This is a genomic window from Flavobacterium ginsengiterrae, from assembly GCF_039539785.1.
Lineage (GTDB): Bacteria > Bacteroidota > Bacteroidia > Flavobacteriales > Flavobacteriaceae > Flavobacterium > Flavobacterium ginsengiterrae.
Map to the genome: position 1 here is coordinate 230,686 of NZ_BAABDU010000006.1, position 57,671 is coordinate 288,356.

General features: G+C 33.2%; 50 protein-coding genes (2 of these 50 only partly in view). 20 read left to right on the top strand and 30 right to left on the bottom strand.

The window, feature by feature from the left end; genetic code table 11:
* The 10 genes from ABD859_RS17205 to ABD859_RS17250 form a co-directional block, all read left to right on the top strand.
* Positions 1 to 271, top strand: the 3' portion of a protein-coding gene (locus ABD859_RS17205) for a rhodanese-like domain-containing protein (protein WP_057120946.1). 41 nt of this gene lie to the left of the window's left edge; the window shows 271 of its 312 coding nt (coding positions 42–312); its start codon lies beyond the left edge, outside the window; the stop codon is at positions 269 to 271.
* A gap of 73 nt (positions 272 to 344) precedes the next feature.
* The gene (locus ABD859_RS17210; protein WP_345145822.1) at positions 345 to 1,925 is read left to right on the top strand and encodes an NADP-dependent glyceraldehyde-3-phosphate dehydrogenase; all 1,581 of its coding nucleotides are present in this window, start codon (positions 345 to 347) and stop codon (positions 1,923 to 1,925) included.
* Positions 1,926 to 2,160: 235 nt separating this feature from the next.
* The gene (locus ABD859_RS17215; protein WP_345145823.1) at positions 2,161 to 4,029 is read left to right on the top strand and encodes a M1 family metallopeptidase; all 1,869 of its coding nucleotides are present in this window, start codon (positions 2,161 to 2,163) and stop codon (positions 4,027 to 4,029) included.
* Between the two features lie 11 nt (positions 4,030 to 4,040).
* The gene (locus tag ABD859_RS17220) at positions 4,041 to 4,433 is read left to right on the top strand and encodes an ACT domain-containing protein (protein ID WP_345145824.1); all 393 of its coding nucleotides are present in this window, start codon (positions 4,041 to 4,043) and stop codon (positions 4,431 to 4,433) included.
* Positions 4,434 to 4,588: 155 nt separating this feature from the next.
* Positions 4,589 to 5,206, top strand: a complete 618-nt coding sequence (locus ABD859_RS17225; RefSeq protein ID WP_345145825.1) for a hypothetical protein — start codon at positions 4,589 to 4,591, stop codon at positions 5,204 to 5,206.
* 97 nt (positions 5,207 to 5,303) lie between these two features.
* The gene (locus ABD859_RS17230; protein WP_345145826.1) at positions 5,304 to 5,711 is read left to right on the top strand and encodes a GNAT family N-acetyltransferase; all 408 of its coding nucleotides are present in this window, start codon (positions 5,304 to 5,306) and stop codon (positions 5,709 to 5,711) included.
* 179 nt (positions 5,712 to 5,890) lie between these two features.
* Positions 5,891 to 6,268, top strand: a complete 378-nt coding sequence (locus ABD859_RS17235) for a hypothetical protein (protein WP_345145827.1) — start codon at positions 5,891 to 5,893, stop codon at positions 6,266 to 6,268.
* A gap of 174 nt (positions 6,269 to 6,442) precedes the next feature.
* A complete protein-coding gene (locus tag ABD859_RS17240; protein WP_345145828.1) occupies positions 6,443 to 7,525 on the top strand; it encodes an efflux RND transporter periplasmic adaptor subunit in 1,083 nt (360 codons plus the stop codon).
* Between the two features lie 98 nt (positions 7,526 to 7,623).
* Positions 7,624 to 10,791 carry an efflux RND transporter permease subunit gene (locus ABD859_RS17245; protein ID WP_345145829.1) on the top strand — a complete coding sequence of 1,056 codons (3,168 nt, stop codon included), beginning with the start codon at positions 7,624 to 7,626 and terminating at the stop codon, positions 10,789 to 10,791.
* Positions 10,784 to 12,229, top strand: coding sequence for a TolC family protein (locus ABD859_RS17250; protein WP_345145830.1), 1,446 nt, complete (start codon positions 10,784 to 10,786; stop codon positions 12,227 to 12,229). Before ABD859_RS17245 ends, ABD859_RS17250 begins: the two co-directional genes overlap by 8 nt.
* Before the next feature lie 66 nt (positions 12,230 to 12,295).
* Here the strand turns inward: ABD859_RS17250 and ABD859_RS17255 are convergent, their stop codons facing one another.
* Positions 12,296 to 13,045 carry a DeoR/GlpR family DNA-binding transcription regulator gene (locus tag ABD859_RS17255; protein WP_345145831.1) on the bottom strand — a complete coding sequence of 250 codons (750 nt, stop codon included), beginning with the start codon at positions 13,043 to 13,045 and terminating at the stop codon, positions 12,296 to 12,298.
* 98 nt (positions 13,046 to 13,143) lie between these two features.
* Here ABD859_RS17255 and ABD859_RS17260 point away from each other — a divergent pair, with 98 nt between their 5' ends.
* Positions 13,144 to 13,677, top strand: coding sequence for a 5' nucleotidase, NT5C type (locus ABD859_RS17260; protein ID WP_345145832.1), 534 nt, complete (start codon positions 13,144 to 13,146; stop codon positions 13,675 to 13,677).
* A gap of 70 nt (positions 13,678 to 13,747) precedes the next feature.
* Here the strand turns inward: ABD859_RS17260 and ABD859_RS17265 are convergent, their stop codons facing one another.
* The 15 genes from ABD859_RS17265 to ABD859_RS17335 all read right to left on the bottom strand — a co-directional run bounded on the left by ABD859_RS17265 (position 13,748) and on the right by ABD859_RS17335 (position 26,459).
* Positions 13,748 to 15,469, bottom strand: a complete 1,722-nt coding sequence (locus ABD859_RS17265; RefSeq protein WP_345145833.1) for a tetratricopeptide repeat-containing sensor histidine kinase — start codon at positions 15,467 to 15,469, stop codon at positions 13,748 to 13,750.
* Positions 15,470 to 15,525: 56 nt separating this feature from the next.
* Positions 15,526 to 15,702: a hypothetical protein gene (locus tag ABD859_RS17270; RefSeq protein ID WP_345145834.1), complete on the bottom strand. Its 177-nt coding sequence runs from the start codon at positions 15,700 to 15,702 to the stop codon at positions 15,526 to 15,528.
* Between the two features lie 1,057 nt (positions 15,703 to 16,759).
* Entirely contained in the window at positions 16,760 to 18,112 is a 1,353-nt protein-coding gene (locus ABD859_RS17275; protein ID WP_345145835.1) for a GH1 family beta-glucosidase, read from the bottom strand.
* Positions 18,113 to 18,320: 208 nt separating this feature from the next.
* On the bottom strand, positions 18,321 to 18,533 hold the full coding sequence (locus ABD859_RS17280) for a hypothetical protein (RefSeq protein ID WP_345145836.1): 213 nt from the start codon (positions 18,531 to 18,533) through the stop codon (positions 18,321 to 18,323).
* Positions 18,534 to 18,542: 9 nt separating this feature from the next.
* A complete protein-coding gene (locus tag ABD859_RS17285) occupies positions 18,543 to 18,956 on the bottom strand; it encodes a hypothetical protein (RefSeq protein WP_345145837.1) in 414 nt (137 codons plus the stop codon).
* A 105-nt stretch (positions 18,957 to 19,061) separates the two neighbouring features.
* Positions 19,062 to 20,120 carry a type I restriction endonuclease gene (locus tag ABD859_RS17290; RefSeq protein WP_345145838.1) on the bottom strand — a complete coding sequence of 353 codons (1,059 nt, stop codon included), beginning with the start codon at positions 20,118 to 20,120 and terminating at the stop codon, positions 19,062 to 19,064.
* A 166-nt stretch (positions 20,121 to 20,286) separates the two neighbouring features.
* The gene (locus ABD859_RS17295; RefSeq protein ID WP_345145839.1) at positions 20,287 to 21,180 is read right to left on the bottom strand and encodes a hypothetical protein; all 894 of its coding nucleotides are present in this window, start codon (positions 21,178 to 21,180) and stop codon (positions 20,287 to 20,289) included.
* 4 nt (positions 21,181 to 21,184) lie between these two features.
* Complete coding sequence (locus ABD859_RS17300; RefSeq protein ID WP_345145840.1) at positions 21,185 to 22,453, bottom strand: ABC transporter permease; 1,269 nt, start codon at positions 22,451 to 22,453, stop codon at positions 21,185 to 21,187.
* A 3-nt stretch (positions 22,454 to 22,456) separates the two neighbouring features.
* Positions 22,457 to 22,852 (bottom strand): tellurite resistance TerB family protein, encoded by a 396-nt coding sequence (locus ABD859_RS17305; protein ID WP_345145841.1) that lies wholly within the window; start codon positions 22,850 to 22,852, stop codon positions 22,457 to 22,459.
* 10 nt (positions 22,853 to 22,862) lie between these two features.
* Positions 22,863 to 23,213: an excalibur calcium-binding domain-containing protein gene (locus ABD859_RS17310; RefSeq protein WP_345145842.1), complete on the bottom strand. Its 351-nt coding sequence runs from the start codon at positions 23,211 to 23,213 to the stop codon at positions 22,863 to 22,865.
* Between the two features lie 2 nt (positions 23,214 to 23,215).
* The gene (locus ABD859_RS17315) at positions 23,216 to 23,446 is read right to left on the bottom strand and encodes a DUF4236 domain-containing protein (RefSeq protein WP_345145843.1); all 231 of its coding nucleotides are present in this window, start codon (positions 23,444 to 23,446) and stop codon (positions 23,216 to 23,218) included.
* Positions 23,447 to 23,540: 94 nt separating this feature from the next.
* On the bottom strand, positions 23,541 to 23,699 hold the full coding sequence (locus ABD859_RS17320; RefSeq protein WP_345145844.1) for a hypothetical protein: 159 nt from the start codon (positions 23,697 to 23,699) through the stop codon (positions 23,541 to 23,543).
* 144 nt (positions 23,700 to 23,843) lie between these two features.
* Positions 23,844 to 24,512 carry a response regulator gene (locus ABD859_RS17325; protein ID WP_345145845.1) on the bottom strand — a complete coding sequence of 223 codons (669 nt, stop codon included), beginning with the start codon at positions 24,510 to 24,512 and terminating at the stop codon, positions 23,844 to 23,846.
* A gap of 6 nt (positions 24,513 to 24,518) precedes the next feature.
* On the bottom strand, positions 24,519 to 26,213 hold the full coding sequence (locus ABD859_RS17330; RefSeq protein ID WP_345145846.1) for a tetratricopeptide repeat-containing sensor histidine kinase: 1,695 nt from the start codon (positions 26,211 to 26,213) through the stop codon (positions 24,519 to 24,521).
* 54 nt (positions 26,214 to 26,267) lie between these two features.
* Positions 26,268 to 26,459, bottom strand: coding sequence for a hypothetical protein (locus ABD859_RS17335; protein ID WP_345145847.1), 192 nt, complete (start codon positions 26,457 to 26,459; stop codon positions 26,268 to 26,270).
* A gap of 332 nt (positions 26,460 to 26,791) precedes the next feature.
* Between ABD859_RS17335 and ABD859_RS17340 the strand changes: the two genes are divergently transcribed.
* Positions 26,792 to 27,670 carry a hypothetical protein gene (locus ABD859_RS17340; protein WP_345145848.1) on the top strand — a complete coding sequence of 293 codons (879 nt, stop codon included), beginning with the start codon at positions 26,792 to 26,794 and terminating at the stop codon, positions 27,668 to 27,670.
* 112 nt (positions 27,671 to 27,782) lie between these two features.
* A complete protein-coding gene (locus tag ABD859_RS17345; RefSeq protein WP_345145849.1) occupies positions 27,783 to 28,199 on the top strand; it encodes a lipocalin family protein in 417 nt (138 codons plus the stop codon).
* A gap of 83 nt (positions 28,200 to 28,282) precedes the next feature.
* Here the strand turns inward: ABD859_RS17345 and ABD859_RS17350 are convergent, their stop codons facing one another.
* Together ABD859_RS17350 and ABD859_RS17355 are read right to left on the bottom strand one after the other, a co-directional pair.
* A complete protein-coding gene (locus tag ABD859_RS17350) occupies positions 28,283 to 32,302 on the bottom strand; it encodes a PAS domain S-box protein (protein WP_345145850.1) in 4,020 nt (1,339 codons plus the stop codon).
* 12 nt (positions 32,303 to 32,314) lie between these two features.
* Positions 32,315 to 32,764, bottom strand: coding sequence for a response regulator (locus tag ABD859_RS17355; RefSeq protein WP_345145851.1), 450 nt, complete (start codon positions 32,762 to 32,764; stop codon positions 32,315 to 32,317).
* A 548-nt stretch (positions 32,765 to 33,312) separates the two neighbouring features.
* On the opposite strand from ABD859_RS17355, the gene ABD859_RS17360 reads away from it, so the two are divergent.
* The 3 genes from ABD859_RS17360 (at position 33,313) to ABD859_RS17370 (ending at position 36,862) form a co-directional block, all read left to right on the top strand.
* Positions 33,313 to 34,749 carry a glycosyltransferase family 2 protein gene (locus ABD859_RS17360; RefSeq protein ID WP_345145852.1) on the top strand — a complete coding sequence of 479 codons (1,437 nt, stop codon included), beginning with the start codon at positions 33,313 to 33,315 and terminating at the stop codon, positions 34,747 to 34,749.
* Positions 34,750 to 35,047: 298 nt separating this feature from the next.
* Positions 35,048 to 36,253 (top strand): hypothetical protein, encoded by a 1,206-nt coding sequence (locus ABD859_RS17365; RefSeq protein WP_345145853.1) that lies wholly within the window; start codon positions 35,048 to 35,050, stop codon positions 36,251 to 36,253.
* Between the two features lie 12 nt (positions 36,254 to 36,265).
* Positions 36,266 to 36,862, top strand: a complete 597-nt coding sequence (locus tag ABD859_RS17370; protein WP_345145854.1) for a hypothetical protein — start codon at positions 36,266 to 36,268, stop codon at positions 36,860 to 36,862.
* A gap of 290 nt (positions 36,863 to 37,152) precedes the next feature.
* On the opposite strand, the gene ABD859_RS17375 is transcribed toward ABD859_RS17370, so the two are convergent.
* On the bottom strand, positions 37,153 to 37,563 hold the full coding sequence (locus ABD859_RS17375) for a helix-turn-helix domain-containing protein (protein ID WP_345145855.1): 411 nt from the start codon (positions 37,561 to 37,563) through the stop codon (positions 37,153 to 37,155).
* A gap of 196 nt (positions 37,564 to 37,759) precedes the next feature.
* On the opposite strand from ABD859_RS17375, the gene ABD859_RS17380 reads away from it, so the two are divergent.
* Entirely contained in the window at positions 37,760 to 38,092 is a 333-nt protein-coding gene (locus tag ABD859_RS17380; protein WP_345145856.1) for a hypothetical protein, read from the top strand.
* A 74-nt stretch (positions 38,093 to 38,166) separates the two neighbouring features.
* Here the strand turns inward: ABD859_RS17380 and ABD859_RS17385 are convergent, their stop codons facing one another.
* From ABD859_RS17385 to ABD859_RS17395, 3 genes are all read right to left on the bottom strand, one after another.
* Positions 38,167 to 38,553 (bottom strand): DUF5367 family protein, encoded by a 387-nt coding sequence (locus ABD859_RS17385; RefSeq protein ID WP_345145857.1) that lies wholly within the window; start codon positions 38,551 to 38,553, stop codon positions 38,167 to 38,169.
* Between the two features lie 4 nt (positions 38,554 to 38,557).
* On the bottom strand, positions 38,558 to 39,388 hold the full coding sequence (locus ABD859_RS17390; protein WP_345145858.1) for an SDR family oxidoreductase: 831 nt from the start codon (positions 39,386 to 39,388) through the stop codon (positions 38,558 to 38,560).
* A 74-nt stretch (positions 39,389 to 39,462) separates the two neighbouring features.
* Positions 39,463 to 40,341: a helix-turn-helix domain-containing protein gene (locus ABD859_RS17395; protein ID WP_345145859.1), complete on the bottom strand. Its 879-nt coding sequence runs from the start codon at positions 40,339 to 40,341 to the stop codon at positions 39,463 to 39,465.
* Between the two features lie 283 nt (positions 40,342 to 40,624).
* Here ABD859_RS17395 and ABD859_RS17400 point away from each other — a divergent pair, with 283 nt between their 5' ends.
* Positions 40,625 to 41,206: a TetR/AcrR family transcriptional regulator gene (locus tag ABD859_RS17400; protein ID WP_345145860.1), complete on the top strand. Its 582-nt coding sequence runs from the start codon at positions 40,625 to 40,627 to the stop codon at positions 41,204 to 41,206.
* A 62-nt stretch (positions 41,207 to 41,268) separates the two neighbouring features.
* Entirely contained in the window at positions 41,269 to 42,471 is a 1,203-nt protein-coding gene (locus ABD859_RS17405; RefSeq protein WP_345145861.1) for an MFS transporter, read from the top strand.
* A gap of 62 nt (positions 42,472 to 42,533) precedes the next feature.
* On the opposite strand, the gene ABD859_RS17410 is transcribed toward ABD859_RS17405, so the two are convergent.
* The gene (locus ABD859_RS17410) at positions 42,534 to 44,021 is read right to left on the bottom strand and encodes an aminotransferase-like domain-containing protein (RefSeq protein ID WP_345145862.1); all 1,488 of its coding nucleotides are present in this window, start codon (positions 44,019 to 44,021) and stop codon (positions 42,534 to 42,536) included.
* Positions 44,022 to 44,087: 66 nt separating this feature from the next.
* On the opposite strand from ABD859_RS17410, the gene ABD859_RS17415 reads away from it, so the two are divergent.
* Entirely contained in the window at positions 44,088 to 45,953 is a 1,866-nt protein-coding gene (locus ABD859_RS17415) for a TonB-dependent receptor plug domain-containing protein (RefSeq protein WP_345145863.1), read from the top strand.
* 236 nt (positions 45,954 to 46,189) lie between these two features.
* Here ABD859_RS17415 and ABD859_RS17420 read toward each other — a convergent pair whose 3' ends face one another.
* The 7 genes from ABD859_RS17420 to ABD859_RS17450 all read right to left on the bottom strand — a co-directional run.
* The gene (locus tag ABD859_RS17420) at positions 46,190 to 47,461 is read right to left on the bottom strand and encodes an acyltransferase family protein (RefSeq protein ID WP_345145864.1); all 1,272 of its coding nucleotides are present in this window, start codon (positions 47,459 to 47,461) and stop codon (positions 46,190 to 46,192) included.
* 160 nt (positions 47,462 to 47,621) lie between these two features.
* Positions 47,622 to 50,618, bottom strand: a complete 2,997-nt coding sequence (locus ABD859_RS17425; RefSeq protein WP_345145865.1) for a serine hydrolase domain-containing protein — start codon at positions 50,616 to 50,618, stop codon at positions 47,622 to 47,624.
* Positions 50,619 to 50,694: 76 nt separating this feature from the next.
* Positions 50,695 to 52,200, bottom strand: a complete 1,506-nt coding sequence (locus tag ABD859_RS17430; RefSeq protein WP_345145866.1) for a sodium:solute symporter — start codon at positions 52,198 to 52,200, stop codon at positions 50,695 to 50,697.
* A gap of 172 nt (positions 52,201 to 52,372) precedes the next feature.
* On the bottom strand, positions 52,373 to 53,200 hold the full coding sequence (gene murQ / locus ABD859_RS17435; RefSeq protein WP_345145867.1) for an N-acetylmuramic acid 6-phosphate etherase: 828 nt from the start codon (positions 53,198 to 53,200) through the stop codon (positions 52,373 to 52,375).
* 120 nt (positions 53,201 to 53,320) lie between these two features.
* Entirely contained in the window at positions 53,321 to 54,523 is a 1,203-nt protein-coding gene (locus tag ABD859_RS17440; protein ID WP_345145868.1) for an exo-beta-N-acetylmuramidase NamZ family protein, read from the bottom strand.
* Between the two features lie 247 nt (positions 54,524 to 54,770).
* The gene (locus tag ABD859_RS17445) at positions 54,771 to 56,504 is read right to left on the bottom strand and encodes a RagB/SusD family nutrient uptake outer membrane protein (protein ID WP_345145869.1); all 1,734 of its coding nucleotides are present in this window, start codon (positions 56,502 to 56,504) and stop codon (positions 54,771 to 54,773) included.
* Positions 56,505 to 56,529: 25 nt separating this feature from the next.
* Positions 56,530 to 57,671: the 3' end of a SusC/RagA family TonB-linked outer membrane protein gene (locus ABD859_RS17450; protein WP_345145870.1), read on the bottom strand. Its footprint extends 2,146 nt past the window's final position; the window shows 1,142 of its 3,288 coding nt (coding positions 2,147–3,288); its start codon lies off the right edge, out of view; its stop codon occupies positions 56,530 to 56,532.

Sequence of the window (57,671 nt, forward strand, 5' to 3'; positions counted from 1 at the left end):
TGACGAGAATGCAGTTATACTGGACGTAAGAACTGAAGACGAATTTAATGACGGCTATATTGAAAATGCAGTAAACATTGATATCAATAAAGGTCAGGGTTTTATTTATGAAATCGAAGAATTAGATAAAAATAAAAACTATTATGTGTATTGTCGTTCTGGAGCCAGAAGCGCTAAAGCATGTCAGATAATGAATGAGTTAGGTATAGAAAATGCCTATAATCTGCTTGGTGGTATACTGGACTGGGAAGGCGAAACCGTACAACCATAAAATAGAAGAAGAGGCAAAAAAGCCTCTTTTTTCATTAAAACACTATTAATAACCAAATTAAAATTACCAGATTATGAGTTTAATACCCGAAGAATTTGAGATTAAAAACCTTATAAACCAGGATACTTATCTTGTAAATGGAGAGTTGAAACAATGGACAGGACAAACCACACCTGTATTTTCGACTATTTCTTCTACAGAAAAATATGAGCCTACTTTATTAGGATCTATTCCTTTTATGGCAGAAAAAGAAGCAGCAGAAGTTGTAGAAGCAGCTAATGCGGCTTATGATAAAGGGCAGGGTTTATGGCCAACGATGAAAGTAGCCGACCGTATTAAGTGTATGGAAAATTTCGTATCTCAAATGAAACAAACCCGCGAAGAAGTGGTGAAGTATTTGATGTGGGAAATTGGAAAATCATTGGGTGACTCTCAAAAAGAATTTGACAGAACGGTTGAATATATTTATGATACCATCGCCAGCTATAAAGAATTAAACGGACGCAGTTCGCATTTTGAAAAAGTACAGGGAGTAAACGCCATGATTCGTCGCGGACCTTTAGGGGTTGTTTTGTGTCTTGGGCCATACAACTATCCTTTAAACGAAACTTTCTCGTTATTGATTCCGGCTTTGATTATGGGTAATACTGTAATTTTTAAACCAGCTAAACACGGAGTTTTATGTATTTCGCCATTATTAGAAGCTTTTAGAACAAGTTTTCCAAAAGGTGTTATCAATATTGTGTACGGACGCGGACGCGAAGTTGCTTCGCCAATTATGAAATCAGGAAAAATTGATGTTCTGGCTTTAATTGGAAACAGTAAATCAGCGATTGCTTTACAAGATCAACATCCAAATAAAAACAGATTGCGTTTAATTTTAGGTCTTGAAGCTAAAAATCCTGCGATTATTCTTCCAGATGCTGATTTAGATTTGGCAATTCAGGAATGTATCACCGGAACTTTATCTTTTAACGGACAACGTTGTACAGCTTTAAAAGTATTATATGTTCACGAATCTATTGCGGAAGAATTCAATAAAAGATTCTCTGAAAAGGTAGATTCATTAAAATTTGGAAATCCATGGGAACAAGGCGTTTCTCTAACTCCGCTTCCAGAAACCGAAAAACCAAATTATATTCAGGGATTAATTGACGATGCAACAAGCAAAGGCGCAAAAGTTCTGAATGAAAAAGGAGGAAAACATACTGAAAATTATATATTCCCAGCCGTTTTATATCCGGTAAACAGCAAAATGCGTGTGTATCATGAAGAACAATTTGGACCTGTAGTGCCCATTATTTCTTTTAAAGATATTCAGGAACCTCTTGAAGATATGGCCGAATCTAATTACGGACAACAGGTAAGTTTGTTTGGAAAAGATATAAAAACGCTTGCACCGCTTATCGACGCTTTAGTAAACTTAGTATGTCGTGTAAACTTAAACAGCTCTTGCCAGAGAGGTCCGGATGCATTTCCATTTACAGGACGCAAAGATTCTGCAGTAGGAACTTTAAGTATTCCAGATGCATTGCGTTCTTTCTCAATTCGTACGTTTGTCGCTTCAAAAGATATCGCTTATAACAATGAGATTCTGCAGGAATTGCTTAACAGCAAAGAATCTAATTTTATTAATACCGATTATATTTTGTAGTATCAAGGTTATATATTAATTGTAGATGCCGTCTTTTTCTTTTTTAGATTAAGACGGTTTTTCTTTTTTAAAGCATTTGAGATTCTAAGATTTTAAACTTCTAAGAGTTCTGATTCTCAGATTTTACTTGTGATTTTTTACTTTAAAAAACATAATTTTGTTAAGAATTGTAACCTTATTTTAAAAAATGAGTCTTATTACAAAAACAATTTAAAAATTACCAAAAAACCAGCTTATGAAAAAAAGACTATTTCAATTTTCATTTACAGTGCTTTTATTTTTGGCACAATCCAGCTTTGCGCAAGAGCTTTATATGCCAAGAAATATTAAAGAAGCTTACGCCAAAGGAACTCGTTCTATGGACGGGAAACCAGGAAAAAACTACTGGCAGAATCACGGAAAATATACTATGGATATTACTGTTGATGCCAAAACTAAAATGGTTTCAGGAACAGAAACTATTGTTTACGAAAATAACAGCAATGACAGTTTAAGAAACCTTGCCATTCGTTTTGTAAACAATCTTCATAAACCATCTTCACCAAGAGGAGCAGAAGTAAGTGAGGATTTCTTAAGTGACGGTTTAACGCTTACTTCGCTTAAAGTATCTGGTGAAACTTATAATGAAAATGCCAGAAACTGGGGAACTGTTGGAAGGGTAAAACTTAAAAAAGCACTGGCGCCGCATTCTAAAACGATCATTAATATCGACTGGAATTATCCTTTATCAAAAGAAAGTGGAAGAGAAGGACAAATTGACGAAAGTACTTTCTTCGTAGCTTACAGTTATCCAAGAATTTCTGTTTATGATGATTATAACGGCTGGGACAGATTACCACATACAGATCGTCAGGAGTTCTATAATGATTTTAATGATTATACTTATTCTGTAAAAGCGCCTAAAAACTTCGTAGTATACGCAACAGGTGATTTCTTAAATCCAGATGAGGTTTTACAGCCTGAATATGCAGCGCGTCTTAAAAAGTCTTATGTAACAGATGAAATTCTGCATATTGCTAACGAGCAGGAAATGAAAAACGGTGTTACAAAGCAAAACGAATGGAATATTTGGAAATTCGAAGCCAAAAACATTACAGATGTATGCTTTGGTTTAAGTGATCATTATTTATGGGACGCGAGCAGTGTTTTGGTAGATAAAAAAACAAATCGTCGTGCGAGTGTTCAGGCAGCGTATGATATAAAAGGTACTGACTTCGTAAATTCGGTTAAAAACAATCAGTATGCTTTAGATTGGTTTTCAAATAACTGGCCGGGAATTCCATATCCTTATTCTAAAATGACTGCTTTTCAGGGCTTTGCCGATATGGAATATCCAATGATGTGTAACGATTCGCAAATGAACGATCCAAAATTTGCACAATTAGTTCAGGATCACGAAGTAGCGCATACTTATTTTCCGTTTTATATGGGAATCAACGAAACACGTTACGCATTTATGGACGAAGGATGGGCAACAACTTTCGAATATTTGATTGGAATTGCTGAACACGGAAAAGAAGCGGCCGGTAAATTTTACAAAGAATTTAGAGTTGAGTATTACATAAACGACAAATCTACAGAAGAAGATCAGCCAATTATCTCAATGTCAACACAAGTTTCTGGACCGGGTTACGGAAATAACTCTTATGGAAAAGCTTCTCTTTCATATTTAGCATTAAAAGATATGCTGGGTGATGATTTGTTTAAAAAAGCACTTCACCATTATATGGATACCTGGAACGGGAAACATCCAATTCCTTGGGATTATTTTAATTCAATGAACGCAGGATCCGGAAAAAATTTAAATTGGTTTTTCAATAATTGGTTTTTTACTAATAACTATATTGATGTTTCTGTTAAAGATGTTTCAAAAAATGTTGTTTCTATTGAGAACAAAGGTGGTTTTGCCATTCCGTTTGATGTAAACATTGTGTACGCAGATAATTCAACCGAAATTATACATAAAACTCCGGCTGTTTGGGAAAAAAATCAAAAAACAGCATTGATAGCCGTTAATAGTAAGAAACAAATTAAAAAAGTAACACTTGACGGTGGTATTTTCTTAGATGCCACGCCAGATAATAACACCTGGAACAGTAAATAATAAACATTAAAATGTCTGGAGAAAAAGATTTGCAAAAATTGCTGAAAAGCATGAAACCAGAACATAAACCGGGAGAATTTGTTTTTTGTAAAACAGAAAATTTAGAAAATCTGAATGTAAACGAAATTGATATGATTTTTAGGGAAGAAGAAGCCATAACGCTGATTCTTAAAAAAGAAATTGCTCAAAAACTTCAATTAGATTTTTCTGTGGTAATGTCGTGGATAACGCTTACTGTTCATTCTTCATTAGAAGCTGTGGGATTAACAGCGGCTTTCTCTAAAGCACTTTCAGAACATGAAATAAGCTGTAATGTAGTTGCCGCATTTTACCACGATCATATTTTTGTAAACGTAAAAGATACCCAAAAAGCTATGGATGTTTTAAACTCATTTTCAGATTAAATAACAGCATATCCAGTTTTTTATTTAGAATCAAAATAAAGCCATCTCTTTTTTTTAAGATTTGGCTTTTTTTGATACTTTATTACGGGAAACCGTATTTAAAGGAAATATTAATTCACTACGTTTGCAAAAAATAAAAAAACACGAGTAAACCAATGAAAAATTATTTAATTCTTATTATTTTGCTGTTTTCAATAAAAATTGCTGCACAAAATGATGCTAAGGCTAAATTCCAGAAAAATAAATACGAATTGGCCGTTTCTTATTACAAAAAATCAGATTTTGTAAATGCTTTAGACCAATTTTCGATCGCATCTAAAATTAGACCCGAAAATGAAATAGGGCAGGAATCAATAAAAAAAGTTGATACCTTAAAAGAAATTTTAAGAAAAGAAATTTTGGAAAAGGTAAACGGAATATGGTTAATGACTGGAGACAAGCCAAGCTGGACAGTAAATGCAAATGATAGTTTTAAAAATAAACCGGTTGATGAACTGATAGAAATAGGCGATAATAAAATTTTGTTTTATGAAGTAGATCGTAAAACCAAGGTTAAAAAGTTTATGAAAGCAGAAGAGTTGGTATATTATAACATGGATAAAAATGATTCTTTGTATTCTGCTTTTATTTTATCAGATGGCACAATATGGAATTGTACTGTTGACGAAAAATCTAAAGTTTTGCATGTAATTAATATTGCAAAAAAAGGCGAAAAAGGAGTTGAAAAAATTACAGAAAACAATGAAGAAGTCTTTTATAAAAAAGCACTTTAACTTCTAAGACAAAAATAATTTGAAAAGGAATCTAATTTAGATTCCTTTTTTTATGCTCACAAATGGCTTAATTTTGAATTGTCTTAAAAATATCAATATGGAAATTCAAGAAATTCAAGCTTCAGATACATGGAACATTCGTCATGAAGTAATGTGGCCGGATCAGCCTTTTGAATTTGTACAATTAGAAGAAGATAATTCAGGATTTCATTTTGGCGTATTCGAAGACAATAACTTGGTTTCGATTGTTTCTTGTTTTATTGAAGGAAAAGAAATGCAGTTTAGAAAACTGGCCACTTTAGAAACATATCAGGGAAAAGGAATTGCTTCTTTACTTTTAAGATATATTCTAAACTTTGCCAAAGAAAGGGAGTTAGAAAAGGTTTGGTGCAATGCGAGAAGCAATAAAAAAACATTTTACGAGAAATTTGGCATGAAAGATACTTTTAAGACTTTTACAAAAGCCGGGCAGGATTTTACCATAATGGAAATTGAACTTTTTTAAGTATTGTTTTAAAATGTTGATTTTTAGCTGTTTGAGCTATTTGTTTCTCGTTAGGGATACATTAATTTAATAAAAAAGCTGAATTTTAAACAAATGAAAACGTTTTCGTTTTATGTAACTGTTAAACCTTGTTAAAAATTCTTTTTTTGTTTTAATTCTTTTATTACTTTCGCACCCAAATGAGAAAGTTAATAGTTTTTTTAGTATTCATGAATTTGCTTCTGTTCGGCGGAGGCCAATATCTCAATGCTAATACTTTTTCTCATAACCACCATCTTCAACAAAAGCACAGAGTTAAATTTACAAATCAGGATCGCGGTACTTCAATAATTGAAGACGCTGCAGATATTGATCTTGAAGAAGATCTTCTGGGACATGATGATGTTGATTTACTAACGAATAAGTTCTTTGCTGCTTCGTTTAGTTTGGTAGACACGTTGTATCTGGCACTTTCAGATCAGTCTGCTTCGAATGATTCCAATCGTTTAAAAATTTCTACGCCTTTCTTAGGCTATTCAAATCCTATTTATATTACTCAACGAGTATTAAGAATTTGATTTTACAATATACATCGGTTACCTAAGTCGTGATCTGCATATCTCGTTGATGTATATTTATTTTTTACTTCTTCTTATATGAAAGTTAAGCTCTGACTAAGGCTGGCTGATGCATTCTATCATCTAAAGAATTTTTATTCCAAGCATTCAATCGCTTAATTTCCAAACTAAATCATGAAAAGAATTATCTTGTTCACAGGCTTTATGGCCTTAGTGTGCCTAACTAGTTGTACATCTAAAAAAGAAGAGAAAGAAGAAGCTGAAAAATTTACGGTTACAAATCCGGTAAAAATTGACACTTCATTTACTAAAGAATATGTTTCGCAGATTAAATCTGTGCGCAATATCGAAATCCGCGCTCAGGAAAAAGGATTTCTTCAAAATATATATGTTGACGAAGGTCAGTATGTAAAAGCTGGGCAGTTATTATTTAAAATTATGCCAAACATGTACCAGTCTGAATTATTAAAAGCTCAGGCTGAACAAAAATCGGCTGAAATTGAATTACAGAATTCTAAATTATTAGCCGACAAAAATATCGTTTCTAAAAACGAATTAAGTGTTGCTCAGGCTAAATTGCAATCTGCAAAAGCTGAGGTTTCATTAGCAAAATTACATTTATCATTTACAGAAATCAGAGCTCCGTTTGACGGAACAATCGACAGAATTCCATTAAAACTAGGAAGTTTAATCGATGAAGGTGAATTATTGACAAGTCTTTCAGACAACAGTCAGATGTTTGCATATTTCAATGTTTCTGAGCCAGAATATCTTCAGTATGAAACTAATATTAAAGATCGTGCAGACAACAAAGTAAATTTAGTGTTAGCAAACGGAGATCTTTTTAAAGAAAAAGGAAATGTTGAAGTTATCGAAAGTGAATTTAATAACGAAACGGGAAACATTGCTTTTAGAGCCAGATTCCCAAATTCTGGAAAATTACTAAGAAATGGTGAAACTGGACAAGTTCAAATGAACGTTCCGCTTAAAAATGCTATTGTAATTCCACAAAAAGCGACTTATGAAATTCAGGATAAAAAGTATGTTTTTATTGTAGGTAAAAACGATAAAGTGACTTCAAGAGAAATTACAATTACTGGTGAAATCCCTGATTTATACGTAATAAAAACAGGACTTACAGAAAATGACAGAATCTTGCTTGAAGGAGTTCAGAAAGTAAAAGAAAACGACAAAATTAAATATGACTACCAATCTCCTAAAGAGGTTATAAATCATTTACGCTTAAAAGCAGAATAGGTTTTTGTTTTGATAGTTTCAAGTCTCAGGTTTCAAGTTACGTGCTGAAGCTGAGGCATTTTAAACTTCATTAAGTTTAATCATTAAAAAATATAAAAATGTTTAATAAATTTATACAAAGACCTGTTCTGTCGATAGTAATATCGTTGATTATTGTCTTTTTAGGGGTATTGTCTGTATTGAATTTACCTATTACACAATTCCCTACGATTTCGCCTCCAATGGTGAATGTTACTGCAGATTATCCGGGATCTAATGGTGAGTTGATGATCAAGGCCGTAGTTATTCCTTTAGAAAGAGCGCTAAACGGTGTTCCCGGAATGAAATATATGGCTTCTGATGCCGGAAATGATGGTGAAGCTACAATTAAAGTAGTGTTTAATTTAGGTACAGATCCAAATCAGGCTGCAATTAACGTACAAAACCGTGTGGCTTCTGTTACGAATAAATTACCTCCTTTGGTAATTCGTGAAGGTATCAAAATTACGAGAGAGGTACCAAGTATGCTTATGTACGTGAACCTTTATAGTACAGATCCAAATACCGACATGAAGTTCTTATATAACTATGCGGATATTAACGTACTTTCTGAATTAAAAAGGGTAAACGGTATTGGTTCCGGAGATATTTTAGGAACACGTGAATACGCCATGCGTATTTGGTTGAAACCAGATCGTATGCTGGCGTATAAAATTTCTGCTGATGAAGTAATGGAAGCATTATCTAGTCAGAGTTTAGAAGCGTCTCCGGGTAAAACGGGAGAAAGTTCTGGTAAACGTTCTCAGGCATTTGAATATGTATTGAAATATTCCGGACGTTTTACAACAAAAGAACAATATGAGAATATTGTGGTAAAAGCAAATCCAAACGGAGAACTTTTGCGTTTGAAAGATGTAGCTAAAGTTGAATTTGGAAGTTCAATGTATGATATCTATTCTAATTTGAATGGAAGACCATCGGCTGCGATTGTATTAAAACAATCTTTTGGAAGTAATGCGAATCAGGTTATTGAAGAAGTAAAAGCAAAACTTGAAAAAATCAAACAAAGATTTCCAAAAGGAATGGATTATGAGATTTCATATGACGTTTCTAAATTCCTTGATGCTTCTATCGAAAAAGTAATTCACACCTTAGTAGAAGCTTTTATTCTGGTAGGTTTAGTAGTATTCCTTTTCTTAGGAGACTGGCGTTCTACCGTTATTCCGGCCATTGCGGTTCCGGTATCATTAGTAGGAACGTTTGTGTTCATGACATTCTTCGATATTTCGTTGAACTTAATTACATTATTTGCATTAGTACTGGCAATTGGAGTTGTTGTCGATGACGCCATTGTAGTTATCGAGGCCGTCCATGCCAAGATGGAAGAAGAACATCTCTCGCCATTTAAAGCAACCAAAAAAGCAATGCATGAAATTGCGGGGGCAATTATTGCGATTACGTTCTTAATGGCGGCGGTGTTTATACCAGTTGCATTTATGTCTGGTCCGGTTGGAGTATTTTACAGACAGTTCTCTGTAACAATGGCAACAGCAATTATCCTTTCTGGTATTGTAGCTTTGACTTTAACACCTGCGCTTTGTGCTATGATGTTGAAAAATAACCATAACGTACCTAAAAAGAAAACACCAGCTAATAGATTTATTGATGCTTTTAACGAAAAATTCAATTTAGCGCAGGGTAAATACCAAAATCTATTAGGTAAAATCGTAAACAGAAGAGTAGTTACCATTGTAGCGCTTCTTTGTTTCTGTGCCGGAACATGGATTATAAGCAGTACAGTTCCTTCAGGATTTATCCCTAATGAGGATCAGGGAATGTTTTATGCCGTTATTCAAACGCCTCCGGGTTCTTCATTAGAAAGAACAAATAATATTGCCGAAAGAGTTCAAAAAATTGCAGAAGATATCGATGGTGTAAAATCTGTTTCTTCGTTAGCAGGTTACGAAATCCTTTCAGAAGGTACTGGTGCCAACTCAGGAACGTGTTTGGTGAACCTAAAAGACTGGAGTGACAGAAAAGAATCTGTTATTGAGATTATGCACGAAATGGAGGAAAAATGTAAAGATATTGCGGGAGCTAATATCGAATTTTTCCAACCGCCAGCTGTACCTGGTTACGGTGCTGCCGGAGGATTTGAACTTCGTTTGCTGGATAAAACCGGTTCTAACGATTACAAAAGAATGGAGCAGGTTAACAATGATTTCGTGGCAGAATTAAACAAACAGCCGGAACTTTCAAACGTATTTAGCTTCTATAGTTCTAGTTTCCCTCAGTATATGATGAAGGTTGATAATGATTTGGCACAGCAAAAAGGTGTATCTATCGAAAATGCTATGAATACGCTTTCAACTCTTGTGGGAAGTAACTATGAAATCAGTTTCATTAAATTCGGAATTAACTACAAAGTAATCGTTCAGGCTTCGCCGGAATATCGTGCACAGCCAGATGATATCCTGAAATTGTATGTAAAAAATGATCGTGATGAAATGGTGCCGTTTTCTGCTTTTATGAGATTAGAAAAAGTATATGGACTTTCAGAAATTACGCGTCATAATATGTACACTTCTACACAAATTAGTGGTTCTCCGGCGGCAGGTTATAGCTCTGGTACTGCTATTAAAGTGATTCAGGAAGTTGCGGCTAAAAAACTGCCTAGAGGATATGATATTGATTGGGCTGGTATTTCTGCCGATGAGGTGGCACAAGGAAATCAGGCTATTTGGGTATTCTTAATCTGTTTAGGATTCGTTTACTTAGTATTAGCAGCACAGTACGAAAGTTTTATTCTGCCATTGTCTGTAATTTTCTCTTTACCGGCGGGTATTTTTGGAGCTTTCCTTTTATTAAAATTAACTGGATTAGAAAACAATATTTATGCTCAGGTTGCCATGGTAATGCTTATTGGATTATTAGGTAAAAATGCCGTGTTAATTGTAGAGTTTGCCATTCAAAGGCATGCTGCAGGAAAATCAGTTATAGAAGCCGCAATGGAAGGAGCAAAAGAGCGTTTCCGTCCTATTTTAATGACATCATTTGCATTTATCGCCGGATTATTACCGCTTGCATTTGCAACTGGTCCGGGTAAAATTGGAAACAGAACAATTGGTACAGCTGCCGCAGGAGGAATGCTTGTAGGAACCATTTGTGGTGTATTTGTAATTCCGGGCTTGTATTTCATTTTTGCCAAAATTGCAGAAAAACACAAACTGGTAAAACATGAAGAAGAAAATCCATTAACAGAAGAAATTGATAACAACCATGTATAAAGTTAAATTATATCAATATAGTATCGCATTAGGACTTTGTCTTGCTGTATCGGGCTGTAAAGCCCCTGCAGCAGAGACAACAACAAGTCCGCTAAGTGCCGCAGTTCCAGAAGGTTTTGGAGCTGTAAAAAGTCAGGATACAACCAATACAGCAACGCTGAAGTGGAAAGACTTTTTTAAAGATCAAAATCTAAACAATTTGATTGATGTTGCTTTAAAAAACAATCAGGAATTAAACATGACTTTGCAGGAAATAGAAATTGCAAAGAATGATATTCGTGTTAGAAAAGGATTATTACTTCCAACAGCAGGAATTCGTGCCGGAGCAGGAATAGAGAAAGTAGGTAGATATACGAGTCAGGGTGCGGGTGATGCCACTACAGAAATTAAACCGGGAGTTGAAACACCAGATCCGCTTCCAGATTTTACAATTGCGGCTTACGCGAATTGGGAAGTAGATATTTGGAAAAAACTTCGTAATTCTAAAAAAGCAGCCGTAAACCGTTATTTAGCAACAGTTGAAGGAAAGAATTTTGTAATCACAAACCTGATTGCTGAAATTGCTGATTCATATTACGAATTATTAGCTTTAGATACTCAGCTTGATATTGTAAAACAAACAATTACTTTGCAGAGCAATGCATTAGAAATTGTAAAAGTACAAAAACAAGCTGCCAGAGCAACAGAGCTTGGAGTTAAAAAATTCGAAGCAGAAGTTTTAACTTCAAAAAGTTTAGAGTTTGATATTTTACAGCAGATTAAAGAAAACGAAAACAAAATCAACTTTTTGTTAGGACGTTATCCACAGGAAATAGCGAGAACTCATAACGATTTCTTAGCGATGCTTCCGGCGGCTGTAAATTCGGGAATTCCATCACAATTATTAATGAATCGTCCGGATGTTAAACAAGCTGAATTAGAATTGGTTGCTGCGAAATTAGATGTAAAAGCTGCTCGTGCAGAATTCTATCCTTCATTGGATATCTCTGCTGCAATTGGCGTTCAGGCTTTTAAACCTTCTTATTTGCTAACAATGCCAGAATCACTTTTGTATTCTCTGGCAGGTGATTTAGTAGCGCCTCTTATTAATAGAAATGCGATAAAAGCAGAGTTTTCTAGTGCCAATGCAAGACAGCTTCAGGCATTATACAATTACGATAAAACAATTTTGAATGCTTATTTAGAAGTATCAACACAACTTTCTAAAATTGAAAATCTTCAAAAAGGATACGATTTAAAATCAAAACAAGTTGACGCATTAAATACTTCAATTGATGTTTCAAATGATTTGTTTAAATCAGCCAGAGTAGACTATTTCGAAGTTTTAATGACGCAGAGAGATGCATTAGAAGCTAAACTGGAATTAGTAGATACTAAAAAAGAACAATTAAATGCTGCGGTTCATGTTTACAGAGACCTTGGCGGTGGTTGGAAATAATTTGCCAATTAATTTGTAGTGAAAAAGCCTTTCGGAAGTAAAGTTCTGAAAGGCTTTTTTTATGACTTAAAGAACTGTAAGTCCTTTATTTTTATAATTTTTAAGAATTTCATCATCAGGAGAGATATTCGATACAAGAACATCAATATCTTTTAACTGCGAAACAAAATAAGGTTCGGCAGTATCTATTTTTTCACTCGAACTTAAAGCGATTATAAAATTCGAATTCTGAATCATATTCTTTTTAATCTGCGAATCATCATATAAACTCGCCGTAATGCCTCGTTCATGATGAATACTGCAGATTCCTAAAATGCAGACATCGGCCCTGAAATTTTTAAAAAAATCAAGTGTTTCCATACTCGAAGTAGTAAAAGAAGTTTTGCACATTCTTCCTCCGGCAAATATCAATTCAATGTTGGGTAAATCTTCTACTAACATTGCAACCGGAAAACTGTTCGTAATAACCGTTAGTCTTAAATTATGTGGAAAACTCTCTACCAATGCCAAAGAAGTGGTTCCTCCATCAATAAATACAATTTGTCCGTCTTTTAAATATGAAATCGCTTTTTCGGCAATAATTTTTTTATTCTCAAGATCATGTTTTTCTCTTTTTCTATAATGCAGAGGCATTGGAGAAGGAGCTACTGCACCGCCTCGAACTGCTTTTAAAAGTCCCTGATCTGAAAGTTCTTTTAAATCACGTCTGATTGTATCTTCAGAAACACTTAAATATTCACTTAATTCTGCCGATGTTACACGGTGTTCTTTAGATAAATATTCTAAAATAGTCTGCTGGCGTTCTTCTTTCTTCATTTATGTTGCAAATTAATACCGCAAAAATAAGTTAAAAATTGCAATTATTTGCAATGTATTGCAATTTTTGCATAATTTTACCGCAAAATAATTTTACAATGAAAAAGAAAACAATTGCAATTGATATGGATGGCGTACTTGCTGATATAGAATCACAATTAATTAATCATTATAATAAAGCCTACGGAACGACTTTGTCTAAAGAAAGCATTCAGGGCTTAAGCGAGGAAGATGCTTTTAACGGAAGAGAATTATTGCACGGAATTTTAAATAAAGATAATTTTTTTAGAACTCTGCCTGTAATGCCGGATGCGGTGGAAAGTTTACAGGAATTACAAAAGAATTTCGAAATTTTTATAGTTTCGGCTGCTACAGAATTCCCAATTTCACTTGCCGAAAAGGTGGCATGGCTGGGCGAGCATTTTCCTTTTATTAAATGGGAAAATATCGTTTTGTGCGGCAGTAAAAGAATTATCAATACTGATTATTTAATTGACGATCATTGTAAAAACCTTGATTACTGTATGGGTAAACCTATTATGTTTACCGCATTTCACAATATAAACCAGACTCACCACGTAAGAGTGAATAACTGGAAAGAAGCAGTTGCCATTTTAAACGAAACATTATAAACTGAAAGGGTTATAATAGTTGTTTTTTGAAGAAAAAAAGCCTTTCGGAGTAATCTGAAAGGCTTTTGTATTATTTAGGAATTATAATTTTTGCTTTAAATCCATTGTCTGGGGCTGTGTCAAATTCTATTGTTCCTTTAACAGTCTGAATTCGGCTTTCCATATTTTGAAGGCCATTTTTATAAATCTTTGTTTTCTCACAGCCTATTCCGTTATCAGTGTAGTGTATTATGATTGATTTCGTATCGTTATTAAATTTTATTACAACAAGATTGGCCTTACTGTGCTTCTTCATATTTACCATTAATTCTTGTAAAACTCTGCCAATCGTGATTTTTTTTATGTCATCAATATCTTCTGCGTTTATACTTTCTAAATTAGTAACCATAATATTTCTGTCGACAGTATTATAAGCTGAAAGCATTTCTTTTATACTTTTTGTAAAATCTTTGCCTGTTTCGACCTTATTGTTTTCTTTTGAAATTCCTCTTACACGGCCATAAATGTCATCTAGTTTTTGAAGAAGATTTTCTTTGGTATTTTCTTTGGCCAATGACTGAGATTCGGCAAAAGCAATTACCTGAAAAACATCATTTGCTAATTCATCATGGATTTTTTTAGAGATTCTTGTTTCTGTATCGTAAGAACTTTTAAATTCGATTGCCTTGTTTTTATTTTTGTAGTAACGAATTAAAATTGCGATAAGAATTACCAGAAAAATAAAAACTATTACAAATACAATTCTTAAATACTTTGCTTTTTGTAATGCTAGTTGATTTTCAGCTTTTTCTAGACGCAATTTTTCATTTTCATCTTTTTCTTTTTTTGCATCGTATTTAATTTTAGCAGATTTATTTTTAAACTTATTTCTAACCTTAATAATACTGTCATTTAAAGTAAAAAACTTTTGTGTATATTGAGGTGTATTGGAAGTATTGTCATTTGTAATTAAAATTTGCAGCGCTTCTAATCTTTCGTCAATACTATTGAGTTTTGTGGCAGCGTTGTAAGCCAAAGTGGCATTTTCATCTGATTTTTTGGGGTCTTTTTTGGAATAATAATCAGCAAGGTGAAGATAGCTTTCAATACTTCCGTAATTATCCTCATTGTCAATTCTTATTTTTAGGCCTTCAGTCATTAATTGGAATCCTTTTTCATCCTTTCCGCTCTTAAAATAGGCATAACCTAGATTATCTTGATACATGGATTTTTTGCTAGATTGATCTTTATTCTCTAATATTTTTTTACTTGAAGGAGATTCTAAAAGAAATTCTAAAATGAATATTGCTTTATCGTATTTTTTTTGTTGAATATAAACAGCTGCAATATTATTTAAAGGATCTTGTTTTTCGATAATATTTTTGTATTCTTTAATTGATTCTTTATAAGAAAAAATAGCATCATCGTAAAGAGAAAGTTCTTTGTCGGCAATACCTATTAAATTGTTTATAGAAGCGCTATAAATACTATTTTTTTTAACATAATGTGATGCTTCAGTTAGAGTTTCTTTACTGCCATAATAATCTCCATTGACTTGTTGAATTTCTGATAATTTTATAAGTATATATCCAATATTGGCACTATCTTTTATAACTTCGTAAAGAACTTTTGATTTACTGAATTGATGAAAAGAGGTGTTAAATGCTTGTTTTTCATGGTTTTCAATTGCTTTATTGCGTAATGATAGAGCTTCTTTTTGTATAGTCTCAGTTTTAGGATTAACAGGTTTTTTTTCTTCACATGAAAAAAGAAAAAGGACTATTATGAAATAAAAAAACGGGGACCGTAACATATAAATTTACTTTCCCCGAAAATAGTAATTAATTTAGATACTTAAAATATAATTTCTTAAGGAGCTGGTGGTGGTGGACCACCTCGTCCATCACCAGGACCATCTGGGTCATAAGCAGATGGATTAACTCCCTTCTCAATTGTTTTTTTAGGTTGAGTCTCGTACTCATCAGGAGTACAAGAAAATATAGTGAACAATAGCGTAAAAGCTATGAATAGTAATAGTTTTTTCATTTTAATTTAATTTAGAAATTAGACATAGGTATGGCTGTCCGGAGTTATCCAGATCTTGGAATTGCGATACCAAAATTGTTTTGGGAAGTAGACTGTGTAGAACTGTAAGACGTAATTTATACTTCCCGAATAAACTTGGTCTTACGGTTTTTTCACAATGTAAATTAGAACTTGTTTATATTTTGTTTTAGTCTGCAGACAAAACATGAACTAATTTCTTGATGCAAAATAAAGACGCTTTAAACTGCTGTAGAGAAAGAATTCCCAGAATTCCCGCATTTCCCCGAGATTCCCGAAAATTCCCGACAGCAAAAATTTGCAGCGTTCAATTTGAGTTGCTAAATGTTATTTAAGTTTGAATAATCTCAATTTATAATAAAAGGAGTAAGTGCTTCAAAAGTTGGTTTTGGATATTAAAAAATATCGTAATAGCAGAGAATTGAAATAAAAATTGAAATTGTAGATAAGAAGTTAATTTCTGAAGTCAAAAATAAAGGCATTAAAAAAGGTTTTTGTTAAATAATGGACATGAAGAGCCGAAAGAAGTCCCTTAAAAAGAGGGATTCTTTATTGAATTTCGATATCTATTTTCTAAAAGAGATCAAAAGATTAGTCCAAAGAATAAGATTGAATAGCGATGGATACTATAGTATATTTTCGGAGCCGAAAATCAGAATTAAAAGAGTATTATTTTTAAATAAAAAAACAAAAACATTATTAAAATGAAATACTTAAAAAAGTAAGAAGAATGATTTTTTGAAGAGTAATTTTGGCAATTAAATTGTTGGGTTTTTGGCATGTATTTACTGTTATTTATACTATAAAGATAAGAAAAAAAATCAGTAAAAACAACTGGTTTTCAATAAAATGACTGCTTTTTTTGCTTAAAAATGTAAATTTTTTAAGTTGGTTTTCAGCACTTAATCGCTGGTTTTAAAGAGAGAAAAAAGATCTTTTCTTAATGAAGAATTGCTATAAAATCTATGGATTTAATTTTTTTATAAAAAATCCTTTCGGGAATTTATCCGAATAGGCTTTTATATGAGGTTAAATATATTTATGATAAAAAATCCTTAAACCACAATCCAGAATTTTTGATGGTTCTTTTCTGCGTTTCAAAATCAACGTGAATAAGTCCAAATCGAGCATTGTAGCCTTCTGCCCATTCAAAATTATCAGTTAAGCTCCAAACGAAATAACCATCTACATTTAAGCCGTCTTTTTTGGCTTTTAGAATCTGTTCTAAATGATCCTGAATATAGTGTGTGCGTTTTATATCGTAAACTTTGCCATTTGTAACAGTATCAGGAAAAGCAGCGCCATTTTCGGTAATAATGATTTTTTTAATCCCATTATATTCGTTGAATTTTTTGAGAATATGATACAAAGCCGGCGGATAAACTTCCCAGCCCATTTCGGTGGAAATTACATTTCTTTTTTCGGCACTTATCAATTCGGCGCCAATATATGGCGTAAGAAGAGAATATTTTACAATTTCGCGTGTATAACATTGCAGACCTATAAAGTCGAAGTCAAAACCGAGATTGTCTAAATCATCTTCTAAAATATAATTGTTAAGTTTTTTAAGAACAGGAAGATCCTTTTGCGGATATCCTAATCCCAAAATGGGTTCAATAAAAGTTCGGTTTAAAAGCGTGTCGACACGTTTTGCAGCTTCAATATCTTTAGAACTTTGTGTTGCCGATTCGATATGCGTACATGAAAATGTGGTTCCTATATTTGCTTTTGGAACTCGGCTGCGAATTGTTTTGGCGCCTGTAGCTGTTGCTAAAGTAACGTGATGCATGGCTTTTAAGTAATTTGTAATACCTTTTTTGCCAGGTGCGTGAATGCCTAAAAAATAACCAGCTCCCGTAAATACTGAAGGTTCATTTATAACCATCCAGTTTTTTACACGATCGCCAAAATACTGCACGCAAACTTCAACATATTCTTTAAACCATGAAACTGATTCGCGGTTTGTCCAGCCTCCTTTTACTTCCAGATCATGCGGTAAATCCCAATGATAAAGGGTTATCCAGGGTTCAATTCCAAATGCCAGAAGTGAATCTATGACTTTATTATAATAATCGATTCCTGCTTGATTTATTGGATGAACGCCAGTAGGCATAATTCTGGGCCAGCTGATAGAAAATCTAAAATTAGGAATATTTAATTCCTTAATTAAATTTATGTCGTCCTGATAAGAGTTGTAGAAATTACAGGCGGTTAAGGCATGATGACCGTTTTTAATTTTTCCTTTTTGAGAAGTAAAAACGTCCCAGATAGAAGAACCTTTTCCGTCAGAATCATGTGCTCCTTCAATTTGGAAAGCGGCGGTTGAGACGCCCCACAAGAAATCTTCACCAAATTGGTTTTTGTTCAAAAATGAGTTTTCAATTTTATTCATTCAATACTACTTTCCTTTATTTTTAATGGTTTATTAGTGTAGGAAAGAAGATTGCATAGCTCTTAAAAAAAGCCATTCTTTGAATGATACCAGAAATTTTAGGCTGAATAATTTCATAACGATTAGTTTTATATCAAATTAATAAAACTAATGTGAATTTATTGTAAAGTGATTATTATCAAATGATTAAATAAAAAAAAGGGAAGATTTAATCTTCCCATCCGCAGAGTGTTAAACCAAGTCCCTGAGCTTGTTTGAGTGATGTTTTTACAGTTTCGCTTCGACAGCTTGACAGACCACGACAGGTTTCTTTGAAATGATATCTTTTTGATCCTGTCGAGCCACAAATATAAACTTTGGTTTCTGGAGGACGAAAAGAGGTAAAAAAAATAATAATTAGTAATAAAGTAGTATATTTCATAAGATGTTTTTATTTGACAATTAAATGGTATTCATTTCCTTTTTTATCAGTAGCTTTTAGTTTTCCGTATGAAACCCATTCGGTATTAATTTCAATTTCGGCAACAGAGTCAGTAATTAAAATTCCTGCACCGTATTTTCCTTGTACGTTAATATTCCCGCAAACCGAATCGCCATTGATGTTTATTCCTTTTACATCATAATTATATTCATAATTTCCCGGATTTCCAGTTCTATATTCGTACTGATAGGTTTTATTTATATGATAGGTTTTGGCTTCTTCCGGTGTAATGGTCTTTCGGTCGTCTGCCGTAATTGCCGATTTGTAAAATGAATTTACTTGTTGAACTGGCGGCGCTTCTGAAGCTTTTTCGCAGGAATAAAAAGTAAATAATAAAAATAAGATTAAGTAGTTTTTTAACATAGGCGATGTGGTATTTGGTTAACTTAAAATATCATTATTTCATTTTAAGGATGCGATAAATCTAATTAGAATTAACTGCTTTGTTATGAGTACTTATACGGGAATTTATTCCGTTTCATAAAGCAAAATAGTATCTAATAATTCTTTTTCAAATTGATAAATATCGTCAATTGATGAAATAGAGATTTTAGATTCTGTTTTATTATCATTAAACAGACTTATGTATTTTTTATTCCCATTAAGATGAAGTCTGCACAAAGGTTTACGGTTGTTATCATCCAGAAGAATTCCAAAATAAGACTGCGTGTCGCGGTGCACAATTCTGCTTGTGGGTAATTTTCTGCGCAAAATAGCTAGAACAATTCGGTAAGCATCAAGTTCTTCTTCAGTTGTATTAACTTTATTATCATCTTCAACAACAATTGAAATTTCTTCATCTTGCTGTTTAATTGTTTCTTTGGTTAAAGCAGCATTTAATCGGTCATTTATTTTATCATTAATAAATTGGCTGACTGATTTTTGAACCAAATCTTTAAATTCATCAAGAACTTTTTCTGTTAATCTGCCAGTATATATTTTGCCAGCAAATAGTTTTGTAAAATCGCTGGATGGACTTTCTAATTCGGCGCTTATAAGTTTTTTGATTTCTTTGATATATTTTAATGAACTTGCATTGCTTACAATATTATTTACATCAAAGTTAGCTTTATGAAATTTTGCAATTTCGTTTATCGTATTTTCTTTTAGATTCGTAATATCAAATTCTAAAAATGGTTTTTCATCCATTTTGTTTTGATCATCCAAGTCAGTAAAAAATTGATAATTGATTCCGTTTGTTAAAAGTGCAAATCTTGTTTTGGTAACATGAAAATAACGGAATAATTGGGAGTTATGAACAGTAAGCTTTTCTTTCCAGCTTTTGCATTCTACAATAATGATAGGTTCACCGTTTTGAAAAATAGCATAATCTACTTTTTCACCTTTTTTTAATCCAAGATCAGCGGTAAATTCTGGAACAACTTCAAGCGGATTAAATGCATCGTATCCAAGTACATGTATAAATGGGAGTACAAAAGCATGTTTTGTAGATTCTTCGGTTTCAATTTTACTTTTAAGCTGATTTATTTTATCTGCTAATGATTTAAGTTGAATATTCATTTCCATTGGTTTGTAATTTTAAATTAATAATTCAAAAGTAAAACCAATCAAAATCAGTATTTTATGGAAAACCGTAATTGAACAAGAATTCTAGAAAAGAAGTTTTTGAAATGTATTTAAACAGAAAAAAGAGGATATTAAATTCCTCTTTAAAAGCATGTGCTTTTGCTTATTATTTTTCTAAAATAAAATCTTTGATTATTTTATCCATGTTTGATGGCAGATCTGCGTTTTTAATTTCAAAATGTTTGATTTTCATTTCAGAGAGCCATTTGGTCCAATACGCTTTTATAACTTTTTCTTCAAACGGATTATTTTTGCTTGGATTTATTCCTAATACCAAAACTTCAAGATTTGATAAATCCTTATTTATTGGAATAAAACCAAAATTTCCAGTATCGAATTTTTTCTGCCAATCGTTAGTATTTAAACCGTTTTGTTTTATTAGCTGAGGTGTTAAATAACTAGATAAATTGTTGTTTTTAATTTGTGTTCCATCATAAAAAATATATCCATCGGTTAAAATGACTAAAATGTTTCTGTAACCTTTGTCAATACACTGATCTTGTACTTTACTGTCAAAAAAATTCCAAATATCAGAACCAATATATTTATCATCTTTAATTGCAGATTCATAAATTGAAGCTGTTTTTGAAGCATAAGTATCGTTTATCGAATTGAGTAATTTTTTTGAAGCATTATCTTTATCAACCGTAATTCTTAAATCTTTAGAAATCGAATTGATTTCAGAATTTTCGGGTTCCGGATTAAAAAACAATTGCATTTTGTCATTAATCTGTCTCATTCTTTTTGATTTTAAATGTTGTGTAAAAGCTTCAGAAACAGATTTGATGTATCCTAAATCTCTTTGATATATCTCCATAGTTGAATTTGGATTTTTTTTGAGACTTATTCTGTCTGATAAATCAATTAAAATACTGATGTTGTAGTTTTCAGAAACAACGTTTTTATTCGTTTCTTCTTTTCCTTCATTCTTTTCTTCTTTACATGAAAAAAATAAAACCAGCAATAATGACATTGAAATTTTGAGTACTGTAATTTTCATAATATTAGTTTTTAGAATACACTAAATGCTGGAAATCTGGATCGATTAAGTTTAGTTTACTTAAATGCTCTTCTGAGTAAAGCTCGCAACTCTGTAAAAGTTCTTCTTTTTCTTTATAGGGTAAAGCTAATTCAGTACCAATTGCTTGAAACCAGCCTTCTTTATACTGATGATGATAATGCAGATATTCTTTTACAGGAAAAACAAAGCCGTCTATTTTGGATTGAAGTTCTGAAATTTTACCATTTATGGTCACAATCTGCTGTTTAAAATCATTGATTTTATTAATGTATTCTGTTTTAAGTTTTTCCAGATTTAATAAGTTTTCTTTTCTGCCTCTTATAAAAGCTCTGATTTTATCAATATTTTCAAATTCTTTCATTACAAAATCGAATACAAGCCCCCAGATAATATAAACCACAAAACCAGCAAATATGATCATCCAGAATTCTGGTTCTCCTAAAGCGATATTTAAATTATAAGGCGAAGAATCTGTTGTTTTGTTAAACTCATAGATTTTTTTCTCAATGATATATGCCAAAAGAGAATCAAATAAAAAGGTAATAGCAAAAAGCGAAACCAGCCTGAAAATATTCTTGAGTCCTTTTCCTTTTTGCACCATATGAATTACATATCCTAGTCCCATGAAAACAAACGGAATTGTAACCACTAAAACACCTTCGAGCCAGCTTGCTTTAAATGCATTTGTAAAAGCATCGGCATCAAAAATGGCAGCCGTTAAACTATCATTAGAAAATTCTTTGAAAAAAGCAGAGTAGGAAGCAGAAATATAAAACACCAAAACATAAAGTGTAATTGGAAGCAATAGAATTAAACCAATATAAAATTGGGCTTTTAAACCTTTTCCTTCTTCAATTCCGTATTTATCAGGATTGCGTTTTACTTCGATAATTTCATTTTTAATCTGGTCGATATTATCATTAATATCCTGTTCTTTTTTCTCATAAATACCAATAGCAGCTTCCGATTTTTTAAGTTCAGTTCTGTTTTTTTCCTGTTCTTCGCGATAAGGCTGTTTTAGTCGGTCTTGTTCCATTTTTTGTTTTCGGCACTGATCTTCAAAACTCATATATAAATTTTGAAGGCAGGCTTTTAAAACAATTGGCTTTCCGGTTGCTTTGACTGATGCTGCAAAACCGCTTTGGTAATATGTAATTCTGATTTGTTCTATGTCTTCTTCATTTTCTTCTATAATTTTAAAAGAAGAATTCTCAGGTTTTTTTAAACTGAATAGTTGGGTTAGTGTTTTCATAACTTAAGCGTTTAGTTGACTAATAATTTCTTCTTTTCCGATGTTTCTCTGCACACAGCCAATGAGATAATCAGATAAGTCATTGATGTTTTCTTCTACGAAATCAAATTTGCGGCAATATTTTCGAAGCATATTTAATTCGTCATCGGTAATTTTTCCGTCTGCCCAAATAATTCGGGTTAGATCATACAGATATTCAATTTTGGTATTTAAAGATTCCGGAACTATAAATTCTGTGTTGACAGGGTTTTGAAAAAGTTTATCAAGCTCTTCTTTCGGAATTCCTCGTTCGTCTGCAAAATGATACAGCATCTGCAATTCTAATACATCAAATTGATCGTCGGATAATGCCATTTGGTACAATCTTAAAAAATGGCTTTTTAGTTCTAGTGTTATCATGGTTTGTATTTTATTTTTTTAGTGATTCGCATGCAATTCCATCACCATTGCCATCTAAGTGTTTATAACAGCTTCTATTACTGTTATATGTTGCCTGTGCTTCTTCCCAAGTTGAAAAACTGGCGCACGTTTTTGTAGGACAATTAGAATTTGATCCAGAATTTGTGGTCGATGATGAATTTGAAATTCCTTCTGTTGAATCTGATGATTCTGAGCATGAAATTATTGAGCTAAATGCAATACAAGCCAAGATTGAAAGCATGCATCCATTATTTTTGTTTGAGAATTTGGATCTGTTGTTGGCGTAATGTCCCTGAACATATGTTCCGTCTTTTCTGTAATATCCTTTTCGATATCCCATAGTTAATAATGTTTAAGTGTGTAAATTAAAAATGTTAGAAGTCCTGTAAATACAAACAGAACAAGGCATCCGCTATTTTGGTATCGAATTCCCGGAATACCTGTTTTTGTAGAATAGCCATTCTTGCTAAATGTGCCCATTTTTGTTCTAAAACTTGGAGAAATTCCGGATTTACTTATGTTTAATCCAAGTCCGCCTCCAAGTTTGATTCTTTTTTGAAATCGAAAGCCCATGATTTTTAGGTTTAGTTAATTAAAGTTTTTTGCTGTTTAGAAACTTCTTTTGACGTACCCATTATTTCATGTCAATCGAAGTCTAAAAAAATGATTATTTTCTTTTTTTGTAATGATTGTGAGTACTTGAGTTTTTATATTTCCCACCTTTATGAGAACTACCTTTTCCTCCTTTATAATGGCCGCCTTGGGCTTCGATACTTCCTCCTAACACTAAGAAGAATAAACTAAACAGAATAGCTGCTTTTTTCATGATTTTAATTTTTAATAGATTAATAATCCAAAAGTAAAACCAATCAAAATCAGTATTTTACGGAAATCCATAATCTGTAAATTTTAAATTTTGGAAATAAAAAAAGCTCCCGAAGGAGCTTGTGAGAATGTTATTTTAGGGAAATTAAATAAGACCCATATCTTTTGTAATCGAAACCAAATGAACAGTATTATTTGCCTTGAAAAAATCTTTTAGTTTTGCTAATCTTTTTTCCATAGCACTTTTACTATTCGGTTTTATATCACTGTTTTTAAAAATTTCTATAATATCATCCTGCGATGTTCCTGCCGACAAATATTTTAAGATTTTAATATCAACATCGTCTATTTCGTAGTTTCCTTTTTCCTGAAGTGCAGAAGCAGCTTCAGGCGAAATAAATTTTTGATCAGAAGTTGAAATTATAGTAATCGCTTTTTTCAATTCCTCAATACTGTTTCTGCCTTTCAGTACAAAAGCGTCAATTTCAGAATCATCAAAAAGTGATTTTATGCGAAGGTTTTTATCTTCGATAGAATAGGCAATAATTTTAATATCAGGCTGTAGTTCACGTACTTTTTGAATTAGCTCATCGCCACTGCCAATTTTTACTTCACGATGATCTTTTTTAAAAGAAAGATCACTTATTAATAAGTCGTATGGCTCATTATCCTGAATGGCTTTTCTAATTTTTAGGAAAGCATCATCACAATATTTTGCATGTTGAAAATCAACAATGTTGAGGTCACTCAAAGTTTGTTTTACGGCTAAATTAAATTCTTCAAAATCCTCGGCTATAATTACTTTTTTAAACATAGGCACTTATTTAGGCATTGTTATTTTTACTTTAAAACCTTTATCTGGTTCAGTGTCAAAAGTAATAGTTCCTTTATTAGACAAAATACGGTTTTCCATATTTTGCAGACCATTTTTTATAATTTTATTTTTTTGTGAACCTTTTCCGTTATCAGTATAGTCAATAAAAACTGTTTTTCCATTGCTGTCAAACTTTACAACTACTAAGGATGCCTGACTATGTTTTTTCATATTTACCATTAATTCCTGTAAAACTCTGTAAATCGTAATTTTTTTAATTTCATCAATTAAATCCCAATTTACTTTTTCTATACTGTTAATAATAACGTTTGTAGTATCACTATTATAAGTAGAAAGCATTTCTTTTAGGTTTAAGGCATAATTTGCTTTAACGTCAATATTGCTGTTTTCTCTTGAAATACCACGCACACGAGCATATATGTGATCCAGTTTTTGCAGTAATGTTTCTTTATTGTTTTCGTTTGTTAGAGGCTGAGTTTGTGTGTAGGTTATGGTGTTAAAAACATCATTTGCTAATTCATCATGAATATCTTTGGCAATTCTGGTTTCGGTATCGTAGGCCGTTTTTATTTTTTCAATTCGATTTCGGTTTTGGTAAAACTTTCTCAAATAAAACAAAAGGAAGAAAAGCGATATAATACCAATTATAAAAAATATTCTTTGGTATTTTGCTTTTTGAAGCGATAATTCATTTTCAGCTTTTTCTAAACGAAGTTTTTGATTCTCGTCTTTTTCTTTTTTCGAATCGTATTTTATTTTAGCAAATTTATTTTTAAAATTGTTGCGGATTTTGATAATACTGTCATTGATCGCAACATACTTTTTACCATAATTTGCTTCAGATCCATTAGAAATTAGAAAGGCGAGTGCTCTTAAACGTTCATCTACACTGTTAAGGTTGGTTGAAATTTCATAAGCTTTTTTAGCATATTCATTTGATTTTTTAATATCAGTTTTTGAATAAAATTCTGCTAGATGGAGATAACTTTCGATGCTTCCATACGTATCATCGGCTTTTTTTCTTAGTTCCAGACTTTCCCTCATAAGCTGAAATCCTTTTTCATTTTGGCCTTTTTTAAAATGGGCGTATCCGAGATTATCAATTACTCTTGCTTTACTTTTTATAAATTCATCGAATGCTTTTGTTTTTAAAATTCCTTCGAGAATTTTAATTGCTTTATCGTATTTTTTTTGTTTAATGTAAACAACAGCAATATTGTTAAGAGGAGATTGTTTGTCAATCTGTTCTGATGAGACTTGTATCGCCTGATTGTAGTAAAAAATGGCATCATTATAAATAGAAAGTTCTTTGTCAGCAATTCCAAAAGAATTATTAATTGCCGAATTATAACTATCGTCAACTTTTGCATAAGGTAATGCTTCTGTTAATGTTTCCTTACTTCCATAATAATCACCATTTATTTGCTGGATATTTGCCATTTGAATTAAATTGTAAACAATATTCATACTGTCTTTAGAAAGTTCAAAGGCAATTTTTGATTTATTAAAAAGGTAAAAAGCATTGTTATAATTGTTCTTCAGGAGTTGTTCTGTCGCTTTTTCTTGTATAAGTTTTGCTTCTTTATTTGATTTCTGTGGTTTAACTAATAAGTTTGCTTTCTCCTCACAAGAAATGAAAAGAAGAAAAATAAAGAAATAAAAAAACGGGGATCGTAACATAAATCTTACTTTCCCCGAAATTAATAATTTATTGAAAACAATAAATTTTATTTGTTATTTTTTTGGTGGTTTAATATTAGTAGGGTCATCACCAGGACCAGGATCTGGCTCACTTGCTTGTCCAGACGGAATTACCTCTTTTTTTATTTCAGTCTTTTTTGTTTCAGTTTCAAATTCGTCAGCAGTACAAGAAAATAAAGTAGTTGACAATAGCGCGCACGCTCCCAATAGATATAATGTTTTCATTTTTTTAAGGATTAAAAATTAGATGCGGCAAAGCAGTTCAGAACCTTTCTGAATCTTTTTGAGGCAATGCCGCGGTTTTTGGGAAGTGAAGTGCGTAGAACTATAAAACATTATTTATACTTCCCGGATAAACTCCGTTTTACGGTTTTCCGCACTTGTTGATTGAACTAGTTTTGTAATTTTGTATTTAATCTGCAGATCAATTGTTTAACTAATTCTGAAGCAAAGGAACAACGCTTATACGCCAGTATTGATAAGGAATTCCCGGAATTCCCATAATGTTTAACCCTTCCTGAAAATGCTTAGGAATTCCTAAAAATTACCAATGGCCTATGTACAACTATACTATTGAAGATTATAAAAAAGCTGTAAAAGCGAAGTATGAAATTGAGAGACAAAAAGTAAATTTTGCTTATTTGGAAAACCCAGCACAGGGAAAACTTCGAGACTTATGCTGGGAAAAATTTGTTGAAGGAGTTAGTCAGGATGATCTAAATGTTTTTAATGATTTTTTTGGATTTCCATTTGATGCGACTAAAAAGAATTTCTTTAGAGAACAAAGAGACAAGTTTAGACCCATAGTTTCTTTTTTTAAAGGAAAAACAGATCCTGCCAATATTGAAGCTATCGACCTTGCCGCTATTTTGGTAGATTTTCAAAATAGACCTTTTAATAAGTACAGAACAAAAGGAAAAAGCGAAGAAATGGTTTTAGGGGATTTGAAAGAAGTTATGCCTGATAATTTTATCAGAGATACAGAAGTACCGAAAAATTTAAAAGAATCTCCTAGTTACGATATAAAATTATATAATGATATTCCTAAAAAGAAACGCACTCCTAGTAAATTACAATATATAGGAGCTGCCGTTATTGTATGCCTTATAGGTTTAATAATTTATTTAGCTCTTCCGGAAAAACAATGCATGCAATGGTCAAATGATCATTATGAGATGGTAGACTGTGATTTGAAAATTGAAGGACTTGGAATGGCAAATAAAATTGAAATATTAGATAAGAGTCTGGTGAATCTTCAAAAAGTAAATGTATGCGATACCACAACTTGTTTTGACAAAAACGGACAAGCGGTTATTTGGTATGCAAAGACTGCAAACGGAATTGATTTTTTTAACGGACATGGCAGACATCCAGAAACAAATGGAACACTAAGACCTGTAACAAGGTATATTTTGAATAAGTATGTAAAAAAGTAAATTTTCGTTAAAATGAGATTTATGTAATATTTTCGCAAAATCATGGAATTTTTTGTACGTATATACTTTTAATTTAGCATTATTAAATTAAATCAATAAAAAACAAATCAACATGAAAAATAGAAACATATTATTCGTATTAGCCTTAAGCATTGGAATGTTCGCAACATCTTGTAGTAGCGACGATAATGACGGGGAAACAATAGTGCCAATCCAAGGGAAGTATAATTTACGCCAAACTGGGACTATTATTGATGGAAAAGAAGTATTAATTGATGCACCGCAAAATCAAGCGGGATGTCCAGGGGATTATTTAGATCTAAGAGTAAGTAATGCTGCAGTTATGGGGGATTATAATGGATCTGATTGTGCTTTAACAGAAACTACTGGAACTTATGTAAGATCTCATAATGATTTAACAATTACAGTGGGTAATGTAAGCTCAACAAGTGATATTATGAATTTAACTAATAAAGAGTTGAAAATTAAAGATAAAACTACTGGTGTTATCACAGTTTACAGCAGATAATTAGATTGAATTAGTGGAAATAAAAAACGGAAATAACTTTAAAAGTCATTTCCGTTTTTTTATGAATATTATTTTTTGATGTATTATAAAGGAATATAAATATCAAATGCAGCCCCTTTGTTTTGTTCGCCTTTCGCAGAAATAATTCCGTTGTGGTTTTCGACAATTTTTTTAACGATTGCCAATCCAATTCCGGTGCCGTTGTAATGATCTCTTCCGTGCAGGCGCTGAAAAACATCAAATATTTTTTTACTGTATTGAGATTCAAAACCAATTCCGTTGTCTGAAACTTTAATGTGACAGTAGATTTTTTCTTTATCAAGATTTTTTTCTTCTAAATCAGAGCCTTTTGCAATTTTACTTTCGATTTTGATTATTGGTGTAACATCAGGTTTCGAAAACTTGATCGAATTGCTGACCAGATTATACAGTAATTGTCTAAACTGAAACGGAATAATACTTACATCTGCAATTTCATTGCTTTCTATTACTGCATTTTTCTGTTCAAGTTCTTCGCGCAGATCTTCTTTTACTTCTTCAATAATTTTGGAAAGATTGGTTTTCTCAAAAATTCTTTCCTGAATATTGGTTCTCGAATAGGATAACAAATCGTGAATTAAAGTCTGCATACGTTTCGCCGCATTTTGCATTCTTTGGAATTTATCTTTTCCTGAGTCTGATAAATTATCAAATTCTTTTTCAATTATCTGTGAAGCAAAAGTTTGAATTTTCCGAAGCGGTTCCTGTAAATCGTGACTCGAAATGTAAGCAAAGGACTGAAGTTCCTTATTCATGTGTTCCAGCTCGGTATTTTTTTGTTCGAGTTCTAATGCGTTTCGTTTAATTTTATCATCGGCTCTTTTTTTCTCAGTTAAGTCGTGTGTTACTTTAGAGAATCCAATAACCTCTTTGTCTTTATTATGAATAGCCGTAATTACAACACTTGCCCAAAACAAAGTACCGTTTTTACGCATGCGCCAGCCTTGCTGTACAGCTCTGCCTTTTTCTCTTGCAAGCTGTAATAAAGTATTTGGAAGATCTCTTTTTTGATCTTCGGGCGTATAAAATATACCGAAATATTTTCCGGTTATTTCCTGAGATTTATAACCTTTAATTTTTTCGGCACCTACGTTCCAGTTTTCAACTATTCCGTCTCGGCTTAAATATAAAATAGAATAATCCTGTACTTCTTCGACCATTAAATGATAACGTTCTTCGCTTTTTTTAAGCGAATCGTACATCTGGCTCAATTCTCGTGTTCTGGCTGTAACTTGTTGTTCGAGTTCGTTTGTAAAAGCTTTTTCTGTATGAATGTCTGTAAAAGCGCCTACCCATTTTATAATTTTATTATCGGCATCCAGAACAGGTTCGCCCAGAACCGTATGCCATCTGTAACTGCCGTCTTTTCTTAGAACTCTTACATCTGACCTAAAAACCTGTCCGGTTTTTAAACTATGGTTCCAGATTTTTATGTTTTCTTTGAGATCTTCAGGATGAATCATCGATTTCCATTCGGCGTCGCCGGTTGGTTTTACTCCTGTATATTCAGCCCATTTTCCCGAAGCAAATAAGCCATTACCATTTTCATCGGTTTCCCAAATTAATTGAGGCATACTTTCTGTTAACGAGCGGAAACGTTTTTCACTTTCGGCAATTTTGTTACGGGCTTCTACTTTTTCAGTAACATCAACAATAGTAGCTCTGACTCCAGATATAATGTTGTCTGAATCATATATTGGCGCATATTCAAAATCGATATAAAATAGATTTTCGCCATCATCTCCATTTATAATAATTGGCGACTCTATTTCAGAGTATACATTTCCGGAAGCATACACTTCTTTTAATAATCGGCCATATTTCTGAACCGATAATTCAGGGAAAATGTCAAGAAGTTTCCTGTCCTGAACATCGATTTCTTTTTTCTTCCAGATATTTTTAAGCAAAGCATGGTTGGCAATTTCGACAATCATATCGCTTCCCTTTAAAATTGCTTTTGGAACAGGTGACTGCATAACAAGATTTCGAAATCTTTTTTCGCTTTCTTCCAGTTCCTGCTGATGATTTTTTTCGGGTGTAATATCCCTTAAAGTTCCAATAAGCTTGTCAGCATTACCATTTTCATCATAAAAAACCTTGCCTTTTCCTTCAATCCAGTGTATGGATTTATCTGGCCAGATTGTTCTGGCTTCATAATGCAGATTTCCTGATGAAAGTGCATCTTTAAAAGCTTTGTTCCTAATATGCATATCATCTGGATGCAGATGCTGCAGTAATTGTTCGTGTGTAAGAATAACTTTTTCTTTATAACCGCCAAGAATTTCAAGATAGCGCTGAGAATATCGCGGTTCTCTGGTTTTTACATTTAATTCCCAAGTCCCTAATTCGCTGGCATCGACAATAATATTTAAGAATTCTTCGTTTTTTTCGATTTCTTTTCGAGCTTCAACCTTTTCGCTTACTTCGGTTACCGTAACAATAATTCCTGATATTTCTCCATTTTCTTCTCTTAAAGGATGATAGAGAAAATCAAAATACCAAATTCCCTGTTCGCCATATCGGTTTAACGGAACCGGAACTTCATTTCCGTGATACGGAACACCGGTTTCTAAAACATTTTTCAGTAATAAATCGACAGTATCTTTTACTTCCGGAAGTGAATCAAACAAAGGTCTGCCAATAAAACTATTTTCTTCTCTGGCTACTAATTTTAAGTAAGCGTCGTTTGCCATTTCAACAATATATTCAGGGCCGCGCAGAATGGTGATTCCCAGCGGAGCCTGTTTTACTGTGTCGCGGAAACGTTTGTCTGCGATTTCAATTTTTTTAGAAGCGAGGTGAAGATCTGTAACCTCTGCCGCTGTATTCATAACGGCGTAGACTTTACCGTTTGTATCAAATAAAGGTGTAAAACTATAATTGAAGTAAAAACTTTCGAGCTTACCGTTGATGGTTATATCAACTTTGGCATTTTTGTTATGAAAAGATTTTCCGGTGTCAAAAACGCTTTCAACCTGCTCAAAAATAGATTGATTATTAAGTTCCGGCAGAATTTCACGATATGATTTTCCAATTACATCCGGGCCTTTTCCCCAAACTTCAATAATAGAATCGTTTGCAAGTTCTATCCGCATTTCTTCTTTTCCAACATAAACTCCTATTGGGAAAGGAGCATTTTCGACCATCTGCCTGATTTTTTGTTCGCTTTCCTCCAGTTTTGCACGGGCCTCAACCTGATCTGTAACTTCAATAGCAATAGCAACAACGCCGGAAATACTTCCGTTGCATTCTGTTAAAGCTTCGTATATAAAATTGACATAAGTATGTTCTGTTTTTCCATTTCGGGAAAGTTCTACCAAACGTTCATTGGCAATAAACTTTTTGCCGGTAGAATAAACATTCTGTATCAGCTCTTCTAATCCCTGATCTTTAATTTCTGGCAGAACATTAAAAATAGATTTATTGAGCACTTTTTCAGTAGTTGTGCCCCAAAGCTGTATCATTTTGTCGTTGGCAATTTCAACAATATGATCTTTTCCTCTAAAAACGCACATGGCCAAAGGCGTCTGCATAATATTGTTTTTAAAGCGCTCATTTTTTTCTTTTAAAATATCAGCAGCTCTTTTCTTGGCAGTAGTTTCGACTACAGTTACTAAGATTCCGCCAATTTTTCCATTTTCTATTCTTATTGGTGAATATGAAAAATCAAAATAGCAGGTTTCTACTACGCCGTTTCGGTTAAGAGGAACTACAAAATCAGGAAAATTAATTGATTTTCCGTTCATGACTTCCTCAAACATAGGTTTTGTAATATGCCAGATTTCAGAAAAGGTATTATCTGGAGAATTTCCTAAAGCATCAGGATGTTTGTCTGAACCCAGAATTTTTCGAAAAGCATCATTATATAACTGTGTAAATTCATTTCCCCAGGCAATGTACATTCCAAAAGGATTGTTGAGCATTACAGAAGTTATGGTACGCAGACTTTGAGGCCAGTTTTCAGGGTCACCTACAGGCGTTTTGTTCCAGTCTTTAGAACGCATTAATTCGCCCATTTCTCCACCATCGGCTAGAAAATAATGTTCCTTATTGGCGTGGCTCATTTAAGAAATGATTTAAGGTTGAATTACAAAATGTGTTCTCTCGGGTTGTTTAAAATTATTTTCTGACGCAATAATAAGTGCATTTTCTATTACTGATTTCAGTTTAGAAAAATCGCCCGGTTTGCGAATGTAAAATGTTGCACCTTTATTGTACATTACATCTACGATTTCGCTGTCGAGAGAAGTCGAAAAAATAACTATTGGGAAATCTTTTAGTTTATCAATTTGTCTTATTTCTGCAAGACATTCAGAACCATTTTTTCTGGGCATATTTAAATCCAGAAAAAGTAAATCGGGAAGATTATCTGTTGTTTTATCTGATAAAAATTCCATTAGCTGTACTCCATCATTTACAGTTACAAGAGTTGTTGCAAGCGATATTTCGTCTAAGGCTTCTTCAAAAAAAGAACAGTCGTCGTTGTCGTCGTCAGCAAGTAAAATGTTGTAAATCTGTTTTGTCATGCAATGCAAAAATTTAATATAAAATTAGGCGTAAAAAATAAACAAATGTTAATTCTTTTTTTGCTGGGATATTCATTCTTTACGCAAAAAAAGATTTTAGAAACCTATAAAGTTAACTTATTTAAATGACACTTTATAATTATTTAATTTAATAGTTTTATTTTTAAATGATTCTGTAAGTAATTACCTCTGTTTTAGATTGAGAAAAATAACATTTTGTGATTTGAAACAATAATACAATTTTCGAATCATTTTTGCGTTTTTATATTTCATGGCATTACTTCGCCACTAGAAAAATCTCTTATTTTACGGCCGTTTACACACTAAAAACTGTATAAACATTGTACAAAGTGTAAAATTTTTACACACATCTTTTGTGTATAAAAAAACGTAAAACGCTTACTTTCAGTTTAAAACCTAATTGGCACGCGCCTTGCAAATTGTGAAAATGTCACTCTTTAACTTTTTTGTGTTTACACAGAATTCTAATCTAAAAAGAAAGACAATTTGATAAAAGCCCATTTTAGAGAATTAAAAACAAACAGGACATGGAAAGCGAAACAATTATCTCAAAACAATTTTACACAGGCAGCAATAGCACCGATGTACAAATAAGCCCGTCAATTTTTAAAATAAATAATAACTCAACCAAAAAACTTGTAGAAAGACCAAAAAGCGCTTTTGGATTTATGATCCTTGCAGGAACATTTTTGTTACTGCTTACCGGAGCGTTTTTCGTTTTTCAATTTCAGCCTGATTTCGATCAGCTTCATTTAGAAAGATTAAATTCTACCGGCGGGATTATTTTTCTTGCCATAACTGTAGCATTATTCCTTTTTAAAGGCGGAATGTTTCTTTACAACTTATTTCTTTACTTTAAATACAAACCAATTGAATCAGTTTCTGATGAATTACTGCCAACTTGTACTGTGATTGTTCCAGCTTACAACGAAGGAAAATTAGTTTACGAAACTTTAATGAGTCTGGCAGATAGTGATTTCCCTGCTCATAAATTAGAGCTTTTGGCAATTGACGATGGAAGTAAAGATGATACTTGGTATTGGATTCAACAAGCCAAAATTAAATTAGGCGATCGTGTTTCTATTTTTCAACAACCGCAAAACAAAGGAAAACGTCACGCATTATACCGTGGATTTAACTTAGGAAAAGGTGAAATTTTTGTAACAGTTGATAGTGATTCAATTGTGAAAAAAGATACTTTAAGAAACTTAGTAAGCCCATTTGTTGTTGACGAAAAATGTGGTGCTGTTGCCGGAAATGTTCAGGTTTTGAACAACGAAAAAGCAATTTTGCCAAAAATGCTGAATGTAAGTTTTGTAATGAGTTTTGAATTCATGCGTTCTGCAGAAAGTTCACTTGGTTCTGTACTTTGTACTCCGGGAGCTTTAGCGGCTTACAGAAGAAATGCTGTTTTTGCTTGTCTGCCAGAATGGATCGACCAGACTTTTATGGGACAGCCTTCAGATATTGGTGAAGACCGTGCAATGACAAACATGATTTTAAAACAAGGACACCACGTATTGTTCCAACGTAATGCTTATGTTTTAACAAACGTTCCTGAAAATTATAAAGGTCTTTATAAAATGTTCATTAGATGGGGTAGAAGTAATGTGCGTGAAAACATTATGATGGCCAAATATGTTTGGAAAGATTTTAGAAAAGAGTCTAAAGTTGGTGCAAGATTATTGTTTACAGAACAATCTTTAAGAATCATCATGACGTATCCGTTCTTTATCTTTATGTTCTATTTTATTGCAACGCATCCGTTATTGTTTTTAAGCTCAGCTTTATTAGGAATATTAACTGTATCAAGCTTTACAGTATTGTTTTATGCAAAAAGATATTCTTTTACAGAAGCATTCTGGGCGTACTCATATAGTGTTTTTTACACTTTCGGATTGTTTTGGATTGCTCCATACTCCATCATTACAGCTCATAAAAGAGGCTGGCTGACTAGAGGTTAAGAAATATTTTCAACTACTATTTTATATTTAATCCTGAAAAACTCCTGTTCCACTAAGCAGGAGTTTTTTTATGGAATTAAGGATAATAATTTTGAGTGTCATACATCCATTTTCAATTTTTACCAATTCTAGAAACAATATAACACATTACATACTTCTTGTCTCATTTGTAATACAAAATTTACATTTATTTTTAAAAATATTTACATAATATAGCTTTTTTCTTATTTTTTATTATTAAACTTGTAAATATATAAACCGCAATAGTTTTAGAAACTATTGATTTAAAAGCCAAAATATGAGAAAAAAGTTTAAGAATGCAGCAAAATTAATTGTCGTTTTTATGATTTTAGCTACTTGCACAAAGTGCCAGAAAGACGATGATGTAGGACAAACAAATGATAAAACACTTTTGTTTGCTAAAGAATGGTTTAAAAATTATGAAGCAGAAGGCAGTAATTATGAATTATTTCAAAATTTAGACTACGACTGGAATAATGCAGCAATTACAAATTCAGAAGATGGGACAAAAACAATCATAGTTCCCATTAACGAAATCAAAAAAGACCCAATAGAAACTTGGAAACAAAATCTGTATATTTATAAGCTAAGTGAAAATAATTATGAAGCACTGTTGTTTGAAATATACCCTGACAGCAAAAATACAGATCCAAACAGTTCCTTAATCGATAGTGGCATTTTTAATGGCTATATAACCGCTTGGGATTTAAAAAAAGGCTTTGTAAAAGCCGCTTTGTTTGAGAATGGTACAGTTGCGCAAAACGGTAGTATTAAAGTATATTCTAAAAACAAAGCAATAACTAGTAAAGCTCCTTCTAATAAGGCTAATTGCCCTGCCGGAATAGAATGTGACACAGATGGCAGTGGTGATACAGGAACAGAATTAAAAGAAGTTGTTATAAACAACAACTGTCAAAATCCATCAGGATATGTTGTAATATACAATAACGGCGGTAGTGGTTATACAGGTGACACTAGTCCAGGCGGATACACAAATCATGGAACTGGAGCTAGTAGTGGAAGTGGGGAGTCAAATATTGAAATTACACCTCCTAGTTGTGAGAGCTTTAATTTTACATCAAAAAAAGGAGCTAATTGGCAAGAAGCTGCAGTTAAAAATATTAATTTTAAAATTGTTTTGTTAACTCCGCCAAATCATATTCAAATAACACAAGTGATCTCATTTCCTCAGGCAACAAGTTTTGGGATGCCAATAAATTACAACAAAGGAAATGGTGTTATAACGAGTGGAGTTGCTGCTACAGTTTCTGCAAGAATCCTTCAATTAGCAATGGATGAAACAGTGGCTAAATTTGGAAAAACTGAAACAAGTGAATTAACAGTTCGATTGTATTTTCAAGATAAATTAATAAAGGAATATCAAGAGTATACGAATGGAGGAAAGGTAAATTTTAATTCAACCTCAAATATTCCTGCTACACAATACAAAACAAATTTATTGAGTTCTGGTAACTGTGATTAAATTATATAGATTATGATATATGAAGTTTTAGCAAATTTTGCATATGTATTTTATCCGAAGAATGTATGTCCATGGGATGAAAGAGATAAATATTTGGAAACAATAGAATATAAAAGATTAAAAAAAATTATTAATTCTTTTGATTCCGAAGAAAATCTCAAAATTCGAGAAAATATTAAAAAAGAATTTGAGAATGATATAATTCTTAAAGAATTTCAAGATTTTTCGACATTAGATGGCTGTGAAGATAGATGTTTTACATTCTTTTTGAATGTTTTTGAAAACGGTGAATTGCTTTCAATTACTTTGCATCTTAGTTTTTTATTACCATATTATGTAATTAGAAGAGGATGGCACCACGCTGAACCATGGTTTACAAAAGAGAAGATTATAGAGTTAGAGTCCCAAAATTTGGATAGTAGAAACAGAGAAGATTTAATATTAGATATTGAGAAAATTGTAGAGGAAAAACTCTCTTATCAAAAATTCCCGGAAACGGTAATGCATACCATTATAAAGGATATTGGCTTTCAAGGCATTTCTCTAGGTCAATTTAAAATGTATAATGCTTTTTTTAATAATCAAAATATATATGAAAATACTAACTAGAAACTTTTTGTTTTTTTTTGCAATCAGTATTGTATTGCTCATCTATTTTTACTTTGTTCAATATTTTTTTACAATTAACCTTTACGATACTTATTACATCATAAGTTATTTTTATTTTGCTTTACTGTTTTTAATATTTGGAAGTTTAATTTTTTTATTTAGATTTCTTCAATTAAGAAAACGGAAGGCGAAATAGAATAGTTAACCAAAATCATTTATTGAAACACCATAAATATCAATTAAAAAGAGGCCTGAAGGCCTCTTTTATGTTTTAGTTAATCGATTAAATCCTATTTCTCTTTCAATAGTTTTTCCAAATATTCAATTTTATCTTTCTCAGATTGAACTAAACGCTCATAAAGTTTTTTGTTCTCGTCATAAGATTCGATTAATTTATCAAAGGGGTTGAAAGTTGGTTGATATTGAAAAAGAGCTGCGTTATCATGATTATTAACAGTATTTCCAATAATATTAAATACAGCTTCGTCACTATAATTTTTTAATGCTTCTGCTGAAACACCTAAAACCTCTGCAATCGCATTTAATTTTTCTTCTTCAATGCTTTCGCTTCCTTCAATATTCGATACGGTTTGCTGGGTAACACCAATTGCAAAAGCTAGCGCTTCCTGTTTCATACCTCTAAGCTCTCTGATTCGGCTTATGTTTCTGCCAATATGTTTTGGTTTTGCTGTTGTAGTCATAACTCAAAGATATTTAAAAATTATTACATTTTTTTGATCATTGTAAAAAACAAAAATACTTTGTGATAAACAATTATCATTTGTTGGTTACTACAAAATCTGTTAGTTAATTGCGAGAGGTAAAAATACGATTTTTCTTATGTATTGAATTGCTAAAAAAAATAACTTTTTAAAAATAAAATCAAGGGACATATTTATGGAAAAAAATGAAATAGAAAATGAGGAGAAATTTAGAAAATTAATGTGTTGTTATTTCAATACTATAAAATCAGCCAATAAAAAAGATGAAAATTACATAGCACAAATTAAGTTTTCCAGTTATTATGAACTTGGATGCGTTATTAACGACATGCTAAAACTATGCATTTTAGGCTTAGATCATGATGTATATAAAATTTCAGAAACCAATATAACATCAGCAATTAATTTGTCATTAATTTTAGAAGTAGTGCATCAGCTTTTTCCTATCGATGAGTTTGAATTTTTGGATGAAATCGATACAATGTTTCTTAAAGAAAAAGGGAATTAAAAAACGGCTAAAAAAAATGGAAAGATATAAATGTGATCCTTCCATTTTTAATTTTCAAACGATATGATGTAAAATTAGACCCCGCTTTTGTTTTCATATTTTTTCCAGATAAAAACAGAAAAAGCATTTAAGAAAGCTAAAATCCATAAAATTGGACTAGTGAAAAAGCTTTCGTAACTTCTTCCATTAGGAATTTCTACAAAAGGAACCGTAATAATAACGTCAAGAAACAAAGCGGTAACTGACATTATAATGCCGAGCTTCAAGCCGCTCATTTTATAATTTTTGAGATAGTAGAATTTTGCGGCGCCAATGGCAAAAAATACAATCCAGATTGTGACCATAAACGACTGCCAGAAAAAAGCATTTTTTACAAATAGAATTTGTTCTAAAAGGTAAAAAGAAATACTAACAGCAACCCAAACCAAGATACCCGAAAAAATCGCCCTGATGTATTTCATAGCTTTAGTTTTCAGGATTCCAGATTCCGGTTTTAGCAGTTTCTTCTGCGTAAGTGCTGAAATCTTTCGCTTTTCTGCCCAAAACTTTTTCAATGTCCGAAGTAATATTTGAGTTTCTTCCGTCTAAAACCTGCTCAAACAAATAGTTTATAAGCCAGATATGATCGTCCGGAATTTGATATTCTTTAAGCATCTGCGTATATTCCTCTAAACTCAAACCCTGAAAACTAATATTTCTGCCGCTGGCGCTGGCAATTTCGTTTACAGCATCTTTAAAAGTTAATAATCTTGGTCCGGTTAATTCATAAGTTTTTCCGTTATGATTATCGTTTAAAAGTGCTTCAGTTACCACATCGGCAATATCATCTGCATCTGTAAAAGGTTCAAGTGCTTCGGCTCTTGGGAGTGCCACAACTCCATAAAGAATAGGATCAAGAAAAAAGCTTTCGCTGAAATTTTGGTTAAACCAGCTGGCACGCACAATAGTCCAGTTTTTGGCATTTTTCTTTACGATTTCTTCGCACACCTGAGCTTCTTTTTCGCCTCTTCCGGAAAGTAATACTATTTTTTGAACATTAGATCTTGCAGCAAGCCGGGTAAAATTTTCTATGATTTCTGCCGCAAACGGAACAGCAAGATCAGGCTGAAAAGTAATGTAAACCGTATCAATATCTTTTAAAACATTTGGCCAGGTTTCTGAATTTTCCCAGTCAAACGGAATTTTTTCATTTCGCGAACCCAAACGAACTTCAACTTCCGGATTGTTTTCTAATCTTGTTACTACTCTGCGTCCGGTTTTTCCGTTAGAACCCAGAATTAAAATTTTCTTTTTCATATCAATAGTTTTTTAATGATGATTATTGATACAAAGTTGTTTAGATTACAAGACAATCATTTGTCGCAAAAGAATTATGATTTGTTTGAAAAGAACTGCTGTTTGACATCATTTGGACGCATTCCGAATTTTTTATGAAAAGCATTCGAAAACGAACTCAAACTTTCATAGCCAACTTCCCAAGCCGATTCCTGAACTGTTTTTTCGCTTTCGCGGAGTAATTCATATGCTTTATTCAGTCGTTCTTCCTGAACATATTTAAAAACCGGAATCCCGAAAAGTTCCTTGAAATTCTTTTTCAGTTTATTGCTGTTAAGTCCAACCATTTGCGATAACTGCGTTATAGAAGGCGGTGTAGAGTAGTTAATGGTTACGATTTCTTTTGCCTGAAAAAGTTTGTCTTTATCAGTTTCAGATAAATCAGATTTTTTTTCAGATGCTAAAAGTGCGTAAAAATGCGCCAAAAGTTCGTTGATCTGACTTTTTAAAAACAACTCACGTGTATTTCCTGTATAAGTCGTATTAAAAATTTTTTGAACTGCCAGCTGCATTTCGAGCGTCATATAAAAAGAAGGACCTTTTACAAAATGCTCTTTTGGATTTAATAACTGAGGTAAATGATTTTCGAAAATCTCTTTTTCGGCTTGTGGCAGCGAATTGAGATTTTTTAGTTTCGTAAAAATGCTGATGGATTGTAAAGGTTTATCAGGTTCAATTTTATGAGAGAATTCGACTTTTTGATTTCCAAAAAAACAAATTGCCAACCCCGCTGTGTTTACCAGATATTTTGTCTGATCGTTGTGTTTAATTTCTAACTCGACATTTCCCGAACCATAAAACGCAAAACCCAGCGCATCGCCGTCAATTTCACATTTCTGGACTATTGTTTTTGTGGTATTCGAATGCTCGATTAAAACAATACAATCATGTAATTCGAGAATATCAGTTGTCATAATTGAGGTTGAGGTTAGAGTAAAACGTCTGAAAAGTTACCGATTATTTTTTAATAGCCATTTACAGAGAAAACAATTTATCATTAAAAGATAAATTAGCGACAAGGAAAATCGTAGAGACGCACCGCAGTGCGTCTGCCTCCAGCATATCAAACAGATTTTAAATTTTAGAATAAATAATGTTATATGTTATTTATTTATAATGTGTTACGAAAATAAAATTAAAAACACTTGTAAAAATAAACCGATCGGTCTATATTTGCATCTTCAAATTGAAATGATCATGAGCAAAGCAGAACGTACGAAACAATTTATAATCGAAAAGTCGGCTCCAATAATTAATAAAAAAGGAATGGCGGGAACATCACTTTCTGATATTATGGAAGCTACCAAACTGGCTAAAGGCGGTATTTATGGAAACTTTGAAAGCAAAGAAGAAATCTGCAAAGAATCGTTTTTGTATTTAAGATCGCAATTGGCAGATAAACTAAACAATGCCGTTTTGCAGGGTAAAACAGCAAAAGAAAAGCTTTTTAACCTTTTAGCAGTTTATGATAACCAAAATAATATGTCTGACGGCTGTCCGATTTTAAATTTCGGAGTTGAAGCAGACGATACCAATCCATTTATAAAAGAACAGGTAAGAAATGCTATTTTATCTGCACAAAAAAGATTTTCAGATATAGCGGCATTTGGAATTGAAAAAAAAGAATTAACCGCAGAAATTAATCCGGAAAAGTTTAGCATACATGCTTTTACAATGATTGAAGGCGCTATTTTATGCCGGAAAGTTTTTGATAATAACCATCAGATGAAAATTGTTTTAGAAAACATTAAAAATGAATTTGAAAGATATGTTATCTGACATATTTTTTTTAAAATATTTTAGACCGAACGGTCTATTTTGTACTAATTAATTTAATAAGAATGAGAAATTTAAAAGAGGATCATAAAGGATTCAGCACCATATTGGCTTTGGCCTTAATTCCATTATCTGGTTTTGCGACAGATATTTATCTGCCGTCGCTTCCGGCAATGACAAAAGATTTAAACGTTTCGGCGTCGGCAGTTCAGCTTACGTTAGTATTTTTTATGTTTAGTCTCGGCGTAAGCCAGATTTTTATAGGCAGTATTTTAGACAGTTTTGGGCGATTCAAAATTAATATTGCTTCACTTGCGGTATTTTCGGCGGCGAGTTTTGTTATCGCACTGGTTCCGGATATTTATGTAATATATGCTATGCGCATTATTCAGGGAATTGCCATTGCTTTTATTGTAATTGCAAAACGAGCTTATTTTGTGGATTTGTTTAAAGGCGAAAAATTAAAAAGTTACATAAGTCTGTTTTCTATAATTTGGGCATGTGCACCTATTATTGCGCCATTTTTGGGCGGTTATCTGGAACATAGTTTTGGCTGGAAATCCAATTTTTATTTCCTCGGATTATTATCATTCTTTATTTTGCTTTTAGAACTTCGTTACAGCGGAGAAACGATTAAAGAATTTCATCCGTTTAAATTAAAATCTATTTCAGAAACCTATTCTAATATGCTGAAATCTGCTGATTTTACTTTAGGATTTGTGATACTCGGAATCACCTTTGCGATTGTTTTAATGTTCAATTTATCGAGTCCGTTTATAATAGAACGTATTTTTGGTTATTCGGCAATTACAACGGGTTACAGTGCTTTATTATCTGGATTATCAGTTATGATTGGCGGTATTACAGCTAAAAATCTTCTTAAAAAACCTTTGGCAGTAAAAGTCGGAACAGCCATTACTATCCAGCTGATTTTGGCTTTGCTGATGATTTCTACATCTTTTTTTGAAAGTAATATTTACACATTAGTCGCTTTTACGATGGGATTAAATATCTGCGGCGGTTTTATTTACAATATTGTTCTTGGATACTGTTTAAGCCGATTTTCAAAAAATGCCGGAGTTGCCAGCGGTTTAACCGGCGGAGGGGCTTATATGGTCAGTGCTCTTTTCAGTTATAGTTTTGTGAATTTATATGCTGTTAAAAGTCAGTTTTTATTAGGATTGGCTAATATCTCTCTGATCGTAATTGTTGGAATTGTTTTTATTGTATTTAATAAATATAGAGTTAAAAACGCGGTTTCGTTATAAATAAAACAAATCGGAGAGATGCACTGGGATGTGTCTCTGCGATTTAATTGGAAATGGAATTATTAAACAGAAATCGCTTCAATCGACTGGCATAAAATCGAAACCGCTTTTTCCATTTCTTCTTTTTCCAAATGTCCAAAACCTAATCGTGTTGCGGTGAGATCTTTTGTTTGATATAAAACAGTTTTTGGCAGAAATAAACCGTTTGCAGCGCATTCTTTTTGAAGTGTTATTAAATTAAATTTATCAATCCACTCAATCCAAACGGCTAAGCCACGCACCGGAACTTTAAATTTTATTTTAGAATTTAGTTTTTCATTCAACAATGAAACAAAATAATCACGGCGCTCTTTATAAACTTTTTTGTTTTTTTTCGAAAGCCGGTGCACTTCGCCTTCATTAATCCATTCAGATAAAACCTGTTCTTTAATAACATCAATTCCGGGTTCTAAAATGTTTTGATGCTTTTCTAATTCGGCAATAAAATCAGACGGGGCAGCAACAAAACCATAACTAAATCCGGATGGAAGCGATTTCCCAAACGATCCCACATAAACCACTTTCTGATTTGAATCGAAAGCAGCTAATGGCAGAATGGGATTATTATCGTAATGAAAATCAAAATCGTAATCATCTTCCAGAATTACAAATCCGTATTGACTGGCTAGTTCCAGAACTTCCATTCGCCGTTTGGCACTTAATGAAATTGTGGTAGGATAGTGGTAATTAGAAGTAAGATATAAAACCCTGATTTGATTTTCTTTACAAATCTCTTTTAATCTGCTGGTGTCAATTCCGTCCTGATCGACAGGAATTGTAATGATCTGAGCTCCGGTGTTTGTAATCGTCATATTTGAAATATAATATCCCGGAGATGCCACTACAACTTTATCGCCCGGAGAAATAAGCGCTTTTGTAACGACATACAAACTAATTTCATGACTGCTGGTAGTAAGTAAATTTGAAGTTGAAATACGCAGACCGCGCGTAAGATTCAAATAATTTGAAAAATGAGATTTAAAGTTTAAATGCGATTGTATCTGGATTTGTTCGTATGTTTTTGAAGTTTTCTGTCTTTTTAATTTTGAAACATACAACCGTGCTAAAATTTCATTTTGAACAAGTCTTAAATCCGGCATTCCGTCATTAAACTGATATGGAAGACTGCTGGTTTCGGTTGGATTTTCAAGAATTGCAGAACGTTTAAAATTAAATCCAATATTGTTTTTAGATTCATTTTGGTTAGGAACAGCAATAAATTCTTCTTTGTTTTTTTGTTTGTGCTGCGAAAGTATAAAAGTTCCTTTATTAGGCAGAGTTTCAATCCAGCCCTGTGATTCCAAATCCTGAAAAGCTTTGATTAAAGTATTTCGGTTTACCGAAAGTAACCTGCACAATATGCGCGTTCCGGGAAGTTTTGTTCCCTCTGGAAGAAATCCGGTTTGTATCGCTTTTATAAATTCAAAAACGATCTGTAAATAGATTGCTGTGTTTTCTTCTGGCTTAAGCTGAATAAAGCTTTTAAAAGGAATTTCAACCGGACTACTCATAATTACAAAACTGGTATACTTTATTAGTACGGCAAGATACTACTTTTGCAAAAATTTTAAGCCAAAATGAAAAAAATCTATTATGCAGTATTTGCATTAATCTGCACCAATTTTTATGCCCAGACCAAGAGGGATTCTATCATAGAAATTGATGAGGTAATTATTAACGAAAACCGATTAAGCACACCTATTTCTAAACAAAACAGAAATGTATACGTTATTAACAGCGAAACCATAAAGAAATTACCCGGAAAAACGCTTCAGGAAGTCTTGCAATATGCTAACGGAGTTGACATAAGACAAAGAGGTCCGTTTGGCGGTCAGGCCGATGTAAGTATTGACGGAGGAAGTTTTGAACAAACCGTAGTTTTATTAAACGGAGCCAAAATTATCGATTCGCAAACGGCTCACAATATGCTGAATCTGCCTCTTCCGGTAGAAGTAATTGAAAGAATTGAGATTTTGCGTGGTCCGGCTGCCAGAATTTTTGGAATTAACAGTTTAACCGGAGCGATTAATATTATTACTAAAAAACCAACCGATTCTGGTTTTATGGTAAGCACATATGCCGGTTCTAATTTCGAAAAAGATACTCAGGATACCGGAGATACTTTTTACGGAGGCGGTATTCAGGCAGGAGCGGTTTTAGGAAAAGAAAAACAGCAGCATTCTATTTTTGCATCGCATGATAAAAGTAACGGATATCGTTACAATACAGGATTTGAAAACAATAAATTATTGTATCAGGCAAATGTTCAGATTAATGATTTTAACGAAATTTCGGGAACATTTGGTTATGTAAAAAACGGGTTTGGAGCTAACGGATTTTACGCAGCGCCGGGCGACAGAAACTCTACTGAAATCGTGCAGACGACGTTTGCGAATATTCAGTCGAAACACTCGATTACAGACAGATGGAAAATAATGCCAAGAGTAACATACCGATACAATTATGACGATTACCGTTATTTAGGAAACGGAAATCTGAATGTGGGAAGAAGCCAGCATTATACCAATTCTATCGCTGCAGAATTAAACTCGTCTATTAAAACAGAAAACGGCGAAATTGGTTTTGGTGCCGAATTTAGAAATGAAGATATTCATTCTTCAAATATTGGCGATCATGACCGAGAAAATGTGGGACTTTATGCAGAATACAGAACGTATTTATTTGAAAAATTAAATGTAAATCTGGGAACGTATTTGAATTATAATTCAGATTATAAATGGCAGATTTATCCGGGAATTGATGCTAGTTATGAAATTACAGATCAGTTTAAAATTATTGGAAACATTGGCACAAGCCAAAGAATTCCTTCTTTTACAGATTTATATTTAAATCAGCGTCCGGGAAATATTGGAAATCCAGATCTGGATTCTGAAAATGCTTTTCAAAGTGAAATTGGATTCAAATTCAACAGAAAATCGTTGAATGTGAATGTGAATTATTTCTACAGAGAAATCAGCAATTATATCGACTGGACCCGTATGACAACTGCTGTGCCGTGGCAGAGCCAGAATTACGGAGATTTAATTACAAACGGAATCAATATGAGAGGGAATTACAGATTTGATTTTTCTGCAGATTCCAGACTGAACTTTACTTTGGGTTATTCGTATTTAGATTCTAAATTTAAAGACACTCGTTCTGAACCGTTTTCTAAATATTTGATTTCTTCTTTAAAACATCAAATTACAAATACGATTGATTATCAGTATAAAGATTTTTCAATTTTGTTTGCTTCTCGTTTTAACGAAAGAGTTACCGGAGCTTCGTATTGGATAAATGATTTTAGAGTAAGCCAGTCTGTTAAGAAATTTACATTTTTTATAGATGCTCAAAATATCTTTAATACGACTTATTTTGAAGTGGGAGCTTTTCCTCTGCCGGCTAGATGGTTTAGCGCAGGTGTAAAATTTGTTAGTTTTTAAATTATATAGGTTGATTTGATTATAAAGGGGAAGACGTTTTTTTAATGTCTTCCCTTTTTTTATTGGCTGCGAATTACACGAATTTTCACGAATTTTAATATTCAAAACAAATGGATTAACGTTGTGTAGACGCACTGCTGTGCGTCTCTACGATATACATCTTTAATTCGTGTAATTCGCGGCTAAAAAAAATAACCACGATCAGAAAACTCAGATCGCGGCAAAACAAAAAACACTTAAACTTTAAAAATCAATTTCTTTTTGTAGAAAATCCATAATATGAATGACCAGAAAACGGCGTACGAAAGAGCATAAGCTAATGATGCATTCAACGGATTTTCAAAACAAGGCACAATACCGTGATTATAGATATAAGCCTGAAGACCGATTTCTTCTCCGGGAGCTTCAGGATCAGCGACTTTTATCGAACTTAAAACTCTCGGAATTATTCCCGAAAAGAAAAACACAATCATTGGGTTTACTCCCCAGATTAAAAATAATTTAGTCCATTTTTTATAACCTTTCACATCAATTATAAAATATAAAAGCGTTAATGAAATTGTTGCAATTCCCGCAGTGTATAAAACATAAGAACTTGTCCAAAGTGATTTATTGATAGGGAAAATGATGTTCCAAAGTAAACCGCCAATTAATAAAGCAATTCCTGTAATGGCTGTTTTTTTTACAATTTGAATTTTTTCTACAGATAAGTTTAAAAGCTGACCAATATACATTCCTAAAATTCCGGTTCCAATTGCCGGTAAAGTACTCAGGATTCCTTCCGGATCCCAGGTTTTAGAAACGCTCCATAAATGTCCTTCTAAAACGACATTGTCCAGCCATGCCGCAAGATTAGTTCCTTTATCAAAATTGGCAGGACCAAATCCGGGAACGGGAACAAAAGCCATTACAAGCCAGTAACCTATTAAAAGACCTGCTAAAACTAAAAGCTGTGTTTTTAAATTCGTTTTTAAATACAAAATAGAAGTGAAGAAATAAACGATTGCAATTCGCTGTAAAACGCCCGGTATTCTGGTATCTTCAAAATGTTCAAGACCGCTGAATGACAAGGAAATCAGTATTAAAAAGATTCCCACTGCCAGAATGGTTTTTACTTTCATCGTGAAGTTTCCTAATAAGGCATAAGCCACGGCAAAAGCTATTATTAATCGTAATGCTAATAATGGAATTCCTTCTAAACCAAATAAATGAATCCTGCTGAAAACGCTTAAAAATAATCCTAAACAGAAAATTCGAAGCGAACGAACTAAGATTTTATTGAAAACGCTTCCGTCAAAATGTTTTACAGGCATCGCAAACGGAATTGCAGTTCCCATTATGAAAACGAAAAACGGAAAAACTAAATCGGTTGGTGTACAGCCGTGCCATTCTGCGTGTTCTAAAGGCGGATAAATTGAAGACCAGCTTCCGGGATTGTTGACAATTGTCATCAGGAAGATGGTAAATCCCCTAAATACATCGAGTGAGGTTAAACGTTCTTTTGTCATTAGTTTTGTTTTTTTTAGATGTTAGATTTTTTTGGTAAGATGTTAGATGTTAGAAGATGAAAGATGTTAGATGAAAGATGTTAGATGAAAGATGTTAGATGAAAGATGCTAGATGCTGAAAAGATTTAAGAAGCAAGAAGAAAGATTCTTTTGCTTTTGATTATTTTATAATTGCATCCTGAATTATCTGCTGAATTTCTTCTCTGATTTTTCCTTTGGCTAATTTATTTTCATCATTTACAACTTCCGGATAAGTTCTGTTGGATAGAAAAACATATACGATTTCGGTTTCCGGATCTGCCCATGCCATATTTCCTGTAAAACCGGTATGTCCAAAACTAGATTCTGAAACACAGCCGCAGGTTGGGCCGCCTTTATGAACTCTTTTGTCAAATCCTAAACCTCTTAAAACGCCTTGATTTTTGTAATAACAGGTATTAAAAGCATCAAAAGTCTGCGGAGAAAAATACTGAATACCGCCGTAATTTCCTTTTTGTAAAAACAGCTGCATCATTTTGGCAACATCCATAGCGTTCGAAAAAATTCCGGCATGACCAGCGACTCCGCCTTCCATTGCAGCTGCCATGTCGTGTACATAACCCTGAATAACCTGATGTCTAAAATAATTATCAATTTCTGTAGGAGCAATATTGCTTTTGTCGAATTTATCTAACGGATTATAAAGTGTATTGGTCATTCCTAATGTTGTGTAGAAATTCTCTTTACTTAAATCTTCAAGCTTTTTATGCGTTTTTCTTTCCAGATATTCTTTCAGAATGATAAATGTAAAATCGCTGTATTTGTATTCTTTTTTAAGAGAAACAGGACTGTCTGCAATGATTTTCATAATCGTGTCGTGATAATCATTTCGAATGTAAAGATTTTCGGCTACTTTGGTCGTAAAGTCAGGACCTGCGATTTTTCTATAATATTTTTCAGAAGGCTGATTGTTACTGTCTAAAGTTGCTTTGTAAAACGGAATCCATGCCTGAAGTCCTGCGTAATGATTTAGCAGATCTTTAAAAATGATATTTTCTTTGTTGGTTTTAGCAAAAAACGGAAGCATATCTTTTAACTTCGTATCCAGCGTAACTTTATTTTTATCATACAACTGCATCACATTTGGCAGTGTCGAAATCATTTTTGAGATTGAAGCAACGTCGTATAAATCGGTATTATTTACTTTTTTTCCGTTATCATAAGTTTGAGAACCATATGATTTCTGAAAAATAACATTTCCTTTTCTGGCTACTAAAACCTGCATTCCCGGAGCCATTTTTCCATCAATTGCTTTTTGGGCAACGGCATCAATTTTAGATAAAACAGCAGGATTCATGCTGACATTTTCGGGAGCTGTAAAAGCGAGTCGGTTGAGTTTTTGTGTCGTTAAACCGTCATTTACATGAAAAGCATTATTAATAGAAACAGGAAGTTTTCCTTTTGCAGCAACGGCTCCAAACAGCATTTCTGCCGAAACAACCTGACTAATATCTGAATTTTGGTACGAAACTACTAAACCTTCGATGTTATCAAAATCACTAATCGATAATAAAGAATACGGTTTTGCAAAAACATCTAAAATAACATCATTGTGTTTTGCAATTTCTTTCAGCCAAAGCAGTTCTGTCAGCGTAAATTCTTGTTTTTCCCACGGTTTATTTACTTTATGAAAACTAATAATTACTTTATCAAACTTTTTTAATTCACGATTCAGACTGTCAAGATTGGTGTCTTTAACTTCTGTTATTTCGGTATATTTTTTTAATGTAGAAACAAAAGTGCTGTTCGTGTCATCGCCCAATTTTACGTATGCAATTTTCTCGTTTAAATCTTTTATAGGCAGAATTTCCTTTTCATTTTTTAAAACGGTAATGGCATTTTCATATAATTTATAATGTAAAGCATCATTTTCAGACGGATTTAAATCATTGTATAGATTCGGGATATCGATTGGTTTGTAATGATTTAATCCTATTTTGTATTTGTAATGCAGAATTTTTTTAACAGAATGTGCTAAACGTTCTTCTGTAATGATACTGCCGTTGTAAGCAGCTTCTAATTTTTCTACAGCAACGGGAACATTGTCAGGACAGAGTAAAATATCGTTTCCGGCAAGAAGCACAGCGATTTCAAGATCTCCAGGACCTTTAAAATTGGCAGCGCCTTTCATGGCTAATCCATCGGTAAAAATTAAACCTTCAAAACCTAATTCTTTTTGAAGCAGATTGGTAACAACATTATAAGAAGCCGAAGAAGGGCAGTTTGGCTGTTGTTCTAAACTTGGAATATTAAGATGTGCCACCATAACCGAAGCTAAACCTTCGTCGAACATTCGTTTATACGGATACAATTCGACTTGCTCCATTCTTTCTTTAGAAAAATTAACGGTTGGCAGAGCATGATGAGAATCTGTTGAGGTGTCGCCGTGTCCGGGAAAGTGTTTTCCGGTACAGAAAACGCCGTTTCCTTGTATGCCTTTCATTAAAGCAATCGCTTTTTCGGTAACATTTACTTTATCTTCACCAAAAGAGCGGTTTCCAATAATTGGATTTTTAGGATTGGTGTTAATATCTAAAACAGGAGCAAAGTTAAAATGAACGCCGATTCGTTTGTTTTCGGCTGCCATATTTCTTCCCACTTTTTCAATTAAATCCAAATCCTGAACAGCACCCAAAGTCATATTCCACGGATAACGATATGTTGAATCTAAACGCATGGCTAATCCCCATTCGGCATCGATTCCTATCATTAAAGGCACCTTTGCTTTTGACTGATATAAGTTGGTTAATTTAGCCTGACGAACTGGTCCGCCCTGAAAAAAGATCAGGTTTCCAATTTTATAATCTTCAATTAATTTTTTGATCTGATTTACATGAACAGAATCTTTATTTGAATAAGCCGAAACCATAAAAAGCTGACCTATTTTTTCGCGAAGTGACATTTTATTGTAAATGCTGTCTACCCAAGCTGTTTCTTTATCTGAATCTTTAAAGAAAGTCTTTTTTGTTGTTTTATCTTTTGATTCGTAAACAACAGTATCTTGTAACGGAATGTCTTTTTTTGAATCTGTAACCGTGTTGTTTTTTTTGACAGCACAATTGGTGATTAAAAATAAAAATGAAGCGCAAAGGCTGATCTTTATGATGTAATCTTTCATAGTAATATGTTTTGAATCAATTGAAGATTACATTTTAACCTTCAATTGATTGGTAATTATTTGTTTTTAAAGGAAATTAAAAACGTATTTCTTCATGGCTTTTTGTACTTGTAACGAATAATCCTACATACGTAATTAATCCGTTTAGGACGATTAATTCATTGTCGAAAACGTATCCGGAAAATAGCAGTTTCGAATTTTCATTAATTAAATAGGTTAGGAAAGGAGCAGCAAGGCACATAAGCGGCACCAGTTTGTCATTAACATGTCTGTTTTTTTGGAATAATCCAAAAGCGTATAATCCTAAAAGTGGTCCGTAAGTATATGAAGCAACTTTAAAAATCATTCCCACAACAGAACTGTCGTTAATGGTATTGAAAATAATAATGACAAAGAAAATTAACACCGAAAAGCTAATGTGTACCAAATGTCTTGTTCTAACGGTATTTTTTCGGCTGTTTTCGCTTTTGTCCATACCTAAAAAATCTACGCAGAAAGAAGTTGTTAAAGCTGTTAAAGCCGAATCTGTAGTGGCAAAAGTAGCTGCAATAATTCCCAGTAAAAATACAATGGCAGGAACTACTGCTAAATGATTTAAGGCGATTTCTGGAAAAAGTAAATCGGTTCTTGGTTTACCTGTAATTAAATCGGTTGGAATAGCGATTCCGTTTTTATTTGCATAAATGTACAGAAGAGCTCCAACGCTTAAAAAGAAAATATTAATAACAACGAAGATTCCTGTAAAAGTGAACATGTTTTTTTGTGCTTCGCCAATGTTTTTACAGCTTAGGTTTTTTTGCATTAAATCCTGATCGAGTCCTGTCATGGCAATGGTAACGAACATTCCGCCTAATATTTGTTTTACGAAATGGAATTTGCTTCCGAAGAAATCATCAAAAAAGAATACTTTAGAATAATTACTGTTTTTTACTTCTTCAAATGCGCCGATGGCACTTAAATCCATACGATCGCAGATGAAATAAATGGTAAGGAAAACAGAAGTTACAAGGAAAAATGTCTGCAGAGTATCGGTAATAATAATCGTTTTTAATCCGCCTCTGTACGTATAAGAGAAAATAAGAAGCAGAGAGATTAAAACGGTGAAAGCAAACGGAATATGATAAAAATCGAATACAAAACGCTGCAATACAATTACAACTAAATAAAGTCTGAATGCTGAACTTACGGTTCTGCTGATTAAGAAAATAGAAGCCGCAGTTTTGTAGCTGTAAAGTCCCATTCGCTGTTCGATATAACCGTAAATTGAAGTCAGGTTCATTCTGTAATACAACGGCAGTAATAGTTTTGTAATCACGATAAAACCAAGTGCGTTGCCCAGTACAAACTGAAAATATTTGAATTGTTCACCGCTTGGTGCGCCTACTTCTCCGGGAACTGATATAAATGTTACTCCAGAAAGCGCAGTTCCAATCATTCCAAAAGCAACTAAGTACCATTTTGAATTTTTATTGGCGGTAAAAAAGGCTTCGTTGCCGCTGTCTTTTTTACTTACTCGGTGTGAGATATAGAACAATGTTCCGAAATAAACAATAATCAGGAGAAGGATGGTGCTTGGTGTCATTTTATAGTTTTGGTGGTTTTGGTTTTTTTATAAATATGCAAATAAATGCTGTTTTGCTTTTAATTTGACCTGACGGATTTTTAAAGCTGTCAGGTCGTCGTTAAAAACTCAAAAGATAACAATTCAGCTTTTGATTTGTATAAATCTATAAAAAGATTTTAATGTGTGGTTTTTAGATTTCCATATTTTTGTTTTGAGCCTGTAAAACAGCTCTAACGCTTTTATGTTTGTGCAGTAATTCTTCGGCAAGATCATATTCGATTTCAAGTTCTTCCATAATCATTTTAATGCCTCGTTTCACCAGTTTTTCGTTAGAAAGCTGCATGTCGACCATTTTGTTGCCTTTTACTTTCCCCAGTTTAATCATTACCGAAGTAGAAATCATGTTTAAGGTTAGTTTTTGCGCTGTTCCGGCTTTCATTCGGGTGCTTCCGGTTAAAAATTCAGGGCCTACAATTAATTCAATAGGATAATCAGCTTCCTGCGCAATAAGTCCGTTGCTGATGCAGGAAATACTTCCGGTTTTAATATTGTGTTCTTTGGCTTTTTTTAAAGCGCCTAAAACGTAAGGTGTGTTTCCAGAAGCTGCAATTCCGATAATCATATCCAGACTTGAAATTTCAAATTTGGCTAAATCTTTCCATGCCTGTTCTGTATCGTCTTCGGCATTTTCAACGGCTTTTCTAATCGCTGTATCACCTCCGGCAATGATTCCGATAATCATATCATGCGGCACGCCAAAAGTAGGCGGGCATTCTGATGCGTCTAAAATTCCTATTCGTCCTGAAGTTCCGGCTCCAATATAAAATAAACGGCCGCCCAGCTGCATTTTCTTTACAATAGCTTTAACCAGTTTTTCGATTTTTGGTATCTGTTCTTCAATTATATGAGGAACTTTTTTGTCTTCTGTGTTAATGTTGGTAAGAAGTTCTTTCACGCTCATTTGATCCAAGTCTTTGTACAAAGATTCTTGTTCAGTTTCAGGATTTTTATTTTTCATTTTTCTTTTTTTTTTTGGTTTTAAGCTTCAATTGGTTAGATAGTAAGCTCCGCGGTTTGCATTCATAATCTCTATTTCTGGTAAAAAAAATAGTCGATTTGTGGTTTTTGAATGAATATGTTATTTGTAAATCAGATATTTTGTTCTCATTTTTTTAAAAGCATCTAAATCTTTTTTCCACCCTGCTCTGATGTCTTTTTCAGAAACACCTTTTTCAATTTGCTGCTGGAGTTTTTTGGTTCCGGCAAGTTTGGTAAAAAAAGCATTGAAGAATTTTGTTTTATCGCTTGTATTTTGATAGGCTTTTATAAGCCATTTTAATTCTAATTGAGTGAGTTTAGGATATGATGTTAAATCTTCTCCAAAACATTCTTTTCCGTTGTAAAGCGGATCTTTAGCACCAAAATTTGGTTTTGGTGTAAAGCTGAAATTGGTTTTTGTTAAATACGGCGAACCGTAAATTTGAAACTGCTGTTCAGTGCCTCGTCCCATGCTGACATTTGTTCCTTCAAAAAGACATAAACTGGCGTATAAATTTATAGATTGATCGTTTGGTAAGTTTGGAGATGGTTTTACCAATAAACTGTATGGCATGGTTCTTTTGTAATCAATGCAGGGAATAACAGTTAGTTTGCATTGTGCGCCATTTTTTAACCATTTCTGGCCATTTACCATTTGTGCATATTCGCCAATAGTCATTCCGTGAAGAAGCGGAATTGGATGCATACCCACAAAACTGGTGAATTCTTTTTCTAAAAGCGGGCCGTCGACAATACTTCCGTTAGGATTTGGACGGTCTAAAATTATAAGCGGTACATTGTTTTCTGCACAGGCTTCCATTACATAATGCAGTGAAGAAATATAAGTGTAGAAACGCGCGCCGACATCCTGAAGATCAAAAATCATAATGTCGATTCCTGCCAGCTGTTCAGGTTTTGGTTTTTTATTATCGCCGTATAATGAGATAATAGGTAAACCGGTTTTAGGATCTTTTCCGTCAACAATATGTTCACCTGCATCTGCGGTTCCTCTAAATCCGTGTTCCGGAGCAAAAATAGTTTGTACTGCAATTTTCTTTTCTAATAAAAAATCTACCACGTGGGTTTTGTTAGATAAAATTCCGGTTTGATTGGTTACAATTCCTATTTTTTTATCTTTTAAAAGCGGTAAATATTTTTCGTAATTATCTGCTCCGGTTTTAATTTCCGGTGCATTTGTTTCTGTTGTGTTATTTTTTGTAACTGCTGAAAACGAATTAGAATACGAAGTTGTAAATATGAAAGAAGTTACAATAAGAACACTTTTTGCTATGAATTTTATCATTGTAATTACAGTTAATAGTTAAGCCCATAATGGACTAATAAAATTAGGCATTATTTAATTGCTTTTGATGTTTTTGTGTTTTGCAGCAGGTATTGCAGTTATGGGAATCTGAATTTTCAGATTTGGATTTATTCTCGGTTTTCATCAGCGGGTGATGAAATTTTTTTAAATACTGCCTCTGGTAAATTTTAGGTCCAGAGGCAGTTGTATTATTTGTGGGGCAAATAATTTTATAGATTTCAGATTTTTACCAGCCAGGGTTTTGTTTTAATTCTACACCTTGAGCTTTGTATAAATCGATATCATTAGTAGGGATATTCATTAAGTAATGTTTAGATTCAAAAGTTCTGGTGCTTACCGGATAAATTTTTACATATCCGTTAGCATCAACAACAGTTTGCGATCCAACAGGAGTACCAATTCTTGCTCCAAGATTTACATCCGGGTTTTTGTTTGTGTCTAAATAATCACCTTTTTTCCAACGGTAAATATCGGCTTGTCTTAAAGTTGTCCAGCTCATAAACTCAATTTGACGCTCACGACGAACTTCCCAGATTAATGGATTTACAACACCAGAAAGCTGCTCTAAAGCCGAAGTTCTTCTTGGATCATTAATTTGGATTCCTCCTGCAGAAGCATTTGTTCCATCTGTAGTTAAAGGTGCAATTCCGGCACGAATACGTACTTTGTTAATTGAAATATCAAGGTCGTTATTTGTTGCAGTGCCTAATTCAGCACAAGCTTCGGCATAATTTAAGTATACTTCGCTTAATGTAAATAGTGGCGCATCAGTATAGTTACGTCCTCCTGTTGTAACATCAGGACCTGTTGTTGCAGGGTTGTTGTACAATTCAAATACATATCCTGACATAGAAACTAAAGCGGTTGTTCCAAAAGGTTTTCCTTTGTAACCATAATTAGCCGGATTTACTGTTTTACCAAAACGCGGATCTCTGTTTGCAAATGCTTTAGTAACGGTTTCATCGCCTGTAAACTGAGTATTTCCAGTCTGCTGAATTGGTAATCCGTTTGTAGTTACATAGCTGTCTGCAGCCCATTTTGTTAAACCATACTGAATTGTTGATGTATTTGTATAGTTTTGAAGAGAGTGCATTAATACGTTTGTTAAATAACGTTTTGCCAATATCACTTCGGTATTTCCTAATAATTCAACAGAATTGTATAATCCTTTCCAGTCTGCATTTAATTTGTAAGCCGGATTGTTCATAATTGCCAATGAGGCTGTTTTTGCTTTGTTAAGATAAGTACTTCCGTCCTGACCTAAATGGTATTTTCTGTAAGTTCCTTCGTAAATGCAGGCGTTGCTTAAAGCCGCATAAGCTGTGTATTTGTTTGCAGTAACATTTTTATCCTCAGAAACAAGCATTAAATCTGCTGCTTCCTGAAGTTCTGCAATTACTTTATCCATAATTTCAGCTCTTGGTTTTGCCGGAGCATAAACTTCAGCATCTGCCTGTGCTAAATATTTATCTGTATAAGGAACATCGCCGAATTTTTGAACTAAACGAAAGTAGGTATATGCTCTGAAAAATTTAGCAACACCAATGTAGTGGTTCTTTTTTTCCTGAGGCATCGCTATAGAAGGTACTTTTTCAAGCATCAAATTACAACGGCGGATAAGTGTGTAGTATTCATTCCAAGAATAAACATTTGTAGTAGCCGCAGTAATTGGCATTTGATAAAAAGTAAATGCCGATAAGTTATCGTCTACTCTATAATCACTTCCATGATAATAAAAAAATGAAAGTCCAATTGTGGTTCCGTTTCCGTAACCGTAAAAAGTATCGTAATTAAGCCATGAAAAGGTTTTTACGTTATCTTCTGACTGCCAGAAGTTATCGTTTGTAAATTTATCTGCAGGATCATCTGTAAGATAATCTGAACAGCTGACTGCGGTCATTGATGCTGCAGCAACAGCAAACAAAAGCAGAAATCTTGATTTTATATTTGATTTTTTCATTTTAAGAGTTTTGTAATGTTAGTTATTAGAAAGCAAGCTCAACACCAATAGACCATGTTTTGGTATAAGGATAAGCTCTTCCCCAGAAAACTTCTGTTTCGTCGATTTCAGGATCAACCGGAAGACGTTTATCTGCCCAAGTCACTAAGTTCTCACCTGAAGTGTAAAGTCTAACTTTGTCTAATCTCGCTTTTTTAACCAATTCTTTTGGAAGTGAATATCCAAGGCTGAAGTTTTTAAGACGGAAATAAGACATATCTAATAAATATCTTGTAGACGTAACAAAGTTGTTTGAACCCGAAGTACCTGAACCAAGCGTATTAGCTTCGTTTCCATAGTATGGATTTGGCCAGTAAGCCCCAGTGTTTTCCGGAGTCCAGTAATCTGCCTGATTCTCATACATTTGCTGAGGTGCACGGTAAAAAGGCAGTACAGCATCTGAAGCCGCCCAGTAATCACGTTTACCAACTCCCTGGAAGAAAGCAGAAACATCAAATCCGCGGAATTTCCCACCTAAAGTAATACCGTATTTGTAACGCGGTGTTGTGTTACCAATTTTTTTCAAATCTCCGTGATCATCTGCAGTTCCTGCACCACGGCTTATAACTCCGTCGCCGTCAAGATCTACATAATGAACATCTCCTGCTCCGTATTTAAAGTTACCCACCATTGTTTTAGAGTAATCAACACCATTTACCGTTTTACCGTTATTAGTAATTACGTCATCAGCCTGAAGAAGTCTGTCGGCAGTTAAACCCCAGATTTGTCCAATTTCATAACCATCGTAATAAGGATAAGTTGTAGGTGTAACTAGAGCCAATAATTTAGAACTGTTGTTCCATTTTGTAATTACAGATTTGTAATCAGATAAAGCTACATCAACAAATACAGAAGCTGTTTCGCTTAATTGTTTGTTGAAGTTTAAAGAAAGTTCCCATCCTCTTGTTCTCATGTTTCCAGAGTTAGTCTGGGCCGCGCTTTGTCCAAACGATCCCGGAAGTGTAATACCAGGAGCTAACATTCCTTTTGTGTCACGCTGGTACCAGTCGAAAGAAGCACCAAGCATATCAAATATTTTAATATCGATACCAATATCTTTTGTATAAACTTTTTCCCAAGTTAAAGTTGGATCAACATTCGTTGGTAATCCCATAGATGGAGGTAAAG

Coding starts and splice junctions, on each gene's coding strand:
- ABD859_RS17210 (WP_345145822.1), top strand. CDS start 345: ATGAGTTTAATACCCGAAGAATTTGAGATTAAAAACCTTATAAACCAG.
- ABD859_RS17215 (WP_345145823.1), top strand. CDS start 2,161: ATGAAAAAAAGACTATTTCAATTTTCATTTACAGTGCTTTTATTTTTG.
- ABD859_RS17220 (WP_345145824.1), top strand. CDS start 4,041: ATGTCTGGAGAAAAAGATTTGCAAAAATTGCTGAAAAGCATGAAACCA.
- ABD859_RS17225 (WP_345145825.1), top strand. CDS start 4,589: ATGAAAAATTATTTAATTCTTATTATTTTGCTGTTTTCAATAAAAATT.
- ABD859_RS17230 (WP_345145826.1), top strand. CDS start 5,304: ATGGAAATTCAAGAAATTCAAGCTTCAGATACATGGAACATTCGTCAT.
- ABD859_RS17235 (WP_345145827.1), top strand. CDS start 5,891: ATGAGAAAGTTAATAGTTTTTTTAGTATTCATGAATTTGCTTCTGTTC.
- ABD859_RS17240 (WP_345145828.1), top strand. CDS start 6,443: ATGAAAAGAATTATCTTGTTCACAGGCTTTATGGCCTTAGTGTGCCTA.
- ABD859_RS17245 (WP_345145829.1), top strand. CDS start 7,624: ATGTTTAATAAATTTATACAAAGACCTGTTCTGTCGATAGTAATATCG.
- ABD859_RS17250 (WP_345145830.1), top strand. CDS start 10,784: ATGTATAAAGTTAAATTATATCAATATAGTATCGCATTAGGACTTTGT.
- ABD859_RS17255 (WP_345145831.1), bottom strand. CDS start 13,045: ATGAAGAAAGAAGAACGCCAGCAGACTATTTTAGAATATTTATCTAAA.
- ABD859_RS17260 (WP_345145832.1), top strand. CDS start 13,144: ATGAAAAAGAAAACAATTGCAATTGATATGGATGGCGTACTTGCTGAT.
- ABD859_RS17265 (WP_345145833.1), bottom strand. CDS start 15,469: ATGTTACGGTCCCCGTTTTTTTATTTCATAATAGTCCTTTTTCTTTTT.
- ABD859_RS17270 (WP_345145834.1), bottom strand. CDS start 15,702: ATGAAAAAACTATTACTATTCATAGCTTTTACGCTATTGTTCACTATA.
- ABD859_RS17275 (WP_345145835.1), bottom strand. CDS start 18,112: ATGAATAAAATTGAAAACTCATTTTTGAACAAAAACCAATTTGGTGAA.
- ABD859_RS17280 (WP_345145836.1), bottom strand. CDS start 18,533: ATGAAATATACTACTTTATTACTAATTATTATTTTTTTTACCTCTTTT.
- ABD859_RS17285 (WP_345145837.1), bottom strand. CDS start 18,956: ATGTTAAAAAACTACTTAATCTTATTTTTATTATTTACTTTTTATTCC.
- ABD859_RS17290 (WP_345145838.1), bottom strand. CDS start 20,120: ATGGAAATGAATATTCAACTTAAATCATTAGCAGATAAAATAAATCAG.
- ABD859_RS17295 (WP_345145839.1), bottom strand. CDS start 21,180: ATGAAAATTACAGTACTCAAAATTTCAATGTCATTATTGCTGGTTTTA.
- ABD859_RS17300 (WP_345145840.1), bottom strand. CDS start 22,453: ATGAAAACACTAACCCAACTATTCAGTTTAAAAAAACCTGAGAATTCT.
- ABD859_RS17305 (WP_345145841.1), bottom strand. CDS start 22,852: ATGATAACACTAGAACTAAAAAGCCATTTTTTAAGATTGTACCAAATG.
- ABD859_RS17310 (WP_345145842.1), bottom strand. CDS start 23,213: ATGGGATATCGAAAAGGATATTACAGAAAAGACGGAACATATGTTCAG.
- ABD859_RS17315 (WP_345145843.1), bottom strand. CDS start 23,446: ATGGGCTTTCGATTTCAAAAAAGAATCAAACTTGGAGGCGGACTTGGA.
- ABD859_RS17320 (WP_345145844.1), bottom strand. CDS start 23,699: ATGAAAAAAGCAGCTATTCTGTTTAGTTTATTCTTCTTAGTGTTAGGA.
- ABD859_RS17325 (WP_345145845.1), bottom strand. CDS start 24,512: ATGTTTAAAAAAGTAATTATAGCCGAGGATTTTGAAGAATTTAATTTA.
- ABD859_RS17330 (WP_345145846.1), bottom strand. CDS start 26,213: ATGTTACGATCCCCGTTTTTTTATTTCTTTATTTTTCTTCTTTTCATT.
- ABD859_RS17335 (WP_345145847.1), bottom strand. CDS start 26,459: ATGAAAACATTATATCTATTGGGAGCGTGCGCGCTATTGTCAACTACT.
- ABD859_RS17340 (WP_345145848.1), top strand. CDS start 26,792: ATGTACAACTATACTATTGAAGATTATAAAAAAGCTGTAAAAGCGAAG.
- ABD859_RS17345 (WP_345145849.1), top strand. CDS start 27,783: ATGAAAAATAGAAACATATTATTCGTATTAGCCTTAAGCATTGGAATG.
- ABD859_RS17350 (WP_345145850.1), bottom strand. CDS start 32,302: ATGAGCCACGCCAATAAGGAACATTATTTTCTAGCCGATGGTGGAGAA.
- ABD859_RS17355 (WP_345145851.1), bottom strand. CDS start 32,764: ATGACAAAACAGATTTACAACATTTTACTTGCTGACGACGACAACGAC.
- ABD859_RS17360 (WP_345145852.1), top strand. CDS start 33,313: ATGGAAAGCGAAACAATTATCTCAAAACAATTTTACACAGGCAGCAAT.
- ABD859_RS17365 (WP_345145853.1), top strand. CDS start 35,048: ATGAGAAAAAAGTTTAAGAATGCAGCAAAATTAATTGTCGTTTTTATG.
- ABD859_RS17370 (WP_345145854.1), top strand. CDS start 36,266: ATGATATATGAAGTTTTAGCAAATTTTGCATATGTATTTTATCCGAAG.
- ABD859_RS17375 (WP_345145855.1), bottom strand. CDS start 37,563: ATGACTACAACAGCAAAACCAAAACATATTGGCAGAAACATAAGCCGA.
- ABD859_RS17380 (WP_345145856.1), top strand. CDS start 37,760: ATGGAAAAAAATGAAATAGAAAATGAGGAGAAATTTAGAAAATTAATG.
- ABD859_RS17385 (WP_345145857.1), bottom strand. CDS start 38,553: ATGAAATACATCAGGGCGATTTTTTCGGGTATCTTGGTTTGGGTTGCT.
- ABD859_RS17390 (WP_345145858.1), bottom strand. CDS start 39,388: ATGAAAAAGAAAATTTTAATTCTGGGTTCTAACGGAAAAACCGGACGC.
- ABD859_RS17395 (WP_345145859.1), bottom strand. CDS start 40,341: ATGACAACTGATATTCTCGAATTACATGATTGTATTGTTTTAATCGAG.
- ABD859_RS17400 (WP_345145860.1), top strand. CDS start 40,625: ATGAGCAAAGCAGAACGTACGAAACAATTTATAATCGAAAAGTCGGCT.
- ABD859_RS17405 (WP_345145861.1), top strand. CDS start 41,269: ATGAGAAATTTAAAAGAGGATCATAAAGGATTCAGCACCATATTGGCT.
- ABD859_RS17410 (WP_345145862.1), bottom strand. CDS start 44,021: ATGAGTAGTCCGGTTGAAATTCCTTTTAAAAGCTTTATTCAGCTTAAG.
- ABD859_RS17415 (WP_345145863.1), top strand. CDS start 44,088: ATGAAAAAAATCTATTATGCAGTATTTGCATTAATCTGCACCAATTTT.
- ABD859_RS17420 (WP_345145864.1), bottom strand. CDS start 47,461: ATGACAAAAGAACGTTTAACCTCACTCGATGTATTTAGGGGATTTACC.
- ABD859_RS17425 (WP_345145865.1), bottom strand. CDS start 50,618: ATGAAAGATTACATCATAAAGATCAGCCTTTGCGCTTCATTTTTATTT.
- ABD859_RS17430 (WP_345145866.1), bottom strand. CDS start 52,200: ATGACACCAAGCACCATCCTTCTCCTGATTATTGTTTATTTCGGAACA.
- murQ (WP_345145867.1), bottom strand. CDS start 53,200: ATGAAAAATAAAAATCCTGAAACTGAACAAGAATCTTTGTACAAAGAC.
- ABD859_RS17440 (WP_345145868.1), bottom strand. CDS start 54,523: ATGATAAAATTCATAGCAAAAAGTGTTCTTATTGTAACTTCTTTCATA.
- ABD859_RS17445 (WP_345145869.1), bottom strand. CDS start 56,504: ATGAAAAAATCAAATATAAAATCAAGATTTCTGCTTTTGTTTGCTGTT.